The following is a 53,255-nucleotide window of genomic DNA, read 5'->3' as shown; positions in this document are numbered from 1 at the left end:
GAAGGCTGCGATCTTTTGATTTTCAAGATCAAAAGATCGCAGCCTTCGGCAGCTCCTACAGAGGGAAGTCCACGCAATGTTCAGGGCTGTCCCCCCATATTAAAACCCCTCCCCCCTTGAACCTTGTCCCAACACGCCAGTCTTAGACGGGCATTTTCCCTCCCCCCAATCGTCGTCATCTCATCAGAGCTGTCCGCACCATGCGCCCATCCGCCCTCGCCTTGCGCTTCACTTCGCTGTGCCTGTTGACCTCGCTGCCCCTGATCACCACCCCTGCCCAAGCCGGTGCGGAGCGTCAGCTGGTGGAAGCCATCAACGATTATCGAGCCCACCCCGAAGACTGCGCACGGCGTCCCGCCCAACGCCTGTCGCCGCTGGCCCTGAAGTCAAGCCTGGCCTTGCCGATCGGCTACGGCGGCGGTTTGCGTGACCGCTTGAAAGCTTCCGGGTACCAGGCCGTGACGGTGCGATCCATCCGCGTGGTGGGTGCGCAGGATGCCGACGAGGCCTTTGAGATGCTGCAGGGTGACCATTGCGCCGCCTTGCTGGACAACCAGTACGCCGACATCGGCGTCACTCGCAGTCGTAGCGAGTGGCAAGTGGTGCTGGCGCGGCCGGTGCTGGACAGTCAGGTGAGCGATCCGCGCAGTGTCGGCAAGACCTTGCTCGCGCAGGTCAATGCCGCCCGTGCCAAACCGCGCCTGTGCGGGCGCCAGCGCTTCGCCGCCGCGCGGCCATTGGCCTGGAACGCCAGTCTCGGCGCGGCGGCGCAAGGGCACAGCAAAGCCATGGCCTACGGTAATTACTTCTCCCACCGGGACCCCGATGGCGACACCGCTGCCGACCGCGCGCGAGCCGCCGGTTTCCGTGGGCGGCAGATCGGCGAAAACATCGCAGCCGGCCAAGGCTCACCGAACAAGGCCATGGCCGGTTGGCTGGCAAGTCCCGGGCATTGCGCCAACCTGATGAACCCGATGTTCACTCAGGTCGGTGCGGCTTATGCGATGGATGCGCGCAGTGACCAGGGGGTCTACTGGACGATGATGTTTGGCGCGCAATGAGCGGCATTTCATCGAACGGTTATTTGACCAGCCTGGTTTCCCTGGACGGCCGATAACCGAAGTAGGCGCTGTAGCACTTGCTGAAGTGGCTGGGTGAAACGAAACCGCAGGCCACCGAGACTTCCACGATGGTCAGCGTGGTGTGCTGCAGCAATCGCCGCGCTTCGGTGATGCGCAAATCCATGTAGTAGCGCTGGGGCGTGGTGCCCAACTGCTCCTTGAACAGGCGCTCGATCTGCCGGCGCGACCGACCGGCATACAGACAAAGCGCCTCCATCTCCAGCGGCTCTTCCAGGTTGGCGTCCATCAGGTTGACCACCTCCCTCAACGGACCACTGACGGAGACATTCAAGGTGGGCTTGATGCGCCGGTAGCGCGACGCTTCAAACGCCAGGATGTCTTCGATACCGTCAGTCAGCGCCTTGTCATGCAAGCCCTTGATCCATTCCAGGGCCATGTAGAAGGAACCCGTCGGGCTGGACGCCGTCAGGCGGTCGCGATCCACCACGTAGGCTTCGCTGGTGACCTGGCTGAGCCTGGCGATTTCCGCCAGCGCCGGACGATGCTCCGGGTGAATGGCGCAGCGATAGCCGTCGAGCAAACCGGCCTGGCCGAGAAACCAGGCGCCATTCCAGATCCCGGCCAGCGTCACGCCCTGCTCGGCCGCGCCTTGCAAGAGGCCGGTCAGCCCGTCGTCGGCCTTGAGCGCCGTGCGGTAGCCACCGCAGACAACCAACAGATCCAGCGATTGAATTTCGACCGGGTCAAGGCGCGCATCGGGTCGAATCACCAGGCCCAGGTCGCTGATGACTTCGCCTTCGCTCAGCCCGAAGGTTTTCGTCGAAAACAGCTCGGGCCGCAGCAGGTTGGCGGTGACGATGGTGTCGAGCGCCTGGGTGAAGGCCGGCAGCGAAAAATGTTCCAGCAGCAGGAAGCCGGCCCTGGCCCGAACGGACTGGCCTTCGTGGTCATTGAGGTAACGAAGGTTCTTGCCCTTCATGGCACCGCTGAACTGACGTCGCTCTACCAACGTTCGCCTCGCCTGGTCGTGTTGAACAAGATGTGAATGGCCGCATTGATAACCGTCTCTCGCGACAGCTATCAATGCGCGCTCTGTTTACGCCAGTTGAAGCTCCGGAGCAAGCGGGTCTGTTCGCGCACAAAAGATCATGAAGGCCGGCGCACCACCCTCACCCGCCCGCTGTTGCCACCGCCACAGAAAAACCGCTCGCCTCCGTCGGACTCCAGCCCCGATACGCCGATGCCGGCCGGCAGACTGAGGCTTTCCAGCACTTCGCCAGTGCTCGAGTCGACGCGCCGCAATTCGCCCTCTTCGCCTTCCCAGGTGCCGTGCCACAGGGCGCCCTCGACCCAGGTCACACCCGTGACAAATCGGTTGGATTGCAGGGTGCGCAGGACTTTCCCGGTTTCGGGGTCGATCTGATGAATTTTCCGTTCGCGGTACTGGCCCACCCACAGCGAGCCTTCGGCCCAGGTCAGGCCCGAGTCGTTGCCACCGCCGGGGGCCGGAATGGTGGAGAGGATTTCGCCAGTGCTCGGGTCGACTTTCTGGATGCGGTCCTCGGCGATCTGAAACAGGTGCGTGCCATCGAATGCCGTGCCGGCATGGCCGGCGACATCGAGCGAGCGCAGCAGGTGGCCACTGTCGGGGTCCAGGGCGTGGAGCTTGTCGGTGGTTGCAAACCACACCTGCTCACCGTCCCAGGTAACGCCGTGCACGGCATCGACATCGGCAAAGGGGCCATATTCACGCAGGATTTCGGCGGCTGACTGTTTCATTTCGGTGTTCCTCCAAAGGGGTAGGTGGAATCATCCTAGCCACCGGGTAGCGGGACCGGGAGTAACAAGGTCGTCGCGAAACCGGGCACCGGCGGGGTCAGCCAGCGCCGGGCCCGTCCCTGTCCGAACGACTGCACCTTGCCCTCGGCTGCCAGCGATTCGAGCGAGCGCTGCACTGCGCGCTGGCTGCTGCCCAACGCCAGGGCCAGGGCCGAACTCGACCAGGATTCGCCGTCGCCCAGCAAGGCGAACACCGCGGCGTACTTGTCTTCCACCGGTGGGGCGAGCAGCACCACCTCGGGTGAAACCTGCGCCACCAGGATAAAACCACGACGGGTCGCATGGATACCGGCCAGGGGTTTGAGCGCGGCACGCAAGCGGCCGATTTCGACCCGCAAGCGGGCGCGATGGGATTCATCGCTGAGTTTCAGGCGAAACGCCTTGGCAATGAGGACTTCCCTGGGCACATCGGATGGCCAGGCTTCGGCCAGTGTTCGTGCGAGGGTGAAAAGGATCGGGCGCTTCGATAAAGCGACCGACATGCCCGACCCACGTACCACGTTTCGACAGGCATCCACCACCAGTGAGGTCGAGGCCAGCAACGCTTCCACTTCGTCGAGCAACACCGGTCGCCCCGTGCCGTGACTGATCAGGCGTGCAGCGGGACTGTCGAGCAGGTGCTGCGCGCTTTCGACTTCCGCCGACAGCGCGGGAATGCCCGCCTGTTGTGCGGCCAGTTCTGCCCTGGCCAAGGCAGCCCGCGCCGCCTGGGCCTGGAGATGGCGCATGGCGATCCCCGCCGCCACCAGTTCATGGGTGGCCCGCAAAGGCGGTGGCAAGGTGGCCGGGGCAAGCTGCGCAAGTTGCTCCTGGGCCTGATCCAGCTGGCCGATCAGCAACAGGCGGCGGATCTGCAGATAGCGCGCATGGGCCGCGTTCACCCGATCATCGTGAGCCTCAAGAGTGAGCCGCGCCGCCTCGAGGGCCTTGACCGGCCAGCCGAGGTCCCGTGATGCCAGTGCGATCTCGGCCTCGGCGACCACACAGCGCGACCGCGCCAACGCCTCATGCGGCCCGAACGCCCACGCCGCCCGGCGTACCAGCGCCTTGGCCCGCGCCAGATCGCCCAGTTGCGCCATGGCGATTCCGCGCAGCGCCAGCGCCGGCGCATCGTCGCGCAGCGCCACCCGGTCCAGCGCACCCAGCGGATCCCCCGCCGCCAGCGCCTGCGCTGCCGCGTTGATCATCGAGTCCATTGCAATCCTGCCACGCGTGTCACTCCTGTCGAGATAGCCCTCCTGATGAGTCTATATCACGACCAGGCCAGCGTATCCGGCACGCACACCACGCCGTCAAACAGCAGGCGAGCCGTGCGCATCAAGCCACACCCGACCAACACTCCGTCCTGCAGTCGCAGCTCAACGCTGAATTCCCCCGTGGGATGCTCGACCTGCAGGCGCTTCACCTCGCCCTCGTCGACCCGGGCGATACCCGCCGCCACACTGCCCTCGATCAGGCAGGCAACCGCCACGCTGACCGCGCCGAACACGCCGATGCTGGTGTGGCAGCGATGGGGAATAAAGGTGCGGGTGCTCAGTGCCCCGCCGGCCTGTGGCGGCGCAATCAGGCACATCTTCGGCACGTTGCGCTGGGCCACCTCGCCCAGGTTCATCCGCGGGCCGACCTGCAAGCGGATCGATTCGAGCCGGGCCTTCAACGCGCTGTCGGCATCGAGTTGCCCGGGGCTTTCATCGCCGCGCAGGCCGAGGTCGGCGGCGCGGATCAGCACCACCGGCATGCCGTTGTCGACGCAGGTGACCTCGATGCCGTCGAACACATCGACCACGTGGGCGGTGGGCAATAACGATCCGCAGCTGGAACCGGCGACATCCTCGAATTCGACGATCAGCGGCGCGCCGCCACCGGGCACCCCGTCGATCCGCGCTTCACCGCTATAGTTGACGGCGCCATGGGGCGTGGGCACATGGGCCACCGCGATCTGTCCGGTGTTTTCCATGAAAATGCGCACCGGTGTCACATCACTCCGGGCGGCCACCAGCCCGCGCTCGATGGCGAACGGCCCGACGCCGGCGAGGATGTTGCCGCAGTTCTGCCCGTAATCGACGCGCGGCTCATCGACCAGCACCTGGGCGAACAGGTAATCCACGTCGGCATCATCGCGCGCCGAGGGCTGGATGATCGCCACCTTGCTGGTCAGCGAGTCGCCGCCACCGATGCCGTCGATCTGCCGCGCATCCGGCGAACCCATGGCCGCCAACAGCGCGCGGTCGCGTAGCGCCGACTGCTCGGGCAAGTCGCCGGCGAGGAAATAAGCCCCCTTGGACGTCCCCCCGCGCATCAACAGGCAAGGAATGCGTATCTGGCCCATGCTCAGTCTCCGAGTTCGTCGAGGCTGTCGACGTAGCGCAGGCCCTTCTCCGCCAGGCGTGCGCGCATGTTGTAGATGTCCAGCCCCAGCTCGCCATTGGCCAGGCGCTGGGCCTTGTGCTCTTCCAGGTCGGCGCGGGCACGGCTGGCCTCGACCACTTGCGCGACTTCGGCGCGACGCACGATGACCACGCCATCGTCATCGGCCACCACCACATCCCCCGGGTTGACCAGCTGACCGCCACACACCAGCGGCAGGTTGACCGAGCCGAGGGTCTCCTTGATCGTGCCCTGGGCATTGATGGCGCGGGACCAGACCGCAAAGCCCATCTCGCGCAAGGTGTGGGTGTCGCGCACCCCGGCATCGATCACCAGGGCACGCACGCCGTGGGCCTTGAGCGAGGTCGCCAGCAGGTCGCCGAAGTAACCGTCGGTGCACGGCGAGCTGGGAGCAACCACCAGGATATCCCCTGGCCGGCACTGCTCCACCGCCACATGGAACATCCAGTTATCGCCCGGCGCGACCAGCACCGTCACCGCCGAACCGCTGATCACGGTGCCGCGCTGAATGGGGCTGATCGAAGACGCCAGCAGGCCTTTGCGCCCCTGCGCTTCATGAATGGTCGCGACGCCGTAGCGTTGCAGCTCATCGACCAGCGCGCGCTCGGCCCGGGCGATATTGCGCACGACGATGCCGGTTTTTCCGATCAACCCGCTCATGCCAGGTTCTCCGTCACGCGCGGGAAAATGCTTTGATAGCCTTCGCCATAGATGATGTCGCGGCTGGAGGTGATTCCGACATTGCGCTTGGCTTGCACGCCGCGCTGCAGAGCGACGCGGGTGTAGTACTCCCACAGGTGTTCCTGGCCGGCCATGCACTGGATGGCGGCGTATTTCTTGTCCCAGACCTGGGTGATATCCAGCAACACGTCGGGGCGCCATTCGCATTGCTCGGGCTGGTGCGGTTCGAAGCTGTAGACCGGTGGCGCGCCGACGATTTTCTCGCCCGGCTTGTAGCCTTCGGCCTGGGCGATGATGCGCGCCTCCTGGGTCAGGTTCATGGCCAGCGGGTGATCGTAGTTGTAGGGGTCTTTGCTTGAGTGACTGAGGACGAATTCCGGTTGCACCCGGCGAATTACATCGGAGAGTCGGAACAGGGTGTCCTTGTCCGCGCGCATCGGGTAGTCGCCGATGTCGAAGAACTCGACGCTGGCACCGAGGATATCGGCGGCGGCCTGGGCTTCTTCGCGGCGCGCGCTTTTGACTTTGTCTTCGCTCATCTCGCCCTTGCGCCACAGCTTGGCGGACTCGCCGCGCTCGCCGAACGACAGGCAGACGATGTGCACGTTGTAGCCCTGTTGCGCATGCAGGGCGATGGCGCCGCCGGCGCGCCAGACGAAATCGGCAGAGTGAGCGCTGACCACCAGCGCGTTTTTCGGTGCGTTTTTCGGTGAATCGATCATTGCGGATACTCCTTCTGCGTGTCGAAAGAGCATCGCATCGGCACCTTCCAGCGGGTAATGCGTTGCGCTGTTGCAGGTATGCGTTTTATTTATTGCCACTGGTACAGGGCGGCGGCATAGTCCGCTGCAGAGAGCGAACTTCCGAGCAAAAGCCCCATGGAATCCACTGAACTGCCCAGCCTCATGCACGTACGCGCCTTCGTCCGGGTGGCCGACCACGGCAGCGTTTCCAAGGCCTCTGTGGCGCTGTATCGAGCGCAATCGGTGGTGACCCGATCGATTGCCGAGCTGGAAACCCGCCTCGCCGTGCCGCTGTTCGAACGCCACGCCAACGGTATGCGTTTGACCGATGATGGCGAACGCCTTCTGCCCCGTGCACGACGCGTACTCGCCGAGCTGGAAAGCGTGCCGCGGCTGTTGGGTGGTGGGGAAAAACGCGCGGTCGAGCCGCTTTACCTGTTCCAGGCCCGACGCCTGCAGGTGTTCATCAAACTCTGTGAAACGCGCCATATGCAGACGGTCGCCAGCCTGCTCGGCCTGAGTCAGCCGGCGATCAGTTCGACCATCAAGGTCATGGAAAGTGGCTGCGGCCAGCCGCTCTTCGAACGTACGCCACGGGGCTTGCAGCCCACTCCCGCGAGCCACGAAATCCTCTTCCCGATCCGCCGGGCACTGAACGAGTTGCGCCACATCGAGACCGACATCACCGCCCTTCGCGGCACCCTGCAAGGGGTGGTGCAGGTCGGCGCCCTGCCCCTTGGCCGCACGCGCATCCTGCCCGAGGCCATCGTGCGCCTGGTGGCCGAGCACCCGGCTATCCAGGTGATCACCAATGAAAGCCCGTTCGATCTGCTGGCGACGGAGTTGCGCGCCGGCGATGTCGATTTCATTTTCGGCGCCTTGCGTTCAGAGGCTTACGCCAGCGACCTGACCGGCGAGGCGTTGCTCACCGAAGACATGGTGGTGCTGGCCCGGCGTGATCATCCGCTCTATGCGAAAACCGTCCTGCACCACGAGCTGGGCAGCGCCCGATGGGTGCTGCCCCGCGCCGGATCGCCGGCCCGGCAGATGCTCGACGAGTGTTTCGCCCGTTTCGGCATCGCGCCGCCCCGGCCGGTGGTGGAAAGCGCCGACATGGCGATCATCCGCGGCCTATTGCTGCGCTCGGACATGCTCGCGGCGGTGTCCGCGCATCAACTGGAACAGGAAATCGCCTCCGGCGAGCTGTGCATCCTGCCAGTGGAATTGAAACAGACCACCCGGGCGATCGGCCTGACGTATCGCCATGGATGCCTGCACACGCCAGTGGCTCAAGCCCTGATGAAGATGATTCGCCGGGTGATTCGCGAACAGGCGGCGATTTCCGTGTGAACCATACACCGCTTTCGCGAGCAGGCTCGCTCCCACAGGGGATCTGCAGCGAACACAGATCTTGTGCATGACACCGATCAAAATGTGGGAGCGGGCTTGCTCGCGAAGACGGCCGACCCGTTGACAGAAATGTCGCCTGACCCACCGCTTTCGCGAGCAAGCCCGGTCCCACAGGGGATCTGCAGCGAACACAGATCTTGTGCATGACACCGATCAAAATGTGGGAGTGAGCCTGCTCGCGATAACGGCCGACCCGTTGACAGAGATGTCGCCTGACCCACCGCTTTCGCGAGCAAGCTTGCTCCTACAAGGGATCTCCAGTGCACACAGATCTTGTGCATGACACCGATCGAAATGTGGGAGCGGGCCTGCTCGCGAAGACGGCCGACCCGTTGACAGAGATGTCACCTGACCCACCGCTTTCGCGAGCAAGCTTGCTCCTACAAGGGATCTCCAGTGCACACAGATCATGTGCATGACACCGATCAAAATGTGGGAGTGAGCCTGCTCGCGATAACGGCCGACCCGTTGATAGAGATGTCGCCTGACCCACCGCTTTCGCGAGCAAGCTTGCTCCTACAAGGGATCTCCAGTGCACACAGATCTTGTGCATGACACCGATCAAAATGTGGGAGCGGGCTTGCTCGCGAAGACGGCCGACCCGTTGATAGAGATGTCGCCTGACTCACAGCCATCGCGAGCAAGCTCGCTCCTACAGATCAGCGCGGGGCCTTGCCCGCCACCGAGTACAGCACCTGCTGATTGCGGGTTTTCATGAACTCGTCCAGACTCTGGCCGCGCATGGCGGCGTACACCTGCAGGTTGGGAATGCCGAGCACCGCGGCGAGCTTTTCGAGCACGAAGAAGATCGCCCCGTACTGGATCAACCCGCGCCAGTCACGGCGGCGCAGCAGCTCGCGTTCCTCTTCGCTCAAGCCGCCTTCCTCGAACAGCGCCTCGGGCGTGTCGAGAAAACGCTGGCGCCATTGCGGCTCGATCATGCGGTGCAGGAACTTGTTCAGCCGATAGCCCTTGGCGCTGCGCTCCAGGGTGAACGGATAGGTGCCCTCGAGCTTTTCGATGCCGGCCAACTGGTGCTGCATGTGCTGCAAGTGACGCGCGTTGACCTCGGCGGGCACCGGCCGGTCCTGGTTTTCCAGCAACAGGGTGGCGATGCCGGTCATCGACGGCAGGTAGTAGTCCTGATGCAGGTTCTTCACCGTGGCCGACAAGGCGCCGCGCATGATCAGCCAGGTGATCACCTCCGAGCCTTCCATGCCGCCCAGGGTGGCGTACTCGGCGTGGGTCATTTCGGTCAGGCGCACCGGGTCGTTGACCAGCAGATCGATGAACTGCTCGTCCCACTGCGGATTGTTGAAACCACAACGCTCGCCATGCACCTGGTGGGACACGCCGCCGGTGGCGACAATCGCCACCTTCAAGTCTTCGGGATAGCTTTCGATCGCCCGGCGCAGCGCCTGCCCCAGCTTGTAGCAACGAAACGCGGTGGGGATCGGGAATTGCAATACGCCCACCTGCAGCGGCACGATTTCCACCGGCCATTCAGGCTCGCAGGGCAATAGCGCCGACATCGGCGAAAAGAAGCCATGATCCAGCGGTTTGTCGCGGAAGAAACTCATGTCGAATTCATCGGCCATCAGGCTCTGGCCAATGTGCCGCGACAGCGCCGCATGCCCGCCAACCGCCGGCAACGAACGTGGGTTGCCACCTTCGTCAGCAACCTCGTAACGCTCATCGACGCCCAGGGAGAACGCGCCGTAATGGTCGAAGAAAAACGACGTCACGTGGTCGTTGAAGATGTAGAACAACACGTCCGGCCGTTGCTCCTTCAACCATACCTTGATCGGTTCGAAGCCTTCGAAGATCGGCGCCCAGGCCGCCTCATGCTGTTTGTCGTGATCGACTGCGAAGCCGATGGTAGGAGTGTGGGATACGGCGAGACCACCGATGATGCGTGCCATGACGAGTTCCTGTGTTCGAAGATAATTATTGCGCCAGAACAGCCTGGCTGACACGACGCCGTGCATGACCATTGGCCAGGATCGCCAGCGCGGCGATGAAGGCCGGCACGCTCAACAGGGTGAACAGCAGCGGCAGGCCCAACCCGAGGCTGAGCACCGCACCACCGATGAGAGAGCCGAAGATAGCGCCGAAACGACCGATGCCCAGCATCCAGCTCACCCCCGTGGCGCGGAAATCCGTTGGGTAGTAACCGGGCGCAAAGGCGTTGAGACCGGTCTGCGCACCGCTCATGCAGAAGCCTGCCGCGACGACGCCGAATGCCAAAAGGCTCGACTCCAGGCTGAAAGCCCCCAGCAGCAAGATGAACGCGCCGCCCAATGCATAGGAGGTCGCAATGACGGCGTTGGGATTACGTCGGTCCATGGCCCAACCGACCAGGATCGCGCCGACCGTGCCGCCGATCTGGAACAGGCCGGTGATGGTCGCTGCGCGTTCGATGGACAGGCCACCTTCGCGCAACAGCGTCGGCATCCAGCCCATGGTCAGGTAGATCACCAGCAGCCCCATGAAGTAGGTCATCCACAGTGCCAGCGTGCCGAAGCGGTAACCCTCGCTGAACAACATGCGCACCGGCGCCTTATGCTGGACCTGGGGCTCGCTGATGGTGAATGTCGTGGCCGCCGAAAAACGCCCGCCCAACTTGTTCAACACCTTGGCGATCTGACTGGCCGGGGCATTCCGTGCCGCGAGGAAACGCGGCGACTCGGGCAACAGCAGCCAGAGGAACGGCAGCAGCACCAGCGGCAGGATGCCGCCAGCGAGCAATACCGATTGCCAACCGTGGTGCGGGATCAACCAGGCCGCGAGAAAACCGCCCAGCCCCGAACCCATGTTGAAACCGGTGAACATGAGGGTGATGAACAGCGAGCGATTACGCTCCGGCAGGTATTCGGAAAGCAGCGTGGTGGTATTGGGCATTGCGGCGCCCAGCGCGACCCCGGTCAGCAACCGCAGGATTGCCAATTCGTAGGGGTTGCGCGCAAAGGCACAGGCCAGGCTCAGCACGCTGAAACCCGTCACGGCAATCAACAGCACTTTCTTGCGTCCCAGGCGGTCGGCATAAGGGCCGGCTGTCAAGGCGCCAATGGCCAGGCCGACCATGCCGGCGCTCATCACCGGGCCAAAGGCCGCCTTGGAAAGACCCCAGTCCTGGATCAGCGAAGGCGCGATGAAACCCATCACCGCGACATCAAAACCATCGAACAGCACAATGAAGAAACACAGGCTCATGATCAGCCACTGGTACCCGGCAACCGGTCGGTTGTCGATCCACGCTTTGATATCGACCGTGTCGTGACTCATGCTTATCACCTTCTTGTTTTTATAGAAATTCCGACTGGCGTGGCAGCGGCGACAGGCCCATCAGCCATCCGCCAGCCAAACCCTGGGTGACTCTAAAGGCGCACGGGCCTGCCCCGCCTCTGGGAAATCCTTAAGCGGGTATCGGTTTTTCTTATCGGGTGATTTTCGAGGTGATGTCTACAATGAGCGTGAATCGACAAACAGGGGTACTTCATCCTCAAACTGCAAGGTTGTCAGGAGTAACGACATGAACACCTACCGGCCCATGAACTGCGATCTGCATGACTATCTGGAGATCGCCTGCCTGCGCGGTTATCGACTGGACATCGAGTTGCACGATGGCTCACGCCTGGTCGCCACGGCGTTGACCACGCGAACCTCCAGCGACAAGGAAGAGTTTCTGCGCCTTGAAACGGCTGATGGACAGCAGGAGGTTCGCCTGGACCACCTGCTGGCCATTACGCCACTGGATGCGAATGCACAGTTTGGCCGGGTGGTATTTTCCGATGCCTCCTGCACATTCTGAGGCCTGTGTCAGACCAGCGACATGCCGCCGTCCACGTGCAATTCGATGCCGTTGACGAATGCACTGTCGCTGGACGCCAGGTACAGCGCCGCTTGTGCCAGCTCATGGGCCTCGCCCAGGCGACCTGCCGGAATCATGTCCGCCATCATTTGCACAAACCCCGGGCGATGTTCTTCGGTGACGCCCAGTTTGCCAATGATCGCCGTATCCACCGGGCCTGGGCTCAACACGTTGACGCGGATGCGCCGCGCGCGCAGCTCCAGCGCCCAGTTGCGCGCGAATGCCGCGATGGCCGCTTTGGAACCGGCATACACCGCATGCCCGTCGAGCACTTTGCTCGCCGCCAGGGAGCTGGTCAGAATGATGCTGCCACCGTCGCGCAGCAACGGCGTGATCGCCTGCACCCCGAAGAACACGCCACGGGTGTTGATGTTGAACTGCGCGTCGTATTCTTGCGGCGTGACCTGCTGCGATGGCGTCAGGGTGATGACCCCGGCATTGGCCACGTAGACATCCAGCGCACCGAAGCGCGCCCGCACCTGTTCGGCCACCTCGCCATGGTGTTCGAGGCTGGCGACATCGCCCTTGATGCCGATGGCGCCATGGCCGATCTGGCGTATCGCCTCATCGAGTATCTCCTGGCGGCGCCCCGTGATGATCACCTGCGCCCCCTCTTTGGCGAACAGACACGCCGCGGCCAGACCAATGCCGCTGTTGCCGCCGGTGATCACCGCGACCTTTTACCTTGTAGACGTTGCATCTGCTGACTCCACTTGTTGAAGGAGCGCAGTATTATGTCGCGCGCATCCCCGCCAACCAGTCCAGCACCAGGCACATCTGTTGTGCTGCGGAGTCACAAGATGTCCAACCTGTTGAACCAGTCGGCCAGCCTGATCGCCTTCGTCCGCGCGGTAGAAGCCGGCTCGTTCAGCGCCGCCGCGCGCAATGCCGCCACCACGCCCTCGGCCATCTCCAAAAGCATTGCCCGGCTGGAAACCGAACTCAACGCCAAGCTGTTTCGCCGCTCCACGCGCATGCTCGGCCTGACCCCCGAGGGCCAGGCATTTTTCGAGCGGGTCGCGCCGCTGCTGCGCGCCATCGACGACAGCGCCGATGCGCTGCGTCACACCGGCGGCGCCCGCGGTCACCTGCGGGTGAGCATGCCCAGCGACCTGGGACGCCTGTTGCTGCCGAGGATCCACTCGGTGTTTCTCTGCGACCACCCGGATGTGGAGCTGGACCTGACCTTGCTCGATCACCATGTGGACGTGATTCGCGAAGCCTACGACGTGATTTTTCGCGTCGGCAGCCTCCTCGACAGCGACTTGAAAAGCCGTACCCTGGCCCAGCTCGACATGGCCCTGGTCGCCTCCCCGGTGTTCCTCGGCGAATGGGGCACCCCGACCTCCATCGAGGCACTGCGTGCCATGCCCTTCGTGCGCTATCAATTCAATGGCCGAACCCTGCCGATCGTCTTTGCCGACGGTGAAACCCTGGTCCCCCGCGGTCGCATTGGCCTGGACTCGGGGTTTGGCCTGCGCGGCGCCGCGCTCGGCGGCATGGGCGTGGCCTACCTGATGAAATGCACGGTGCAACAAGACCTGGATTCAGGCGCCTTGGTACAAGTGCTGGCCGACCACCCCCTGCCATCGCTGGCGATTCATTCGCTGCACGCCTTTGGGACGCTGACCCCGATCCGGATCAGACTGTTCGCCGATTTTGTGCAGCAGGAAGTGCAGCGGTTGGGCGGCCAGTAAAGCCGGGGCCCTGTGCTAGTCTCCTTCGTCTAACCTGCGCTGACGCGTTTGCATGATCCGCTTCCCCTGGTGATGGAGTTCGACATGAAAAACACCGCTTCCTGGCTGACGATTACCCTCGTAAGTCTTGTGCTTTGCGCCTGCGCCGCCGTCGATGCTGGAAGTGGTGGCGCCGGCGAGATGGAAATCCGCTCGGGGAAAATCGAGCAGATCACCATGACGCAGATGCAGACCAACCATGACAGCGGCGTCGGCGCCATTCTTGGCGGACTCGCGGGCGTGGGTATCGGCAGCCTGATCGGTTCGGGCACCGGGCGCGATGTAGCCATGGTCGCCGGCGCCCTCGCCGGTGCGGCGGGCGGCAACTACGCCGAGAAGAAAAAGTATGATCAACCGCAGCAAGCCCAGCAGATTATCGTGCGCACCAAAAGCGGCGTGCTGGTGTCGGTGACCCAGCCGATCAATGCCGCTCTGAGCAAAGGCCAGAGTGTCTATATCGAAGGCACCGGCAATGAAGCCCGGGTAGTGCCGCAGGGCTGATCATCACCCCGCCGTCGAGCACCGATAGTTAAAAGCCCCGGGCCTCAACAGCCCGGGGCTTTTTATTGAACGCGAATTGAATCAGACCGTTCGTCGTCCAGAGATGAAAATACCCCTTGACGCTAATCAGCTTCTGGAGGACTATCGATTACATCGGATGCGATCTAAACGTATACGATACTAATCGAACCTGACCGCCCCCTTGAGGATTCACCCCATGAGCAAGATCGAAAAAGTCCTGGCCACCGGCAAGACACACACCAGCCTGAGCAACGCCGGCAACACCTTGCGCGGTCATAACGGCAACCTCGACATCGAACTGTCTACCCCAGGCGCTGCCCAGCCCGCCCATGTTTTCGCCGCCACCCAGCCGCACCCGAGAGCCGAGCAACTGTTCGCCGGGGCCTGGTCGGCCTGCTACACCGCCGCCGTCGGCCTGGTGGCTGCAGAGCGCAACATCGCGCTGCCGGCGGACCTGGCCGTCGACATCGAAGTGGACCTGGGCCAGACTGGTCCGGCCTATTTCCTTCAGGCCCGACTGACCCTGCGCGTGCCGGGGCTGGCACAGGACGTCGCGACGGAACTGGCGCACATCGCCGATTCCATCTGCCCCTACTCCAAGGCGACACGCGGCAATATCGACGTTGCCCTGAGCGTTATTACGGTCTAATTTCATGTCGCATGCGATCAAAGCGTATGCGAACAACATATCGGTAAACCTGAGGAAATCATCATGAGCAAGATCGAAAAAGTCCTGGCCAGCGGCAAGACCCACACCACCCTGAGCAGCGCCGGCACCACCTCGCGCGGCCATAACGGCAACCTCGACATCGAACTGTCGTCCCCCGGCAGCGCCACTCCAGCGCACGTGCTGACCGGTGTGCAACCGCACCCGAAAGCCGAGCAGCTGTTCGCCGGGGCTTGGTCGGCCTGCTACATCGCAGCGGTGGGCCTGGCCGCCCAACAGGCGAAGGTGACCCTGCCGGCCGATACGGCCGTGGACATCGAAGTTGACCTGGGCCAGACCGGCGCCGCCTACTTCCTCCAGGCCCGCCTGACCCTGCGGGTGCCGGGCCTGTCACAGGAAGTCGCGACCGAGCTGGCCCACAATGCCGATGCGATCTGCCCCTACTCCAAGGCCACCCGTGGCAACATTGACGTCGCCATCAACGTCCAGACCGCGTAACCCATGGCACGGCCGGTTCCCGGGGGGACCGGCCAGGCGGCCGCAGGGTTAGTGCTCTTCCGACACCATCGCATACGATGTACAGTCTCAGTCTGCAGCCTGCCCAAAGAGACCCCCCATGAAAAGCACCGACAAGACGTCCGCCCTGGATCTCAAGCTCTCCGACTTCCTGTGTTTTGCGGTCTATTCCACCAACCTCGCGTTCGGCAAGGCCTACAAGCCGATGCTCGAACGGCTCGGCCTGACCTACACCCAATACATCACCCTGGTGGTGCTGTGGGAACAGGACAACCAGACCGTCGGCAGCCTCGGGGAAAAGCTGTTCCTGGAATCCAACACCCTTACCCCGATCCTGAAAAAGCTCGAGGCGATGGGTTACCTGCTGCGCCAGCGCGACCCGGAAGATGAACGCCAGGTGCGCATCAGCCTGACCGAGACCGGTCGCCAACTACGCACCGAACTGACCGAAGACGGCTTTCCGCAAACGGGCCTCGATCCCGACGATTTCGCACAGATGCAGCAGGCGATCGTGGCGTTGCGCAACAATCTGATCCGCACGACCAATGCCGATAAATAATCTCTGAAGCTGTAAAACCGGTCCCCCCACAGCGGTTGCCCGGAAAGTCCCGATTGCGGTGGCTCGTCGCTCAAAGGTAGTATTGAGAACGATTCACACTAACATCTGGAAAATCCACCGGTGCAACCTCCTTCGACCAGCAAGCTGAGCTACTTTTTCAGCGATCATCACCGTTGGCTGCTGCAGCATATCCAGCGACGGCTGCGCAATCATGCGGACGCCGAGGACACTGCCGCCGATACGTTTTGCCAGATGCTGATGGCCCGGGTCGATCCCGACAGCATCGAACAACCCCGCGCCTACCTCTCGACCATCGCCCGACGGCTCATTTTCGATCGGCATCGCCGGCGCAAGCTGGAGTTGGCGTATCTCGAACGCCTGTCCACCCTGCCCGAGATGCTCGCCCCGTCCCCCGAAGAACAGCTGCAGCTGATCGAAGCCCTGGTCGCCATCGACCGGGCGCTGGATGGCCTGCCGACGGTGGTCAAGGCCACCTTCCTCTACAGCCAGCTGGACGGCATGAGCTATGTGGCAATCGCCCAAAAGCTGGGCCTGTCGGAGCGCACGGTCAGCCGCTATATGAAGCAGGCATTGCGCCAGTGCTACCTGAGCGAGATGGCGACATGAAAACAGAGCGCCTGGACCCTGTCAGCGAGCAGGCCATCGACTGGATGGTGCGCCTGCGCGCCGGTACCCCCACGCCCGCCTTGCAGGCACGTTTCGATGCCTGGCTGGCCAAGGACCCGGCGCACGCCCAGGCCTGGGCCAGATTGCAGGAGCGCCTGGGCGGTTCCTTCAACACCCTGCGCGCCCTGGATCGACGCTTGCCGGGGCACACCGAGCATGCCCGCCAGGTGCTCTTGCAACCGCAGGCATCGCGGCGTGATGCGCTGCGGGTAATCGCAGGTTTAGGCCTGCTCGGTGGCGGTTTGTGGCTGGGTGCGCGCAGCCCGCTGGGCGACAGCCTGTTCGCCGACCTGTCCACTGGACGGGGGCATCGCGAGGATTTCAACCTGGCCGACGGCAGCCGCCTGAGCCTCAACGCCGACAGCGCGGTGGACCTGCAATTCGACGGCCAGCAAAGGCTGGTCATCCTGCGCCACGGCGAACTGGTGATTCAAGTCGCGCCCGATCCGCACCGTCCGTTGCGCGTGCGCACCGCCCAGGGTGAGGTGCGCGCGTTGGGTACGCGTTTCCTGGTCGCCCAGGAGCAGGACGCCAGTCGTGTGGTGGTGCTGGAGCACTCCGTCCAAGCCACGCTCCTCAATGGCACCCGACGTGACCTGCAGGAGGGAGAATCCGCCCTGCTCTACGCGCGGCACATCGAACCGGTTTCTGGCGATCAGCGTTATCGCGCCGACTGGCTCGGCGGGCGCCTCAATGTGCTGGACGAGCCCCTGGAAAACGTCGTGGATGCGCTGCGCCCCTACAGTCGCGGTTTTGTTCGCCTGGCCCCTGAAGTGCGTAACTTGCGGGTCCAGGGCGTGTTCCCGCTCAACGACCCTGCGCGCACCTTCGCGGCGCTGGCGGAAACCCTGCCGATCCGGGTCGATCACTACAGTCCGTGGCTGACGTTGATTCGCGCAAAACCGGCCAAAGAATAATTTTTTTTGCAAATCACTCTTATTCGTGTCCGGTTTTCATTTCTCGTCCCACCTATCTCCTGACACTCACACCTTCAGGAGAATGCTGTGTTCAACCCGTGGTCCCACTCGCTTTCCGTCGCCGTTGCCCTGGCCACCCTGGCAGGCCCTGGCCTGTCACAGGTGCAGGCGCAGACGCAAACCCTGCCATTCAATCTGCCCGCCGGCCCGCTCGCCAGTACCCTCAATGCCATTGCCAGCCAGAGCGGACAAATCATCTCGCTGGAGCCGGCGCTCGTGCAGGGCAAGCAAGCACCGGCGGTGAAGGGCCAGATGTCCGCTGAAGAAGCGATGCAGCGGGCGTTGACAGGCAGCGGCCTGCAATTGCGGGTGACCGCCCAGGGCAACTTCAGCGTCGAGCCAGCCGCCACCGACAGCGCTACGCTGCAATTGGGCGCGACCAATATCATCGAAAACAGCAACGACGCCACCACCGAAGGCTCGGGCTCCTACGCCGCCCGGGCGGTGACCATCGGCAAGGGCACCCACACCCTCAAGGAAATCCCGCAGTCGGTCACCGTCATGACCCGCAAACAGATGGACGACCAGGACCTCACCGACCTCAAGGACGCCGCCAACAAGACCACCGGCCTGGTCGGCGTCCAGGGCGTGGGCAAGGGCATGATCCTGACCTCCCGCGGTTTCCAGATCGATGACTGGCAATATGACGGCGTGCCGATCCCGCGCAACACCTACGCGCTGGGTAACTGGGCCACCCAGGACCTGATCTTTTTCGATCGCATGGAAGTGCTGCGCGGCGCCTCCGGCCTGCTGCAGGGCACCGGCAGCCCCGGCGGCGCGATCAACCTGGTGCGCAAGCGCGGCCAATACGCCCCTACCGTAACGGTTACCGGAAAGGCCGGTTCCTGGGATCACTACGGCCTGCAACTGGACGCCGGCGGGCCCTTGAACCAGGCCGGCACCATTCGTGGGCGTTTCGTCGCCGACGAAGACCAGAGTGACTCGTTCATCGACTACGAATGGAGCAAGACCCACTCGCTGTACGGTTCGCTGGACTTCGACCTGCGCGAGGACACCACCCTGGGCCTGGCAGTCAGCTACTCCGATGCCGAGTCGCGCCCGATGATCCGCGGCCTGCCGCGCTATTCCGACGGCAGCCCCCTCGATGTGTCGCGCTCCACTTACACCGGCGCGCGCTGGAACCATTCGGACATCGATGTCACCACCGTCTACACCGATCTTGAACACCACTTCAACGACGACTGGGCCTTCAAGGTCGGCGCCGTGCGCATGACGGAAAACAACAAGTCGAAAAACCAGCGGCTGCAAAGCAGCGGCGATGGCCTGGAAGCCGACGGCAGCGGCGTGCAGTACGCCGACTTCGTGACCGATTTCGACGCTACCAAGCTCGGCCTGGACATGAACCTCATCGGCCACTTCGACGCCTTGGCCATGCAGCACGAAGTCATGATCGGCGGTAACTACTCCAAGTACACGTCCGACGACAAGTTCGCCCGTACCTTCAATAACAGCACCGACACCATCTTCGGCATCGACCACGACCGCCCGGAAATCAGCTACGACGGGATACTCAATACCCCCGGCGGCCGGGCAACGCCGAGCAAATACGACATTCGGCAAAAAGGCCTGTACGGCAGCTGGCGGGTCAAGCCGATCGAACCCCTGACCCTGGTGCTCGGCTCGCGGGTCAGCTGGTACGACTACAGCTACAAGTCATGGAGCCAGCTCGCATTCAGCGACGTGGTCAACGCCGACCCGGAAAGCACCGCCAACGAAACCGGGGAAGTCACGCCCTACGCCGGCATCATCTATGACCTGAACCGCGAATGGGCGGTGTACGCCAGCTACACCGACGTGTTCGAACCCCAGGCACTGCGCGACGCCAGCGGCAAGATGCTCAAGCCGGTGATCGGCAGCAACTACGAAGTCGGCCTCAAGGGCGAGCTGATGGACGGCCGGGTCAACACCTCCCTGGCGCTGTTCCGTTACGACCAGGAGAACCGAGCGCTCAACGACCTGGCCTCGGGCTTCGCCTGCGACGGCTGGTACTGCTCGATTGCCGCGGGCAAAGTGCGCAGCCAGGGGCTCGACGCGGAAATCAGCGGCGAAGTGCTCACCGGCCTGCAGCTGTTTGCCGGTTATACCTACAACACCACCAAGTTCCTCGACGACCCGGAAAACGAAGGCAAGGTCTTCAGCACCTGGACACCCAAGCACATGCTGCGGGTGTGGAGCGATTACCAGTTCAGCGGCGACTGGAACCGTGTCAGCACGGGCCTGGGCTTCACCACCCAAAGCCATACCCTGGGCTATGAACACACCTACGACGTGCCGGGTTACACCGTCTGGAGCGCACGCGCCGGCTACCAGCTGACGCCGGAGATCGGCCTGGCGCTGAACGCCAACAATCTGTTCGACAAGCACTACTACACCGCGGCGTACAACCAGCTGAGCGGCAACAACAATTTCGGCGAACCGCGTAACCTGATGTTCAGCGTGAAGTACACCCCGGAGTTCTGACACTGAACACCAGGCTCAACACAGGGAGGATCCGATGGGTTCGAGGGTTATTTATCCGACTTGATGGAGGTCCAGACCCGGGTCCGCACCCTTTCCAGCTTCTGCGGCAACGGCTGCACGACGTACAGGGTTTTCAGCGCCTCAGGTGTCGGCGTCAGGTTCGGGTTGCCGGTGATTTCCTTGTTGATCAGAGGCAACGAGTCCGTGTTGGCATTCGGGTAACCGAGGAAGTCGCTGATCGGTGCGATGACTGTCGGGTCGAGCAAGGTGTTGAGGAATTCGTGGGCTTCCTCGACATTCTTCGCGCTTTTCGGAATGGCAAAGGTGTCGAACCAGATCGGCGCGCCCTCCTTCGGCAAACGCCAATCGACCACCACCCCATTGCCCGCTTCCTTGGCGCGATTGCCGAACTGGTAGAAGCTGCCGGAGTAGCCGATGGCCACGCAGATATCACCGTTGGCGATATCGGTCATGTACTTGGCGGAGTTGAAGTAGGTGACATAAGGGCGAATCTTCAGCATCAGCGCCTTGGCTTTTTCGTAGTCATCGGGGTTCTGGCTGTTCGGGTCCAGCCCCAGGTAATGCAGGGCCAACGGCAGTATCTCGGAAGGCGAGTCGAGCATGGCGACACCACAGGCCTTGAGCTTCTCCATGTTCTCGGGCTTGAACACCAGGTCCCAGCTGTCCACCGGTGCATTCTCGCCCAGCGCGGCCTTGACCTTGGCCGGGTTGAAGCCGATCAACACAGTGCCGTACATGTAAGGCACGCCGTACTGGTTGCCGGGGTCGTTCTTGTCCAGCAACTTGAGCAGGGCCGGGTCCTGGTGCTTCCAGTTGGGCAGCTTGGACTTGTCCAGTTTCTGGAACACACCGGCCTTGATCTGGGTTTCGATGAACTGGTTCGACGGCACCACCAGGTCATAGCCGGAGTTGCCGGTCAGCAGCTTGGCCTCCAGGGATTCGTTGGTGTCGAAGGTGTCCCAGGTGACCTTGATGCCGGTCTTGTCGGCGAAGTCCTTGGGCACGGACGGCAGGATGTAGTCCGCCCAGTTGTACACCCGCAATTCGCGCTGCTCGGCTTGTACGGCACTGGCCAGCAGTGTCAGCCCGCAAACGGTGGCACCCAATAGGCGTTTGATTGTGTCCATGGATCAATTCCCCAAGTCAGCTCGATGGTTTTTATGTGCTGTACGCGGCAGTGCCCGGCAAAACCGCCAAGGGCAAGGAAGATCAGGTTCGTATTTATCGATGGGGAGGCGGGTGCGCACCCGCCTCCGGTTCCGATTCTTGCCCACCGCCCGGCCGGTTCATAGCGCGGGGTTGGCCAAAAGGAGATCGAAATGGCCATTATCGGTGTCCGGGCAGCGCCTCCTCCTCGGGGTATGGCCACTCCACCGCATGGCTCGCGAGGTAGGCGCTGACGGCAGCGTTCAAGGTCGGATAAAACGCCGACTCGCCAAACCGCTCGAACAACCCGAAGCGCTTGAGCTTGTCCTTGACCGGGTCCTTCATCTCGGCCAGGCGCAACTCGATGCCCGCCGCTTTCAAGGTGTCATCCAGCTCGGCCAACATGTCGGCGCTGGTCACGTCGACGCTGGTGACCGGTTCCGCCGCCAGCACCAGCCAGCGCACGGGGGTTGGCGATGCGGCCACGGCGTCCAGTACCCGCTCGTGAAACAGTTCGGCGTTGGCGAAAAACAGCGAGGCATCCCAGCGAAAGATGACCAGGCCGGGAATCAGCCGCGCGTCCGGGTAGCGCTTGATGTCGTGGAAGCCCCTGACCCCTCGCGCGCGCCCCAGTACCGCAGAGTATGGGCGCCAGCCATCCCAGAGGAATTCGATGACCGCAATCAGGATGGCCAGGCCGATGCCCTCGATCGCCCCCAGCACGGCCACGCCCACCGTGCAGACGATCGACAGCCAGAACTCCCAGCGCTGCATGCGATAAATGCGCCGCAGGTCGGTGATCTCGATCAGGCCGATGGCGGAGGCGATCACCACGGCAGCCAGGGCACTGTTTGGCAGGTCCTGCAACAGGTTCGGTGCCACCACCAGCAGCAAGGCAACCGCTACCGCGCCGACGACGCCGGTCAACTGGGTCTTGGCGCCAGCGGCTTCGGCCACGGGCGTACGGGAGGAACTGCTGCTGATCGCAAACCCCTGGAACAGTCCGGCGGCCAGGTTGGCGATACCCAACCCGACCATTTCCTGGTTCGGGTCGACATAGGTGCGGGTGCGCGCCGCGTACACCCGCGAGAGCACGCTGGTGTCGGCGAAGGACACCAGGGCCACGGCACCACCGCCGATCAGGACCGGCACGATATCGGCGCTGGTGATCCAGGGAATGGCGAACGACGGCAGGCCCTGGGGTAGCGGGCCGAGGACCTTGACCCCCGCCCGCGCCGCCAGGTCCAGCACATCCACCGCGATCGTCGCACCGGCCACCGCGATCAGGATCCCGGGTACGCGCTTGTGGCCCTTGAGCAGCAGGATCACCACCAGGGTGCCGGCACCGACCATGAACGCGGTCCAGTTGGTTTTGCCCTCGCTCAGCGCGCTCGCGATGGCCCACAGGTTTCGCAGCGGCCCCTCGGCATCAATGGAAAAACCGAAGAACTTCGGTAACTGGCTGATCAACACCGTCAGCGCAATCCCGTTCATGTAGCCGTAGCGAATCGGCTTGGACAGCAACTCGGTGATGAAACCCAGGCGCGCGATGCCGGCGAGGATGCACACGGCCCCCGAGACGATGGCCATCATTCCCGCCAGGGCGACTGCGCGTTGGGGATCACCGCCCGACAGGGGCAGGACCACCGCGAGAATGACGGCCGCCAGCGAGGAATCCGGCCCCAGCACCAGGATCCGGCTGGGACCGAACAGCGCATAGGCGATCAGTGGCACGATGGTGGCGTACAGGCCATAGATGCCCGGCACCCCCGATGCGACCGCATAGGCAATGCCCACCGGCACCAGCATCGTGGTCAGTACCAGCCCGGCCATCAGGTCGTGGCGCAACCACGCCACGTGGTAGCCGCGCAGCGTGCGCAGTCCGGGGAACCAGCGGCCCCAGCCAGCCTGGTCTTCGCTGGTGTCACGGCGCACGATACGGCCCGGTTCCGCCGCGGGCGGGGAAGCGTCTGGCTGGCTCATGGGACAATGGCCCCCGGGTGCGTAACCATCAGTACTTCTCGGCGATCCGCTTCAGCGGATAATCCGGCTCGCGATAGCCCCCCGGCTTCTGCCGCTTGGGCAATACCACCTTGTCCCGCGCCACTTCTTTATAGGGGATGCGGCTGAGCAGATCGCTGATGATGTTCAGGCGTGCCCGGCGCTTGTCGTTGGAGTTGGCCACGAGCCAGGGGGCATGCTCGCTGTCGCTCGCCTCGAACATGGCGTCGCGCGCTCGCGAGTAGTCGAACCAGCGGCTGTAGGACTTGAGGTCCATGGGGGTCAGCTTCCAGATCTTGCGACCATCCTTGATGCGCGCTTCGAGTCGACGGGTCTGTTCCTCGGGGCTGACTTCCAGCCAGTACTTGAGCAGGATGACCCCCGAATCGACAATCGCGCGCTCCACGTGGGACACCGATTTGAGGAAGAGGTCCACCTGCTCCTGGGTGCAGAAGCCCATCACCCGCTCGACGCCCGCGCGGTTGTACCAACTGCGATCGAAGATCACCACTTCGCCCGCTGCGGGCAAGTGCGGCAAGTAGCGCTGCACGTACATCTGGCTCTTCTCTCGATCGGTGGGCGCAGGCAATGCCACCACCCGGAACACCCGCGGACTCACGCGCTCGGTAAGGGCCTTGATCGTGCCCCCCTTGCCGGCGCCGTCGCGCCCCTCGAACACGACGCAGATCTTGATGCCCTCGGCTTTCACCCATTCCTGCAACTTGACCATTTCGACGTGCAACAGGCGCAACTGCTCAAGGTAATCCTTGTTCTTCAGCTTCTCGTCTTGCGCGGAACGCCCCTTGGGCGCGCCCTTCTTGTCCTTTGCCATGACCCAGCCCCCACTCTTGCTTGAGTAATTGACCTTTGACTTGCCCGACCAACGGCATGAGTCTAGTTCATGGTTCAAGGTAGCGAAGACCGCGCCTGCGACTTAATCTCCGAGCCACTGCAATCATCCGTGGGACGCCTCGCCACCTGGCATCCCGTCGCTGGAACGAGGAGTTGAAGAATGCCCCTGACACTCTATTACCACCCGCTTTCGTCGTTCTGCCACAAGGTACTGGTCGCGCTTTACGAGCATGGGATCGACTTTGAGAGGCGAATCATCGATCTTTCCAGCGAGGAAGACCGGGCGGAACTCTCGGCGTTATGGCCCCTGTGCAAATTCCCGGTCATCCGCGATGACGCGCATCCGAACGGGTTGGCGGAGTCGAGTGTGATCATCGAATACCTGGACCGGGCTTATTCGGCCCAACACTGCCTGCTGCCCGGCGACTGCGATACCGCGCTGCAAGTGCGCCTGTGGGACCGTTTTTTCGACCAGTACGTGCAGGGGCCGTTGCAACGGATAGTCGCCGACCGCCTGCACGGGACGAACGGCGACCTGACCGGGGAACGGGCCATGCTCGCCACGGCGTACGGCATGCTCGAGCGCCAGCTGGCCTCGCGAACCTGGGTGGCCAGCCCGGACTTCAGCCTGGCCGACTGTGCCGCCGCGCCGGCCCTGTTCTATGCCAGCACGCTGGTACCCTTCCCCGACGGCCACCCGCACTTGAGCGGGTATTTCGACAGGCTGACGCAACGGCCATCCTTCCAGCGCGTCATCGACGAAGCCAAGCCCTGGTTTGCCTTCTATCCGTTTGCCGAGGCCATACCCCAAAGGTTTCGCTAGCGGGCGTGCCCGTTGAAAAAACTTCCCCAATGTCGGGGGTACTTTCTCCCGGACGGTTGCGAGTGTGGCGTTCCCGGCCTATGGTCCAGACACAACAATTTCACGACTGGCGCGATGATTCGCCGCCGTCTTTTTGTCCATCCATGGTGCTAGCGCAACGAGGTGAAGACATGCCCAACGACTCCCGCCCTGCCGTACTCGAACTGATCGGTAACACGCCACTGGTACGCGTCAGCCGTTTCGATACCGGACCCTGCACGCTGTTTCTCAAGCTCGAATCACAGAACCCCGGCGGTTCGATCAAGGACCGCATCGGCCTGGCGATGATCGATGCCGCCGAACGCGATGGCCGCCTGCGACCCGGTGGCACCATCGTCGAAGCCACGGCCGGCAACACCGGCCTCGGCCTCGCCCTGGTCGGCCGCGCCAAGGGATACCGGGTGGTGCTGGTGGTACCGGACAAGATGTCCACCGAGAAGGTCTTGCACCTCAAGGCCATGGGCGCCGAGGTGCACATCACCCGTTCCGATGTCGGCAAGGGCCATGCGGAGTACTACCAGGACGTCGCCGCGCGGCTGGCGGCGGAAATTCCCGATGCGTTCTTCGCCGACCAGTTCAACAACCCGGCCAACCCCCTGGCCCACGAATGCAGCACCGCGCCGGAGATCTGGGCGCAGACCCAGCATGATCTGGACGCGATCGTCGTCGGTGTCGGTTCGGCGGGCACCCTCACCGGCCTGACCCGCTTCTTCAAACGCGTGCAGCCGGATCTGGAAATGGTCCTGGCCGACCCGGTCGGTTCGGTGATGGCCGAATACAGCCGCAGTGGCACCCTCCCCACCCCCGGTTCCTGGGCGGTGGAAGGTATCGGCGAAGACTTCATTCCGTCGATTTGCGACCTGTCCAGCGTGCGCCACGCCTATTCGATCAGCGACGAGGAAAGCTTCGATCATGCCCGCCAATTGCTGAAGGCCGAGGGCATTCTCGGCGGTTCGTCGACCGGCACCCTGCTGGCGGCGGCATTGCGCTACTGCCGCGAGCAGACCCAACCGAAACGGGTGGTCAGCTTTGTCTGCGACACCGGTACGCGCTACTTGTCGAAGGTGTACAACGACCAGTGGATGAACGATCAGGGCCTGCTGCAACGCAAGTCCTACGGCGACCTGCGCGACCTGGTCGCGCGGCGCTTCGAGGATGGCCGGGTGATCAGCGTTGGCCCCGACGACACCCTGCTCACCGCGTTCCAGCGCATGCGCCTGGCGGATGTGTCGCAACTGCCGGTGCTGGTCAACGGCAAACAACTGGTCGGGGTGATCGACGAGTCCGACATCCTGCTGGGCGTGCATGAAGACGTTAAGCACTTTCGCAAGACCGTCTCCAGCGCCATGACCGACAAATTGCAAACCCTTTCCCCCGGCGCCTCACTGGCGGAACTGGAGGCGGAACTGGGTCGTGGGCTGGTGGCGATCATCCAGGATGCCTCGGGTTTCCACGGCCTGATTACCCGAACCGACATGCTCAATCATTTGCGGAGATCCCTGCCATGAGTCAGCACGATGAACATGCCCCGCCACGGGGCTTCGCCACCCGCGTGATCCATGCCGGGCAGACGCCGGACCCTTCGACCGGCGCGCTGATGCCGCCGATCTACGCCAACTCCACCTACCTGCAACAGAGCCCCGGGGTGCACAAGGGCCTCGACTACGGGCGCTCGCACAACCCGACGCGCTGGGCGCTGGAACGCTGCGTGGCCGACCTCGAAGGCGGCACCCGGGGCTTTGCCTTCGCCTCGGGCCTGGCGACCATTTCCACCGTACTGGAGCTGCTCGACGCCGGCTCGCACGTCGTCTCCGGCAACGACCTGTACGGCGGCACCTTCCGCCTGTTCGACAAGGTGCGCCAGCGCAGCGCCGGGCACCGCTTCAGCTTTGTCGACCTGACCGACCTGGCGGCGTTCGAAGCATCCCTGCAGGACGACACGCGCATGGTCATGGTCGAGACCCCGAGCAATCCGCTGCTGCGCCTCACCGACCTAGCCGCCATCGCCCGCACCTGCCGCGACCGGGGCATCATCTGCGTGGCCGACAACACCTTTGCCAGCCCGTGGATCCAACGTCCACTGGAACTGGGCTTCGACATCGTGCTGCACTCCACCACCAAGTACCTCAACGGCCACTCCGACGTGATCGGCGGCATCGCCGTGGTCGGGCAGAACGCCGAGCTGGCCGAACGCCTGGGTTTCCTGCAGAACGCGGTGGGCGCCATCGCCGGGCCGTTCGACGCCTTCCTCACCCTGCGCGGGGTCAAGACCCTGGCGCTACGCATGGAACGCCACTGCAGCAACGCACTGGAACTGGCGCAATGGCTGGAACGCCAGCCGCAAGTCGCCCACGTCTACTACCCGGGCCTGCCATCGCACCCGCAGCACGAACTGGCGCGCCAGCAGATGCGCGGCTTCGGCGGGATGATCTCCGTCGACCTGAACACCGACCTGGCCGGCTCCCGGCGCTTCCTGGAAAACGTGCAGATTTTCGCCCTGGCCGAAAGCCTGGGCGGGGTGGAAAGCCTGATCGAGCACCCGGCGATCATGACCCACGCCACCATCCCCGTGGAAACCCGCGCGCAACTGGGCATCGGCGATGCGCTGGTGCGGTTGTCTGTTGGGGTGGAGGATGTCGAAGACCTGCGCGCAGACCTGGCGCAGGCGTTGGCACGGATTTAGGAGTTGCCTTCTCGGATCACCGCATCGCAGCGATGGCTGGCATAACGGCCACCATCGATCGCCAGCAAGCCGGCTCCTACAGATCTGTGTCACACCACAAATTCAACACACACCCGTAAATCCCTGTAGGAGCTGGCTTGCCAGCGATGGCGGCATAACGGCCACCATCGATCGTCAGCTAGCCGGCTCCTACAGATCTGTGTCACACCACAAATTCAACTACCCCACAAACCCTGTAGGAGCTGGCTTGCCAGCGATGGCGGCATAACGGCCACCATCGATCGCCAGCAAGCCGGCTCCTAAAGAGGCGCGTTGTGCCTCAAAACATTTCCCCCGCAGGCCTCACCGATTATGATTGAGCGTTAACGTCCATCAGGTCTGGCTCATTTTTCGGATAACACGACATGTCCCAACTCGATACCTCCCTGCAAGACACCGCCGCGCCCGATGGCGTGTGCTACGGCTGCGGCAGCAGCAATCCCCACGGGCTGCACGTCAAGAGCTATTGGCATGAAGACGGCGTGCATGTCATGGCCGAGCACGTGCCCGATGCCAAATACTGCGGCTGGCCGGACCTGGTCTATGGCGGGCTGATCGCCATGTTGGTCGATTGCCATTCAAACTGGGCGGTCATGGCCTATCACTACCGCGCGGAAAACCGTGAAGTCGCGAGCCTGCCGCGGATAAATTGCGTCACCGGCAACCTCGGCATCAAGTTCATCAAGCCGACGCCCATGGGCATCCCGCTCACCCTGCGGGCGCGGGTGGAAGGTGAAGTCGGGCGCAAGACGCGAGTCATCTGTGAAGTCTTCGCCGGGGACGTGCTGACCGCGGTGGGCGATTCCATTTTCGTCCGGGTCGATACCGCGCAACTGGCAGACAACGCCCACGGGCGCTAGGTGCAACGGTCGCGGGTCAATCTTCTTCCATGAGCGCGGTGATCCGCCCGGACCTGTACGCGGCCAGTAGCGCGGCATAGTCCTTGGCATTCTGCTTGGCATAGGCCACGGCAAACGTGCCGATGGCCTGGTCATGGGGCAGCGACAGGCGATAATCCTGCAGCGCCTCGCGGGTTCGCTGCTGGAAGTCCGGTTCGTTCACATGAAAAAGGAGTTTTGCAATGAAACTCAGACATTCCCTGGCGGCGCTGATGGTCTGCGCCAGCCTGTTCGGCTGCACAAGTTCACCAAACCAGAGCGTGTCGGTCACCCTGGTCGCCACCCGGCAGAACACCGGCCAGATCGGCAATGTCGCATTGTCCGCCTGGGACCAGCAAACCGGACTCAGTTTCTTCATCAGCGGAGTGCCAAGCGGCGCCGCCCTGCCCCTGCGCCTCTACAGCTTCATCAATAAAGGCAGCTGCGAGCAACCCGGGCCCGTCGCCTACGCCATGAATGACAGGGTCAACACCGAGCGCCAACCGATTCGCGGCTGGACGTTCTCAAGAAGCGTGCCCGTGGCCTTGCCGGTCTTGCTGTCCGGTGACTATCACGTCGTCGTGCGAACCGCAGCGACGGATGGCAATGTCGATATTTTCTGTGGGGATATCAAGCATCAAGACCCGGTGAAGTAGCCGCCACGGAGTTCACACCGGCGAAATCGTCGCCAGGATGCCGATCAGAATGGTCAACACCAGGAAACCACCGAGGAAAAACGCCATCTTGCCCATAAAGCCTCCAACATTTCGAAAATACGGTGCACCGCGGCCAAGGCGGCGAAACTTGCCGTTATTGTGGGGGTTGGGCTGAATGCATAACAGGGGCAGAAAGCGCTGGAAAATACGGATCAGATGGAACTGATGAACTGATGAACTGTAGGAGCGAGCTTGCTCGCGAAAAACCTGAGCACGCTGCGGTGTGTCAGGTTTAGAGCGTTATCGTTGACGACCTTCGCGAGCAAGCTCGCTCCTACAGGAGAACCGGGAGAACCGGGAGAACCGGGAGAACCGGGGACAGTAGGCACAAAAAAGCCCACCGGCCATCCCTGGCGCAGTGGGCTTGCTGATCAGGCGCTCAGTTACAGCGCCATGTCTGCCGCAGCATTCTCTTTCGGTGCCTTGGCCTTCTCAGCCTCGACAGCCGGAGCAACGGCCTGGCCAATCGCCGGTGGCGGAGTCAGTTCCAGCACCTTGGCGGTGTAGGCCCATTCCTCGGCAACCTTTTGCGGGTTGGCGTTGAGCTGGGTGCCATAGCTCGGTACGATCTGGTGCAGTTTTTCCTGCCAGGCCGGGGTCGCGACCTTGTCCTTGAAGACTTTCTGCAGCACGGTCAGCATGATCGGTGCGGCAGTCGAAGCGCCTGGGGATGCGCCCAGCAAGCCGGCGATGCTGCCGTCTTGCGAAGCAACGATCTCGGTGCCCAGTTTCAGCACGCCACCGGCGGCTTCGTCACGCTTGATGATCTGCACGCGCTGGCCGGCTTGCCACAGGCGCCAGTCTTCGGCCTTGGCGTTCGGGAAGTACTCCTTCAGGGCGTCGAGGCGGTCTTCATCCGACAGCATCAGCTGACCGGCAAGGTACTCCACCAGCGGGTATTCCTTGATGCCAACCTTGGTCATCGGCCACACGTTGTGCGTGGTGGTGGTGGTCAGCAGGTCCAGGTACGAACCTTCTTTCAGGAACTTGGTGCTGAAGGTCGCGAATGGGCCAAACAGGATCACGCGCTTGCCATCCAGCACGCGGGTGTCCAGGTGCGGAACCGACATCGGTGGTGCGCCAACCGACGCTTTACCGTAGGCCTTGGCCAGGTGTTGCTCGGCGATGGCCGGGTTCTCGGTCACCAGGAACGAGCCGCCTACCGGGAAGCCTGCGTATTCCTTGGCTTCAGGAATGCCCGACTTCTGCAGCAGGTGCAGGGCACCGCCGCCGGCGCCGATGAACACGAACTTGGCGTCGGTTTCGGACTTGCTGCCGTCCTTCAGGTTCTTGTAGCTGACGCGCCAGCTGCCGTCGGCGTTCCTGGTGATGTCCTGCACTTCGCTGGACAGCTTCAAGTCGAATTTCGGCGTGGTTTGCAGGTGCGCAACGAACTGGCGGGTGATCTCGCCGAAGTTCACGTCGGTGCCGATCGGGCTCCAGGTGGCCGCGACTTTCTGGTTCGGGTCACGCCCTTCCATCATCAGCGGGACCCACTTCTTGATCACGGCCGGGTCTTCGGAGTACTGCATGCCGGCGAACAGCGGGCTCGCCTGCAGGGCTTCGTAGCGCTTTTTCAGGAACTTGATGTTGTCATCGCCCCACACGAAGCTCATGTGCGGTGTGGAGTTGATGAACGAACGCGGGTTCTTCAGCACGCCTTGCTGAACCTGCCAGGCCCAGAACTGCCGGGAGATCTGGAACGCCTCGTTGATTTCAACGGCCTTCGGGATCGACACGTTGCCCTTGTCGTCTTCCGGGGTGTAGTTCAGCTCGGCCAGGGCCGAGTGACCGGTACCGGCGTTGTTCCAGCCGTTGGAGCTTTCCAGGGCGACGCCGTCGAGGCGCTCGATCATTTCCATCGAAGTGCCGGGTTCCAGCTCGTTGAGCCACACACCCAGGGTCGCACTCATGATGCCGCCGCCAATCAGCAGCACGTCGACTTTCCTGGCTTCTTCGGCCTGGGCTGTCGTCATCCCCAACGACAAGGCCAGCCCCAGCAGGGCCGTGTTCACTTTCTTAAACATCTGTAGCACCTATGATAAAACGCCATCCGCCCCTCCATCTGCAATCGCGAGCCGCTTGTTCACGGCATTCAGGCAAGTCTGCCGCGGGTTCTCGCACATGATGTCTGGAGGGTGGGCACGCAAGGCCGATTGAATGCATCGACCCCAGTTATATGTCCCTACTGAACTGACTTCTTATCTTTTTTGGCTTCAGCTACTTGAGCGACAGTGATTCTGCTCGCCCGTCTCAAGGACAGGAAAACTGAATGGATCAAACCAAGTTGTTGCCAAGAATATCACGACAAGGCCAGCCCGCGCGGGTTGGTTGCCGTGGATGGGTGTCTATACTCAGTGGTCACCAGTTGAACATGTGGGGAAAGAGCCATGAGCGATAAAGACGATCTGCGCAAATATTCCTCCCAGGTCATCGACGGTGTCGAGGCCGCGCCCGCCCGCGCCATGCTGCGTGCCGTGGGCTTTACCGACGAAGACTTCAAGAAACCGCAAATCGGCATCGCCTCCACCTGGGCCATGGTCACGCCCTGCAACATGCACATCGACAAACTCGCGATCGAAGCGGAAAAAGGTGCGAATGCCGCCGGCGCCAAAGGCGTGATCTTCAACACCATCACCATTTCCGACGGCATCGCCAACGGCACCGAAGGCATGAAATATTCACTGGTGTCCCGTGAGGTGATTGCCGATTCCATCGAAGTGGTGGTCGGTTGCGAAGGCTTTGACGGGCTGGTGACCGTGGGCGGTTGCGACAAGAACATGCCGGGCTGCCTGATCGGCATGGCGCGGCTCAATCGCCCGTCGATTTTCGTCTATGGCGGCACCATTCGCCCCGGCGCCGGCCACACCGACATCATTTCCGTGTTCGAAGCCGTGGGCCAGCACGCCCGCGGTGACATCAGCGAGATCCAGGTCAAGCAGATCGAGGAAGTGGCGATCCCCGGCCCCGGTTCCTGTGGCGGCATGTACACCGCCAACACCATGGCCTCGGCCATCGAAGCGCTGGGCATGAGCCTGCCCGGTTCCAGTTCCCAGGACGCGGTGGGCAGCGACAAGGCGTCGGACAGTTACCGCGCCGGCCAGCAAGTCATGGAACTGCTCAAGCTCGACCTCAAGCCCCGGGACATCATGACCCGCAAGGCCTTCGAAAACGCGATCCGCGTGGTGATCGCCCTCGCCGGCTCGACCAACGCCGTGCTGCACCTGCTGGCCATGGCCAATGCCGTGGACGTCGAGTTGACCCTCGACGACTTCGTCGAGCTGGGCAAGATCTCTCCGGTGGTGGCGGACCTGCGCCCCAGCGGCAAATACATGATGAGCGAGCTGGTGGCCATCGGCGGCATCCAGCCCTTGATGAAGCGCATGCTGGCGGCCGGCATGCTGCACGGTGACGTGCTGACCGTGACCGGCAAGACCCTCGCCGAAAACCTCGAAAATGTGCCCGACTACCCCGTCGGCCAGGACGTGATCCTGCCCTTCGATCAACCGATCAAGAAGGACTCGCACCTGGTGATCCTGCGCGGCAACCTCTCGCCCACCGGCGCCGTGGCCAAGATCACCGGCAAGGAGGGCCTGCGCTTCGAAGGCACGGCCAGGGTGTACCACGGCGAGGAAGGCGCACTGGCCGGCATCCTCAACGGCGAAGTGCAGGTGGGCGATGTGATCGTGATTCGCTACGAAGGGCCCAAGGGCGGGCCGGGCATGCGCGAAATGCTCTCGCCAACCTCGGCGGTGATGGGCAAAGGCCTGGGCAAGGAAGTGGCGCTGATCACCGATGGGCGCTTTTCCGGCGGCTCCCATGGTTTCGTGGTGGGGCATATCACGCCCGAGGCGTTTGAGGGCGGGCCGATAGCGTTGGTCGAAGATGGTGACCGAATCACCATTGATGCTGAAACCCGGCAGATTACCGTTGATGTGTCCGACGCAGACCTGGCTGAGCGCAAGAGCCGTTGGGTGAGGCCTGAGTCCAAGTACAAGCGTGGGGTGTTGGCCAAGTATGCGAAGACGGTGTGCAGTGCTTCGGAGGGGGCGGTGACTGACAAGTATCTTTAGCCCGTAGGTTTATGTTGTCTGAACCGCCGCCTTCGCGAGCAAGCCCGCTCCCACATTTGGAATGCAGTTCAAAATGTGGGAGCGGGCTTGCTCGCGAAGAGGCCCTCACATTCACCGATAACTATCTGCAGAAAATCACGGCTGATAGCCAAACATCGACTTCACTTCAAGGTAGTCCTCCAGCCCGTGCACGCCCCACTCGCGGCCATTGCCCGACTGCTTGTAGCCGCCAAAAGGCGCGCCGTTGTCGGCCTTGCTGCCATTGAGGTGGACCATGCCGGTGCGCAAGCGCCGTGCCACTGCCCGGGCCCGCTCCAGGGTGCCCGCCGTGACGTAGCCCGACAGGCCGTAAGGGCTGTCATTGGCGATCGCGATGGCCTCCTCCTCCGTGTCATAGGCAATGATCACCAGCACCGGCCCGAACACCTCCTCGCGGGCGATCGGCATGTGCGGATGGACATCGGCGAACACCGTCGGCTTGACGAAATAACCCTGTGTCACGCCCTCGGGACGCCCGACGCCGCCACAGACCAGCCGTGCCCCTTGCTCTATGGCAGCGCCGATCAGCGCCTGGACCCGCTCGAACTGTGCCCCATTCGCCAGCGGCCCCATGGCGCTGGACGCCTGGCTGTCGTCGAAACAGCTGTGCGCCGCGACAGACCGGGCGATGTCTATCGCCCAGGCTAGCTGTGCCCGTGGCACCAACAAACGAGTCGGCGCGTTGCACGACTGGCCGCTGTTGCGCAAACAGCTGCTGACACCATGGCGCACGGCGGCGTCGAAATCAGCATCGGCGAGGATCAGGTTGGCCGATTTGCCACCCAATTCCTGGGACACCCGTTTCACGGTATCTGCCGCCGCCTTGGCCACCGCAATCCCCGCACCGGTCGAGCCGGTGAACGAAACCATATCGATGTCGGGGTGGCGGGCGATGCCATCGCCGAGAGTCGGGCCATCGCCATTGATCAGGTTGAACACCCCCTTGGGCACGCCGGCCTGGTGAAGAATGTCGGCGAGCAGCATTGCCGACAGCGGCGCCTTCTCGCTGGGCTTGAGCACCAGGGTGCAACCGGCCGCCAACGCCGGCGCGATCTTGCAGGTCAGTTGATTGAGCGGCCAGTTCCAGGGCGTGATCAACCCGCAGACGCCAATCGCCTCGCGGCTGATCAGGGTGCTGCCGTGCGCTCGGTCGAACTCATAATCGCGCAGCACCTCGAAGGCCCGTTGCAGATGCCCGAGGCCCGCCGGCACATGGGCGCTGTGGGCCAGTGACAGCGGCGCGCCCATCTCCCGGTGCACCAACTCCGCCAGCGCTTCGCTGTGCTGGCGATAGCCCTCGATGATCGCGGCCAGCAGGTCCAGGCGCTGCTCGCGGGACCATTGCGAATAGAGCGTGAAGGCATGCCGGGCCGCGGCGACGCCGAGGTCGAGATCGGCGCGGGTACCGAGGCTGATCGCAGCGATGGCGCGTTCGGTGGACGGGTCGATCACCTCCAGGGTTTCCCCGCCCAAAGGACGGACCCAAGCGCCGTCGATGTAGAAATCCAAAGGGTTCATCGGGCCTCCTCAGGCGACTTGATCGAGCACGCGCTGCAAGGTGTCGAAGATCAGCGTGATCTGTGCTTCGCTGATGATCAGTGGCGGCGACAGCACGATGTTCTCCCCTGAAGCCCTCACGAGCAGGCCGGCCTCGAAACACCGCTGGGCGACTTCACCGGCGCGAGCACCCGGCGCACGATCGCGGGATTTGAGTTCGACCGCACACAACAGGCCGATGGCCCGCACGTCCTGCACCCATTGCTGCTCACGAAGCGCGAGCGCGGCGCGCTGCCATAGCGGCGCCACCTGCTGGACGTGGGCGTTGATCCCCAGCTCCTCATGCACCGCGAGGGTCGCCAGGCCTGCCGCACAGGCCAACGGATGAGCGGAATAGGTGTAGCCGTGCATCAATTCGATGGCTTGCTCGGGGCCCGCCATGAAGGCGTCGTACACCGCGCCACTGACCATCACCGCGCCCATGGGCACGGCGCCATTGGTCAAGCCCTTGGCCAGGGTCATCAGGTCTGGCGTGACGCCAAACGCCTGGGCCGCGAACGAGTGCCCCAGGCGTCCGAAGCCGGTAATCACTTCATCGAAAATCAGCAACACGCCATGCTGGTCACAGATCTCGCGCAGCCTCTGCAGGTAACCCACGGGCGGTGCATAGACGCCACCAGAACCCGTCACCGGTTCGACAATCACCGCGGCCACCGTCGCCGGGTCGTGGATTTCCAGCAGCTGCAGCAGCGCCTCGGCATAGTGCGCGCCCTGCTGCGGCTGGCCTTCGCTGAAGCGCAGGCTGGCGTCATAGGGCAGCGGCAGGTGCGCAACGTCGCCGAGCAGCGGCCCGAAGTCCCGCTTCTGCCGGCCGATACCGGACACCGACAAGCCGCCGAACCCCATGCCGTGATAACCCTTGGCGCGACCTATCAGCTTGGTCCGGCGACTGTCGCCGCGGGCCTGGTGATAGGCCCGGGCGATCTTCAACGCGGTGTCCACAGCCTCGGAACCGGAGTTGGTGAAGAACACCTTGTCCAGCCCCGCCGGCGCAATCGCCGCCAACGCGTCGGCGATGGTTAGCGCTGCCGGATGGCTCATCTTGAACGAGGAGACGAAGTCCAGGCGCCCTGCCGCTTCGCGGATGGCTTCGACGATCCGTGCCTGGCCGTGACCGGCGTTGACGCACCAGAGCCCGGCCATGGCGTCGAGCACCCGCTGGCCCTGGGTGGTGGTGTAGTGCATGCCCTCGGCGCTTTCGAACAGCATCGGCTGGCGATTGAACTGGCGCATCGGGGTAAAGGGCGCCCACAGCGCCGACGTGGAAATCTGCTTCATCAAAGGTGCTCCATCCATTTAATCAGGGTCAGATCCGGGTGCCGATCAGCGTCGGGCGTTGCATCGACCCGGCATTGGTGTTGACGCCGCGATCGAACAGCAAGCGGCCCTCTTGCAGGCGGCAGCTGACGTGGTCGCCGAAGGTGGTTTCGACAAAACGCCAGTCCATCTGCAACGCCCCTTCTGCGCTCCACCGGCCCTGGGCGATGACGGGCGTCTGTTCCGGTTGGTACTGGTGATGCAGATAGTTGCCGGTGATGCTGGTCCGGGATTCGACCGGCTGCTGCAGGCCGACCCGCAGGCTGTGCCGCCCACGGTGATCGACCAGGCTGAAGTCGCAGTAGTCATCGTGAAAGTCGAAACCCAGCTCCAGTACGCCGTCTTCGTTGGGCTCGACGGCGAAACGTCCCTGCAGGGCAGCAGCGTTGGGTGAGGTGCTCGAGCCTTGCAGCGTCGGCAGGCGCAGGTCATCGATCAAGGCATCGAGTTGCCCCTGGCTGGTGTGCGGATCGACCGCTTCGCGCCCCAGCGCCGGGAACAGGTGCTCCCAGATCGCGGCTTTCAAGCGGCGCTCGCCCAGTTGCAGCCCGCAGGTGAAGGCGATGACCGTGTCCTGGTCCGGCAGTACCATGCAGTACTGGCCGAACACGCCGGACGCGTAGTAGCCGCCATGCCGGGTCATCCACCACTGATAGCCGTAGCCCTCACGTTGCGCCTCGGCGTTGTTGTCCTTGTTGCGCGGCAGGTACTGCTTGCCGTCGAACTCGCCCATCCACACATCGTCGACCTGATTGCGGGTGGCCTCGGCGATCCACTGCGCCGACAGCAACTGGCGCCCCTGCCATTGGCCGCGGTTGAGGTGCAGCACGCCGAACTTCAACGAGTCTTCCGTGGTGCAGCTCAAGCCGTTGCCGCCGGAGTTGAAACCGCCAGGGGCCAGGTCCCATTCCAGCTTGTCCATGCCGAGAAAATCCAGGACCCGCTGCTGCAGCAAGGCGTGCAGGGTAAGCCCTGTGACCTGGGTGACGATCGCCGACAACATGAAGCTCGAGGCGCTACTGTAGATGAAGTCTTTTCCCGGCGGTACAACGACCGGCTCATGCAGGAAGGCTTCGACCCAGCTGGTTTTCAGGTTGCGCCAGTCGCCGCCGGAAATGCCCCGTTGATGGCCGGTGCGCATGGTCAGCAAGTCTTCCACGGTCATGGCCGCCAGGTTCGCGCTTATGTCTTGCGGACACAGCTGGGGGAAAAAGCTGACCACCTTGTCATCGAGGCTCAGGCGACCGTCATCGATCAACAAACCCACGGCGGTGGCGGTCCAGCTTTTGGTCGCCGAATGCTGCACGTGCATGCGGTGCGCCGAGTACGGTCGCCAGAACGCTTCTGCCACCACCGCGCCCTGGCGATAGAGCATGAAGCTGTGCAGCTCGAGTCCGGCACTGCTGACGGCCGCCAGGAAATCGACGATACCGCGAGGGTCGACGCCGCACTCATGGGGCAAGGCTCTGGGCAGAGGTACATAGGTCATAACGGTGGATCCTCACAAATTGCCATTATCTTTACTGGCAATGTTTTTATATTCCGAATAATACACACCTGGTTTTATCAGGTGCTGCATAAATGTATTTGAGCGGCCTATAATTCAGCTTCCGGGCGCATCGAAGCTTTCCGGTCTTTTCGGGTATCCTTCCCTCCCCTGTCACAGGAACCACAACGCGCCATGGCTCAACTCACCTCGCTGCAGACCAAAGTCGCCGGCCAGATCCTTTCCGCCATTCAGTCCGGCGACCTGCAACCCGGTACCCACCTCAAGGAAGTGGAACTGAGCCAGCGCCTGGGCGTGTCGCGCTCGCCGATCCGCAGTGCCCTGTCGTACCTGGCCGAACAACAACTGATCGAGCCGCTGCCGCAACAGGGCTTTTGCGTACCGCTGCAAAGCTCTGCGGTGTTGCCGCAACAATTCGATGAGCTGCACAACGAGGAAGACGAGCTTTACACCCGGCTGATCGACGACCGGCTGAACCAGGTGTTGCCCGACCAGATCTCCGAGAGCGACCTGTTGCGCCGTTACGGCGCCGGCAAAAGCGTGCTGCGCCGTTGCCTGTTGCGGCTTTCCGATGAGGGCGTGATGCAGCGCAAGCACGGTCACGGCTGGATGTTCCTGCCCACCCTGAGCAGCCCGCAGACACGCTTCGAGAGCTATCGCTTTCGCATGCTGGTCGAGCCGGCCGGCCTGCTCGAACCCACCTTCAAGATCAACCCCGAACAATTCCGGCGCTGCCGCCAGCGCCAGCTCGAACTGCTCGAAGGCCAGGTCGACGGCCAGCGGTTTTTCGAAAGCAACGCCGAGTTTCACGAACTGCTGGCGGCGGCGTCCGGCAATACCTACATCCTGCAGTCGATCCAGCAGCAGAACCGTTTGCGGCGCCTGACCGAGTTTCATTCGGCGAGTAACGTCGAGCGGGTCAAGGTGTCCTGCCGGGAGCACCTGGCAATTCTTGATGCGCTGGAACAGGGGGATAACGAATGGGCTTCGACCCTGTTGCATCGGCACCTGGAGGTGGCTAGCAAGATGGGGGTGGCGCGTAACAAGGGGTGATGTTTTAAACGATGACGCGGGGAACCTGGAACCCCGCAGCGCTCTCAGGTTTTTCGCGAGCAAGCTCGCTCCTACAGGGGCCCGCCTGCGCAGAACCTCCTCTCGGCCTCTCGATGGGGCCAAAGCAAAAGCGAGGCGGCCTGTGGGCCGACCTGATCCCAAGTCAACGCGTCCCCCTGTAGGAGCTGGCTTGCCAGCGAAGGTCGTTAACGATGACGCGCCCTGTCTGAATGAAAGCGTTCTCCAGACGTTTTTCGCGAGCAAGCTCGCTCCTACAGGTAAGAGGCTAAACCATAGGTGGTCGTTACCGCAGGAATGGATATGTACGCGGTCAACAAAACACAGGTCGGCTGTCAGGCCGCCATCGCCGGCAGGCCAGCTCCCACAGTTTGATCGGAGCCAGCCCCCAAATTTGACTGGCGTACACACAGGAGCATTCATCACCAAAGCGCCACGGTATAACCAAGGATCACCCGGTTTTCGTTCATGTCCCGCAGGTAATTGGCCTTGCTAAACCCATTACGCCAGCGCAACGAAACCCCCTTGAGCGCCCCCGACTGAAACACATACCCCAGGTCGATATCCCGCTCCCACTCCCGCCCCTCGCCAGCAAACCCCAACACCTGGGCCTGATCGCCCTTGGCCCATCGAGTAGAGAACGTCAGCCCCGGAACCCCCAACACCGCAAAGTCAAAGTCGTAGCGCGCATGCCAGACCCGCTCATTGGTCTGGGAGAAGTTACTCAGCTGATACTCCGAGAACAGATAGGTGTTGGTGCCATCGACATAGGTGAAAGGCGTGTCGCCGAATTGCTCCTGATAACCGCCACCCAGGCTGTGGCCCTTGTAGCTGTAGGCCACGCGAGTACTCAGCGCACGGTTGTCGACTTGACCCGCCAGCCCTGCACCGGCCTTGTCCGCATCGAAGTAACGGATATCGGTTTTCAGCGTACCGCCGCCGAGGGCGAAGCTGTTTTTCAGGCCCACGTAGTGCTGCTGGTAGATGTCGTCCAGCTGGGCGAAGTGATAGGTCAGGATCAGGTTCGGCATGAGCTTGTAATCGCCGCCGATGAAACGGAACTGATCACTTTTGGCCGAGCTCTTGTAGGCGCCGCTTTGACTGGTCAGCCCCATGTCTTCGTAATCGGTGGATTCGCGTTGTTTGGTCCGGTCGATCTGGCCGCCGGTCAGGCTCAGGTCCTTGATGTCGGCGGACGTCACCTGGGTGCCACGGAAGGTCTGCGGGAACAGCCGGCTGGTGTTGGGTTGCAGCGTTGGCAGGTCCGGCAGCAGGTAGCCGCTGCGCAACTCGCTTTTGGCGAAACGCATTTTTCCGGTCACGCCCAGCTTGGAATATTCGTCGTGCGCACGCTTGGCGTAGCTCGGTTGACCCGGCTCGGCCTCGTTGTCCCGCGACAGCAAACCCGAGCCTGAGCGGTCGGGGCTGGAATCGAGTTTCAAGCCGAGCATGCCGACCGCATCCACGCCAAAACCCACCGTGCCTTCAGTGAACCCCGACTTCAGGTTGAGGATGAAACCCTGCGCCCATTCTTCGCGTTTGGACTGTCCGGCGTCTTCACGGTAATCGCGATTGAAGTAGTAGTTCTTCAGTTCCAGGTCGGCCTTGCTGTCCTTGATGAACTCGGCCTGGGCCTGGGCGCTCAAGAGGCCCCCGCCCATCAGGCTGACACTGGTCACTATCAGGCTCAGATTGTTGTTGCTCATGTTTGGCTCCTGTTGGTCTTATTGTTTTTTACGGGCATGACTCCCCCCTTCGCGCCGGTTTCGGGACTGGCGCGCGGGGTGTGATCAGGGGGTTAAATCAAACGTTGGCCGGTCGTATTCGGTAGCCGCCGTCAGCGAGTTTTTCCAGAGGGCTGGCCGCCGCCAGCAATTGCCGTGTATAGGGGTGCCGCGGAAAGTCGAAGACCTGGTCGCGCGCGCCGACTTCCACCACTTCGCCCTGGTGCATCACCGCCACCCGGTGGGCAATGCGCTCCACGGCCGCCAGGTCATGGGAGATGAACAGGCAGGCAAAGCCGTACTGCGCCTGCAAGCGCTCGAACAGTTCGAGAATCTGCTTCTGGATGGTCATGTCCAGCGCGGAGATCGGCTCGTCGGCGATCACCAGTTGCGGATGGCGCACCAGGGCACGGCCAATGGCGACACGCTGGCGCTGGCCACCGGACAGTTGATGGGGAAAGCGCTCGACGAACTGCTCGCCCAGGCCCACATCACGCAAGGTCTGCGCGACCCGCTCGCTGCGCTGGAAGGCATTGAGGTCGGGCTCGTGACGCAGCGGCTCAGCCAGGATCTCGCCGATTCTCATCCGCGGATTGAGCGATGAATACGGGTCCTGGAAGATCATCTGGCATTGCAGCCGATGGGTGCGGTTGGCGGCCTTGAGAATGTCCACGCCCTTGAAGCGGATCGCCCCGGCACAGGGTTTGATCAAGCCCACCAGCGAACGACCGAGGGTGGTCTTGCCCGAGCCACTGCCACCGACCAGCGCCAGGGTTTCCCCCGGCGCAATGGCCAGGCTGGCCGAATGCACCACGCGCTTGTACTGGCGTTTGCCCCAGAACGACGGTGGGCCGGGATGCTCGATGCACACCTGATCGACTTCCACCAATGGGCCCTTGCTCAGCGGCAGCGCTGCCAGTTCGCCGCGCCGGGGCAACGCCTCCAGCAATTGCCGGGTGTACTCGGCCTTGGGCGTCAGCAGGATGTCATTGATCGTGCCCTGCTCCACCGACTTGCCATGGCGCATCACCACCACTTTATGGGCATAGCGCGCCACCAGTGACAGGTCATGGCTGATGAACAGGATCGCCGTGCCCTGCTCGCGGGTCAGTTCCAGCATCAGCTCGATCACGTCCAGCTGGGCCAGGCAATCGAGCGCGGTGGTCGGCTCATCGGCGATCAGCAGCGCCGGACGCAACAGCATCACCGACGCCAGCATGATCCGTTGGCGCATGCCGCCGGAGAACTGGTGCGGATAGGCTTGCAGGCAGCGCTCGGCGTCCTTGATGCCGATGCGCCGCAGCATGGTCAGGCAACGCTCGCGGATCTGCCCGGCATCAAGGTCGGTATGCAACTGCAACGCTTCGCTCATCTGCTGGCCGATCTTCAACGCCGGATTGAGCGACACCATCGGTTCCTGGAACACCATGCCGATGCTCGCCCCACGGATGGCCCGCAACCCGGCAGTATCGAGGGTCACCAGGTCACGGCCCTGGAACTCCAGGCGGCCACCGCAGACTTGCATCGGAGGCGGCAGCAACCCGATCGCGGCCCGAGCGGCCATGGTCTTGCCGCTGCCGGACTCGCCGACCAGTGCAACGATCTCGCCCGGTGCGACACTGAAGCTCAGGTCGTCGACCGCCAGGGGGCCATCGTCACCCACGCGGATCTTCAGGTTTTCCACGCTCAACAACAGATTGCTGGATGCCATGCTCATTTCCTCATCCGCGGGTCGAGACGATCGCGCAGTGCATCGCCGAACAGATTGATTGCCAACAGCGCCAGGCAGATGAACAGCCCCGGGAAGATCCCCAGCCAGCTGGCCGAGGCGATGTAGGGCCGGCTGCTGGCGAGCATGTTGCCCCAGGTCGCAGCGGGTGGCGGCACGCCCAGGCCCAGGAAGCTGAGGGCACTTTCCGAGAGCAGGGCCCAGCCGAACATGCTGGTGGCCAGCACACAGAGCGGCGCCAGACAGTTAGGCGCGATATGCCGCAGCATGGTGTACAGCTCCGAGTTGCCGATGACCCGCGACGCTTCGATGTACTCCAGTTCGCGCAGCGACAGCACCGTGCCCCGTACCACACGCACCACCGATGGCGTGTAGGCGATGCCCAGGGCGAGGACGATCCCGTATTTGCTCGCACCGATGATCGCCATGATGCCCAGGGCCATGAGAATTCCCGGAAATGCCAGCAACGCATCGTTGAACATCATCAGCAAGCGGTCGGTCCAGCCGCGCAGGTAACCGGCAAGCATGCCGATCAGCGTACCGGCAAGCACCGCGACCGTGACAGTCAGCAGGCTGATCCACAGGCTGGTGCGGGCACCGATCAACAACCGGCTGAAGACATCGCGACCAAACTCATCGGTGCCCAGCCAGTGCATGGCAGACGGTCCTTGCAGGCGCGACAACAGGTCGATGCGCAACGGGTCGAACGGGGTCCAGACCAGCCCGAGCACGGCCAGGGCAATCAGCACCAGCAACAGGCTGCCACCGATCAGGGCGTTGGCCGCCGGCCACGCACGGCGCCGCTTGGCAGGTGGGCTCGCGGCACCGACAAAGGGGGCCACAGGGATATTCGAACTCATAACTTCACCCTTGGATCGAACAGTGGGTAGAGCAGATCCACGCAAAGGTTGACCAGCACATAGATGAAGGTGATCAGCAGCAGGCAACCCTGCAGCACGGGGTAGTCGCGGGCGAAAATCGCATCCACCATCAGCCTGCCGATGCCTGGCAGGGTGAACACGGTTTCCAGCACCGCAATCCCGCCCAACAGGTTGCCGAGGATCAGCCCGACCAGGGTCCATGTCGGCGCGAAGGCATTGGGCAAGGCATGGCGCCACAACACCGCACGTTCGGACAGCCCCTTGGCACGGGCATGAGCGATGTACTCCAGGCGCAAGACTTCAATGGTGCTGGCACGGGCCATGCGCGTGATCGCACCCAATTCCACCAGCGTCAGGGTGATCACCGGCAGCACCAGGAAGCTCATGGCTTGCCACGGCGCCTGGGCAAAGCTCACGTAACCCACCACCGGCAACCAGCCCAGCTTGATGCCAAAGGCATGCAGCAACAGCAGGCCGAGCCAGAAGCTGGGAATCGACAACAGTAAGGTGGCGGTAGTCACCAGCCCAAGGTCGAGGGCGCTGTTCTGTTTCCAGGCAGCGATCAGGCCGACCGGCACCGCAATCAGCGTGGCCAGGAAAACCGCCACCAGCACGATGATCGCGCTGACGCTGAAACGCTCCAGAGTCAGCGGCAACACCGCCTGTTTGGTGCTGATGGAAAAGCCCAGGTCACCGCTCAGCACCGCCTTGAACCAGATCAGGAACTGGGTCGCCAGCGAGTGATCCAGGCCCAGATTGCTTCGCATGTCGGCCAGGCTCTGCGGGTCGGCCATGTCGCCGAGCATCAACAGCGCCGGGTCACCGGGAATCAGGCGAATCAACGCGAACACCATCACCGAAATCAGCAACAGGGTCGGTATCGCCATCCCGAGTTTTTGCAGGATAAAACGCAACATGATCAGGCTCCGCGTTACTGGGCTGCGAGGCTGACGCCCCACAGTCGCGGCTTGGCCACCGGCCAGGAGTGGTAGCCACGGACGCTGTCGCGCAGCCCACCGATAATGGTGCCGTTGTAGATGATCACCATCGGCGTGTCCTCGATCATCATGCGATGCAACTGATCGAACAGCGCCTGGCGCTTGCCCGTGTCGCTCTGGCGCACCGCATCACGCAGCAACGCCTGGGCTTGAGGGTTATCCCAGACTTTACGCGGTTCCTTGCTCTTGTCGCCCATCAGCGAATCGAAGCCCAGCGCCGGGTCCAGGCGCGATGAATAGGAAAACGACATCATCTGGTAGTTACCGCTCTGGTAACGCTCCAGTTGCGTGCCCCACTCCAGGGTTTCCATCTCGATGTTCAAGCCGGTGGCCTGGGCCATGGCCTGGCTCAACACGCCCATGTCGAACATCTGCTGATAGCGTTTGTTGACGATCATCTTGATCGGCTGGCCGTGGTAACCGGCCTCCTTCAGCAGACGCTGGGCCTCTTGCGGGTCGTACTGGTAACCCTGTTTCGCCGTGGTGTCGTAGAAGGGACTGGTTTGCGGGATCGCCGAGTTGTTGGGCTCGGACAAGCCGTTGGACAAGGCGGTGACCATTTGTCCGTAATCCAGCGAACGGGCGATGGCCTGGCGGATGCGCACGTCCTTGAGCAACGGGTCGTTGGTCTGGAACAGCAGGCCGCAGATCGCCATGATCGGGCTTACCGACACCTGGATCCCCGGCATCGCCTTGAGTTCCTGGGCGTCGCTGGCAGTCACGTCCGGCAGCAGGTCGACGTTGTTCGACAGCAGGGCCGCCTTGGCCGAGGCCGCATCGGGAATGATCATGAAGCGCACGGTGTCGACCAGCGCCTGCTTCTTGCCGGTGAAGCCATCCGGCCCGGCATCGTCACGGGCGCTGTAGTCCTTGAAGCGCGCCAGCTCCACGGACTGGCCGGGCTTCCACTGCGCGAGGGTGAACGGGCCGGTGCTGATCGGCGCCTTCCAGCGCCCGTCCGCCGCGACCGAGTCCGGATGCAGGATGCCACCACCGCCGCAATCGGGCCGGGCCATGGACGCCAGGAACAATCCGCTGGGCTGATCGAGCTGGAACACCACGGTGAGCGGGTCCGGGGTGGTGATGTTGGTGATCTTCGCCCCGCCGCGACCATCGAACTCCGCCAGGCAGCGCCACTGTGTCTGCGGGTTGAGGTAATGCGACCAGGTCCACTTGACGTCGGCGGCGGTCAAGGTCGCGCCATTATGAAAGCGCACCCCTTCGCGCAGCTTGAAGGTATAGGTCAGGCCGTCGTCGGACACCTGCACCTCCCTGGCCAACAGTGGGCCGACGGACGCGTCCTCGCGATGGGCCACCAGGCCTTCGACGATGTGCAGCATGACGGTATCGGTGTTCTCGTCGCGGTTGACGCCGGGCTCGGTACTGCGGATATCGGCATTGAGGCCCACGCGCAACGTGGTGTCGGCCTGGGCCTGGGCAATGGCGGCCCCGAACGCGACCACGCCAAGCGCTTGCAGGGTGACGCAAAGAGATCTGTTCAATAAGCGATTCACGGGAGATGTTCTCCTTCGCTGAAAGGTCCGGCCAGGGGCAGAGCCGGTTTCAACCTGTGTTTATGTCGTTTTTGTTATGGCCTGACCTTAATCAGCGCCGCATGCGATTTTGTTTTTTTAAATTCGCACGGACATATTCACAGCATGAAGATCGCATTGCAATGTTTTTTTCATCATATAAAAACATTGCCTTGAACTTTATCAGTCAGGGCCGGCCCCTTCGCGAGCAAGCCCGCTCCCACATTTGGAATGCATTCCATTGTGGGAGCGGGCTTGCTCGCGAAGAGGCCCTTAAAGACAGCGAGAGGTCTCAGAGCCGAAACCGATCCACCGACTGCGACAACTGACCCGCCAGGCTCGACAACTCATCCGTGGTCGAAGCCGTCTGCCCGATCACCTTGCTGTTGCCCTCAGACATCCCGGCAATCATCTCCACCTGATGGGCGATTTCATTGCTGGCCAGGCTCTGCTCGCCGATGGTGCGGCTGATGTCGTTGACCAGTTGCGTGGTGTTGAGCGTGGCCTCGAGGATTTCGCGGATGGCGCGCTCGACGTCGGCGGTCACGGCCATGCCTTTGTCGACCTGGGCGACGCCCTCCTCCATGCTGATCACCGCCTCGCGGGTGCTTTGCTGGATGCGCGAGACCATGGCGGCGATTTCCTGGGTCGAGGCGCTGGTGCGGCCTGCCAGGCTGCGCACCTCGTCGGCCACCACGGCAAAACCACGGCCCTGCTCCCCGGCGCGTGCGGCCTCGATGGCGGCGTTGAGCGCCAGCAGGTTGGTCTGGTCGGCGATGCCCTTGATCACCTGGATGATGCTGAAAATCCCTTCGGATTCCTTGTCCAGCGTGCGGATCACCTGCGCCGACTGCTGCGCCGAACGGGCGATGCCGTCCATGTCGTTGACCACCTGATGGATCACCCGTCCGCCATCCTTGGCCAGCGCCTCGGCCTGGTTGGCCATGTCCAGCGCTCGCCCGGCATGCCGGGTGATTTCCTCGATGCTCGCGGTCATTTCGCTGGCGGCGGCGGCCATGGTGCTGGCGGCAGCGCTTTGCTGCTGGCTGCTGCCGGCCACTTCGTGACAACCATTGCTCAGGCGTGTGCTCATGCCGCTGACGCCATGGGCGTTGCTGCGCACCACTTCGATCATGCCGCGTAGATCACGCTGCATGGTCGCCAGGCTGCGAATCAACAGGCTGGCTTCGTCGGTGCGGGTCGGCTCGACAATGGGTTCGCTCAAGTTGCCGTGGGCGATGCTCTCGGCAATGCGGCTGGCCGTGCGCAACGGCCCCATGATGCTCAGGATCACCCAGCGGCCCTGGGCCAGCAACAACAACAGGCTGGCGATGAGCACGGCGCCGAGGGTCAGGTTGGCGCTGCCGAGTACCTGGCGGGTGCCTGCACTGGCCTGTTGGCTGTTGCTTTCAATCAGCTCGCTGAGGGCGGCCATCTGCTCTTCCAGTTGGCTGAACGCGCTGTTGAAGGTGCCGAGTTCCTTTTGTGCGGCCTCGGGATTTTCCAGGGCCATGCCGACAATGCGCTCGGCCGTACTGATGTAGGTGTCAAGGCTGGGCTTGATCCTGTTCAGCGCGGTTTTCAGGGTGTCGTTGACCGGCAGCTTGAGGTTGTCGCCGAGCACTTGCCGAAAGTGCGCCGCATGCTCTTCGATGGACGTGCGCACCTCGGCCTGGCTGCTGGTGCTCTTGCCCAGCCCGACCAGCATCGCCGACAACACGTCGGCGCGCAGCGCGTCGTGCATCATGTCGGCTTCCATGTGGTTGCGCAGCACGGTCATGCCCACTTCGTTGTCCTGCACCGCCTCCGCCATCCGGGCCGTCCCCAGGTAACCGACCAGGCCCATGACCAACGCGGTGAGCAACCCGGTCCCTATCAGCAACAGTAAACGCAGTTTAATGGACACGCTGTGGTTCCTCTTCTGACACGTGGGTTGGCGGCCAACGGCCACCGCGAATGGCATCTCAAGAGGTTATCGACGGGTCTCTGCGCGAATTGAAGGCTATTGCCACTGATTGCGGTTTTTGCGACATGCGGTAGGTAAAGCGGCTTTGTCTGCCGTATTGAGCAGGGAAACCAATAGCAGGCTGACGAATGCACCGGCGACGGCCAGCGCCATGTCCTTTTGCGAATCCCAGGGGTCGTTTTGCGCGCCGACGAAGGCTTTTGCCGTGTCGTCGCCAAGGTAAGCGCCACCGATCCATTCCACCAGTTCGTAGACGGCCGAGGTCGACAGCATGATGTTCAGGGCCACGAAAAACAGCCAGCGCCCGCGCAACGGGGTAAGCCGCAGCAGCACTTCGCGGACCGGCCAGGCCATCAACAGCCCGTAACTCAAATGCACCAGGCGGTCGTAGTGATTACGGTGCAGGCCAAGGCTCTTGTTGAAGCTGACGCCGGTCAGTTCCGAACACCAACGGTCGTACGGCACCAGGGAATAGGTGTAATGAGCTCCCAGTTCGTGGATGCACAAGAACACGAACACCAGGGTGAGTGAGGCCGCAGACAGGCGAAAGCGGCGATAAAACACCACCAATGTCCCCACCAGCAGCAGCGCCAGCAGGTTTTCCAGCGCCCAATCCACCCGGCTGCGTGGGGCATAACCCAAGGCGATGACGATCAGCAGAAACAGGATGAGCAGCGTCAATTCGTATCGCGGATGTTCCTTGGGCTGCATGTTTTGAAGTCCTCGAACCCTGGCACCATTGAAGTCGCAACACCTTTTGACTTTGAGACAAAACCAGGGTGCAAGTTCGCTTTTTTCCTCCGCCCCATGCTAGGTTGTACGATGACCGATGAGTAATCTGATGCTCGTCGATCCGCTCCCCCACAACAACAAGGAAACAACATGAAAAAAGCAAAAATGCTGATCGGTTTTCTGTGCCTGTTCAGCGGCTACGTGGCCGCCACACCGGCTGCCGGGGACAAGGACGTGGCGCAAGCCGTCGACCACTTGACCCAGGCGATGCTGCACAAGGACATTGCTGAACTGAACGCGTTGACCGCCGAGAACCTCACCTACGGCCATTCCAGCGGCAAGATCCAGGACAAGAAAGCCTTCATCGCCGATATCGAAACCGGCAAAAGCGCCTTCAAGACCCTGGAGATGCAGAACCAGACCATCACCGTCTCCGGCGATGTCGCGCTGGTCCGCCATCACTTCTCGGCCCAGGCCCTCAAAGGCACCGAGGTGGTCCCGACGGAAATCGAGAATTTCCAGATCTGGCAGAAACAAGACGGAAAATGGCTGCTGGTAGGACGCCAGGCATTCAAGTTCTGATGGTTGGCTGATCCCGAAAAAAAGGGGGCGAATCGGCGTCTACCCGCCCTTCGCCCCCTTTTGTGTTGCGCTGACTCACCCGCTGGTTTCAGTGCCCGCGAATGTAATGTTCAAACTGCCGGATCAGGTCGGCCTGCTCGACAATGGCCTCCTTGACCAGATCACCAATCGACAGCAACCCGATCAGCTCGCCATTCTCCACCACCGGCAGGTGCCGCAAATGGCTGTCCGTCATGACCGCCATGCAATGCTCGATGCTCTGTTGGCTGTCGGCCGTGACCACCGGGGAACTCATGATGGCCCTGACCGGCGTGCCGACTGACGAACGTCCCAGCAAGACCACCTTGCGCGCATAGTCGCGCTCGCTGATCACCCCGACGACCTGGCCCTTGTCGATCACCGGCAACGCGCCGACGTTCTTTTCGGCCATTTTCTGCACGGCCTCCAACACCATGGCGTCCGGGGCGATGCTGTGCACCTGCTGGTTTTCCACGACCTTGAGCTTGAGCAACTGTGCGGCTGTCTTCATGTCCGTCTCCTGCTGAAAAAGGCACTCAGGCCACTGCGACTTCCACCACCCCGTCGTTCAGCCGCACCGGCCATACCCGCAAGCGCTGTTGCGGGTACTCCAGGCAACTGCCGTCCTCAAGACGAAAATGCTGCTTGTAGATAGGCGAGGCAACGACCAGGTCGCCCTTGATGCTGCCCACCAGGCCGCGGCCGATGACATTGGCCCCGGATTGCGGGTCGTGGTTGTCGATGGCATAGAGGTTTTTACCCTCCATGCCCGGCAGGTAGAACAGCGCCACCTGGGCACCGTCCAGCCACACCACCACGCCGGAGTCATTGACCAGGTCCTGCTGGCTGCACACCGATTGCCAGGTGGCAGACGCAGTGGTTTCAACGCGTTGGCTATTGGACTGGTTCATCAGACGGTCTCCTCGGTAACAGGGATCAGGTTGAGTTCGGCCGCCATGATCGGCCGGCGCTGGCCGCGTTCCTGGACGAAGTGGATGTCCGGGTCCGCGCGTTTGTCGTTGACGAACGTACGGAAGCGCTTGAGCTTTTCCGGGTCCTTGAGAGCGTTGGCCCACTCGCATTCGTAGCGATTGACCACCAGCTGCATCTGCGACTCGAGCTCGGCGCCCAGACCAAGGCTGTCGTGGATGATCACGTCCTTGAGGTAGTCCAGGCCGCCTTCCAGGCTTTCGCGCCAGACCGAGGTGCGCTGCAACTTGTCGGCGGTGCGGATGTAGAACATCAGGAAGCGGTCGATGTAGCGGATCAGGGTCGCGTCGTCGAGGTCGGTGGCGAACAGCTCGGCATGGCGCGGGCGCATGCCGCCGTTGCCGGCGATGTAGAGGTTCCAGCCCTTCTCGGTGGCGATCACGCCGACGTCCTTGCTTTGCGCTTCGGCGCATTCACGGGTGCAGCCCGACACGGCGAACTTGAGCTTGTGCGGCGAGCGCAGGCCCTTGTAGCGGTCTTCGATGGTCAGGGCCATTTGCACGCTGTCCTGCACGCCGTAGCGGCACCAGGTGCTGCCGACGCAGGACTTCACCGTACGGGTCGACTTGCCGTAGGCGTGGCCGGTTTCGAAGCCTGCTTCGATCAGTTCGCTCCAGATGTCCGGCAACTGATGCAACTGGGCGCCGAACAGGTCGATACGCTGGCCACCGGTGATCTTGGTGTAGAGGTCGTATTTCTTCGCTACAACGCCGATTGCAATCAGCTTGTCGGCGGTGATCTCGCCACCGGGAATGCGCGGCACCACTGAATAGGTGCCGTTCTTCTGCATGTTGGCCATGAAGGTGTCGTTGGTGTCCTGCAGCGGCACCAGCGACGGGTCCATGATCGGCTGGTTCCAGCAGGACGCCAGGATCGAGCCCACCGCCGGCTTGCACACGTCGCAACCGGTGTGGCCACGGCCATGCTTGGCCAGCAGTTCTTCAAAACTGATCACCCCTTCCACCCGCACCAGCGCATACAGCTCCTGGCGGGTGTAGGCGAAGTGTTCGCACAGGCTCTTGTCGACGCTGACGCCACGGGCGATCAGCTCATGCTCGAAGACTTGCTTGAGCAAGCCTGCGCAACCGCCGCAACCGGTGCAGGCCTTGGTTTGTGACTTGAGCAGGCCGAGGTCGGTACAACCGCCGTCGATGGCCGAGCAGATGGCGCCCTTGGTCACGTTGTGGCAGGAGCAGACCGTGGCGGTTTCCGGCAAGGCGCCAGGGCCGAGGGTCGGTGCGCCTTCGGACGAAGGCAGGATCAGCGCGGCGGGCTCGGAAGGCAATGCGATCGCGTTCTGCATGTATTGCAGCAGCGTGTCGTAGTAGCTGTTGTCGCCGATCAGCACTGCACCGAGCACCTGTTTACCGCTGGCGTCGACCACCAGGCGCCGGTAGCTGGCACTGGTTTCGTCGATGAACTGATAGCTGCGGGCGCCCGGCGTGTTGGCGTGGGCATCGCCGATGGAGCCGACGTCGACGCCCAGCAGCTTGAGCTTGGTCGACATGTCGGCGCCCTGGAACGGCTCGGCGGCGTCGTCACACAGGCGCGCGGCGACACTGCGCGCCATCTGGTAGCCGGGGGCGACCAGGCCGAACAGGCTGCCATTCCACGATGCGCACTCGCCGATGGCGTAGATGTGCGGGTCGCAGGTCAAACAGGTGTCGTCGATCACCACGCCACCGCGCGGGCCGATGTCCAGCGCGCATTGCCGGGCCAGCGCGTCCTGGGCACGAATCCCGGCGGAGAACACCACCAGGTCAGTCTCGAGGAATTCGTCGTTGGCAAAGTTCATCCGGTAGCGGTACTGCTCGCCGGCGCTGATCGATTGCGTGGCGCGGGACAGGTGCACACCGACGCCCAACCGCTCGATCTGCGCCTTGAGCGCCAGCCCACCGAGGTCATCCAGTTGCACCGGCATCAGCCGTGGCGCGAATTCCACCACGTGCGCTTCGAGTCCCAGGCTTTTCAGGGCGTTGGCGGCTTCCAGGCCGAGCAGGCCACCGCCGACCACCACACCGCGCCGGGCATTGGCCGCCGCGGCACGGATGGCATCGAGGTCTTCCAGGGTGCGATAGACCAGCCGCGAATCGCCTTCGGCGCCTTCGATCGGCGGCACGAACGGGTAGGACCCGGTGGCCAGGACCAGCTTGTCGTAGGCCACACAGCCTTGCGCGGTGATCACCTGGCGCCGGGCACGATCGATTTCCAACACCGGCACCCCCAGGTGCAGGGTGACGCCGGGCGTCTGGTACAACGCCGCGTCGCTCAGTGCCAGCGACTCGGCATCGCGACCGGAGAAGTATTCGGACAGATGCACGCGGTCGTAGGCACGCATCGGCTCTTCACTGAAGACGTGCAGCCGATAGCGATCAAGCGCGCCGCGCTCGATCAACTGCTCGACACAATGATGTCCGACCATGCCATTGCCGATCACGATCAGCGTTTGCAGCTTGTTCAAACTGGCTACATTGGAATTCATATACGACCCTGCCCAAAGCCCATCACGGTGAAAAAAAGCAAAAAAAAACGCCTGAAACCTTGCGGTTCCAGGCGTCTTTGCCTGTTCTTTTGCGGTGTTGAAACCAGACGGCCATGCCTGATCCACCGATGTTGCCCACGACCTGTGCGGCCAGTCGATCGTCGTTGACCGAGAGGGCTGCCCTTCTTTTTCAGAGGGGCTTGAGGGGAGCGATGCAGTGTTTGTGCCAGATTGCTGATTGATACTTTCACGGTCGTGAAAACTGGCGTGATGACCGCGAGTCAGGCGTGTTTCTGGCGGATTGAGCGGGTCGGGCGGCTGTTGCAGCTTGCGATAGAAAAACTCGGCAAACCGCTTCGCACTGGTGCACGTTGTCAGGCATGGCGCTTTAAAAGTGCATGCAGCGGCCGATTGCGCTGCCGGGATTTCAAACCGTGTAATGCTGGCGGAGATTACGGCGAATCGGGTGCTGGATCAGATTGATCCGCCTTGATGGGTGTTCCGCCCTTCAATAATGCGCTGGTCTTTCGGCCGCCATCGCCGGCAGGCCGGCTCCCACAGTAGATTGGGCACGGCCGAGAGAGACGGGTTGGCTGTCAGGCCGCCATCGCTGGCAAGCCAGCTCCTACAGGTTGAACTGACCCCCAAATGTTGGACGGTCTTTGTCGCTAGCCAACGGATCGGGTTCTGTATTCCACAG

46 protein-coding genes and 3 pseudogenes are annotated in these 53,255 nt (G+C 62.7%); 20 read left to right on the top strand and 29 right to left on the bottom strand.

What is annotated here, in order from left to right:
- Positions 1-200 precede the first annotated feature (200 nt).
- Positions 201-1,061, top strand: a complete 861-nt coding sequence (locus tag SOP95_RS26930) for a CAP domain-containing protein (protein ID WP_323608911.1) — start codon at positions 201-203, stop codon at positions 1,059-1,061.
- Positions 1,062-1,080: 19 nt separating this feature from the next.
- Here the strand turns inward: SOP95_RS26930 and SOP95_RS26925 are convergent, their stop codons facing one another.
- The 6 genes from SOP95_RS26925 to galB all read right to left on the bottom strand — a co-directional run bounded on the left by SOP95_RS26925 (position 1,081) and on the right by galB (position 6,712).
- On the bottom strand, positions 1,081-2,091 hold the full coding sequence (locus SOP95_RS26925; RefSeq protein ID WP_274077940.1) for a GlxA family transcriptional regulator: 1,011 nt from the start codon (positions 2,089-2,091) through the stop codon (positions 1,081-1,083).
- Between the two features lie 137 nt (positions 2,092-2,228).
- Positions 2,229-2,861 (bottom strand): Vgb family protein, encoded by a 633-nt coding sequence (locus SOP95_RS26920; RefSeq protein WP_323608910.1) that lies wholly within the window; start codon positions 2,859-2,861, stop codon positions 2,229-2,231.
- Between the two features lie 35 nt (positions 2,862-2,896).
- Positions 2,897-4,117 (bottom strand): helix-turn-helix domain-containing protein, encoded by a 1,221-nt coding sequence (locus tag SOP95_RS26915; protein ID WP_323608909.1) that lies wholly within the window; start codon positions 4,115-4,117, stop codon positions 2,897-2,899.
- Between the two features lie 56 nt (positions 4,118-4,173).
- Positions 4,174-5,250: a 4-oxalomesaconate tautomerase gene (locus SOP95_RS26910; protein ID WP_323608908.1), complete on the bottom strand. Its 1,077-nt coding sequence runs from the start codon at positions 5,248-5,250 to the stop codon at positions 4,174-4,176.
- Positions 5,251-5,252: 2 nt separating this feature from the next.
- A complete protein-coding gene (locus tag SOP95_RS26905; RefSeq protein ID WP_323608907.1) occupies positions 5,253-5,969 on the bottom strand; it encodes a 4-carboxy-4-hydroxy-2-oxoadipate aldolase/oxaloacetate decarboxylase in 717 nt (238 codons plus the stop codon).
- Positions 5,966-6,712 (bottom strand): 4-oxalmesaconate hydratase, encoded by a 747-nt coding sequence (gene galB / locus SOP95_RS26900; protein ID WP_323608906.1) that lies wholly within the window; start codon positions 6,710-6,712, stop codon positions 5,966-5,968. Before galB ends, SOP95_RS26905 begins: the two co-directional genes overlap by 4 nt.
- A gap of 156 nt (positions 6,713-6,868) precedes the next feature.
- On the opposite strand from galB, the gene SOP95_RS26895 reads away from it, so the two are divergent.
- The gene (locus tag SOP95_RS26895) at positions 6,869-8,083 is read left to right on the top strand and encodes a LysR family transcriptional regulator (RefSeq protein ID WP_323608905.1); all 1,215 of its coding nucleotides are present in this window, start codon (positions 6,869-6,871) and stop codon (positions 8,081-8,083) included.
- 719 nt (positions 8,084-8,802) lie between these two features.
- On the opposite strand, the gene SOP95_RS26890 is transcribed toward SOP95_RS26895, so the two are convergent.
- Positions 8,803-10,065: a gallate dioxygenase gene (locus SOP95_RS26890; protein ID WP_323608903.1), complete on the bottom strand. Its 1,263-nt coding sequence runs from the start codon at positions 10,063-10,065 to the stop codon at positions 8,803-8,805.
- A 25-nt stretch (positions 10,066-10,090) separates the two neighbouring features.
- Complete coding sequence (locus SOP95_RS26885) at positions 10,091-11,428, bottom strand: MFS transporter (protein WP_323608902.1); 1,338 nt, start codon at positions 11,426-11,428, stop codon at positions 10,091-10,093.
- A gap of 247 nt (positions 11,429-11,675) precedes the next feature.
- On the opposite strand from SOP95_RS26885, the gene SOP95_RS26880 reads away from it, so the two are divergent.
- Entirely contained in the window at positions 11,676-11,954 is a 279-nt protein-coding gene (locus tag SOP95_RS26880) for a Rho-binding antiterminator (RefSeq protein WP_274078064.1), read from the top strand.
- A gap of 8 nt (positions 11,955-11,962) precedes the next feature.
- Here the strand turns inward: SOP95_RS26880 and SOP95_RS26875 are convergent, their stop codons facing one another.
- Complete coding sequence (locus SOP95_RS26875; protein ID WP_323608901.1) at positions 11,963-12,685, bottom strand: SDR family oxidoreductase; 723 nt, start codon at positions 12,683-12,685, stop codon at positions 11,963-11,965.
- A gap of 129 nt (positions 12,686-12,814) precedes the next feature.
- Between SOP95_RS26875 and SOP95_RS26870 the strand changes: the two genes are divergently transcribed.
- The 8 genes from SOP95_RS26870 to SOP95_RS26835 all read left to right on the top strand — a co-directional run bounded on the left by SOP95_RS26870 (position 12,815) and on the right by SOP95_RS26835 (position 20,159).
- Positions 12,815-13,711, top strand: coding sequence for a LysR family transcriptional regulator (locus SOP95_RS26870; protein WP_323608900.1), 897 nt, complete (start codon positions 12,815-12,817; stop codon positions 13,709-13,711).
- An 84-nt stretch (positions 13,712-13,795) separates the two neighbouring features.
- Positions 13,796-14,251: a glycine zipper 2TM domain-containing protein gene (locus SOP95_RS26865; RefSeq protein WP_323608898.1), complete on the top strand. Its 456-nt coding sequence runs from the start codon at positions 13,796-13,798 to the stop codon at positions 14,249-14,251.
- Positions 14,252-14,468: 217 nt separating this feature from the next.
- Positions 14,469-14,921, top strand: coding sequence for an Ohr family peroxiredoxin (locus SOP95_RS26860; RefSeq protein WP_323608897.1), 453 nt, complete (start codon positions 14,469-14,471; stop codon positions 14,919-14,921).
- A gap of 63 nt (positions 14,922-14,984) precedes the next feature.
- A complete protein-coding gene (locus SOP95_RS26855) occupies positions 14,985-15,437 on the top strand; it encodes an Ohr family peroxiredoxin (RefSeq protein WP_274078059.1) in 453 nt (150 codons plus the stop codon).
- Positions 15,438-15,555: 118 nt separating this feature from the next.
- Positions 15,556-16,014, top strand: coding sequence for a MarR family winged helix-turn-helix transcriptional regulator (locus tag SOP95_RS26850; RefSeq protein WP_323608896.1), 459 nt, complete (start codon positions 15,556-15,558; stop codon positions 16,012-16,014).
- 120 nt (positions 16,015-16,134) lie between these two features.
- A complete protein-coding gene (locus SOP95_RS26845) occupies positions 16,135-16,641 on the top strand; it encodes a sigma-70 family RNA polymerase sigma factor (RefSeq protein WP_274078057.1) in 507 nt (168 codons plus the stop codon).
- Positions 16,638-17,618 (top strand): FecR family protein, encoded by a 981-nt coding sequence (locus SOP95_RS26840; protein WP_323608895.1) that lies wholly within the window; start codon positions 16,638-16,640, stop codon positions 17,616-17,618. Before SOP95_RS26845 ends, SOP95_RS26840 begins: the two co-directional genes overlap by 4 nt.
- 87 nt (positions 17,619-17,705) lie before the next feature.
- Positions 17,706-20,159: a TonB-dependent siderophore receptor gene (locus tag SOP95_RS26835; protein ID WP_323608894.1), complete on the top strand. Its 2,454-nt coding sequence runs from the start codon at positions 17,706-17,708 to the stop codon at positions 20,157-20,159.
- Between the two features lie 47 nt (positions 20,160-20,206).
- On the opposite strand, the gene SOP95_RS26830 is transcribed toward SOP95_RS26835, so the two are convergent.
- The 3 genes from SOP95_RS26830 to ppk2 form a co-directional block, all read right to left on the bottom strand.
- Positions 20,207-21,307, bottom strand: coding sequence for a polyamine ABC transporter substrate-binding protein (locus SOP95_RS26830; RefSeq protein ID WP_323608893.1), 1,101 nt, complete (start codon positions 21,305-21,307; stop codon positions 20,207-20,209).
- A 199-nt stretch (positions 21,308-21,506) separates the two neighbouring features.
- Positions 21,507-23,309 (bottom strand): SulP family inorganic anion transporter, encoded by a 1,803-nt coding sequence (locus SOP95_RS26825; RefSeq protein WP_323608892.1) that lies wholly within the window; start codon positions 23,307-23,309, stop codon positions 21,507-21,509.
- A gap of 28 nt (positions 23,310-23,337) precedes the next feature.
- Positions 23,338-24,159 (bottom strand): polyphosphate kinase 2, encoded by an 822-nt coding sequence (gene ppk2 / locus SOP95_RS26820; RefSeq protein WP_274078052.1) that lies wholly within the window; start codon positions 24,157-24,159, stop codon positions 23,338-23,340.
- A 180-nt stretch (positions 24,160-24,339) separates the two neighbouring features.
- Here ppk2 and SOP95_RS26815 point away from each other — a divergent pair, with 180 nt between their 5' ends.
- From SOP95_RS26815 to SOP95_RS26800, 4 genes are all read left to right on the top strand, one after another.
- A complete protein-coding gene (locus tag SOP95_RS26815) occupies positions 24,340-25,002 on the top strand; it encodes a glutathione S-transferase family protein (protein ID WP_323608891.1) in 663 nt (220 codons plus the stop codon).
- Positions 25,003-25,172: 170 nt separating this feature from the next.
- Positions 25,173-26,549 (top strand): pyridoxal-phosphate dependent enzyme, encoded by a 1,377-nt coding sequence (locus SOP95_RS26810; protein WP_274078050.1) that lies wholly within the window; start codon positions 25,173-25,175, stop codon positions 26,547-26,549.
- Positions 26,546-27,724 carry a trans-sulfuration enzyme family protein gene (locus tag SOP95_RS26805; protein ID WP_323608890.1) on the top strand — a complete coding sequence of 393 codons (1,179 nt, stop codon included), beginning with the start codon at positions 26,546-26,548 and terminating at the stop codon, positions 27,722-27,724. The genes SOP95_RS26810 and SOP95_RS26805 overlap by 4 nt, the downstream gene beginning before the upstream one ends.
- A gap of 404 nt (positions 27,725-28,128) precedes the next feature.
- Positions 28,129-28,623 (top strand): PaaI family thioesterase, encoded by a 495-nt coding sequence (locus tag SOP95_RS26800; protein WP_323608888.1) that lies wholly within the window; start codon positions 28,129-28,131, stop codon positions 28,621-28,623.
- A 16-nt stretch (positions 28,624-28,639) separates the two neighbouring features.
- On the opposite strand, the gene SOP95_RS26795 is transcribed toward SOP95_RS26800, so the two are convergent.
- On the bottom strand, positions 28,640-28,825 hold the full coding sequence (locus tag SOP95_RS26795) for a hypothetical protein (protein WP_323608887.1): 186 nt from the start codon (positions 28,823-28,825) through the stop codon (positions 28,640-28,642).
- 19 nt (positions 28,826-28,844) lie between these two features.
- Between SOP95_RS26795 and SOP95_RS26790 the strand changes: the two genes are divergently transcribed.
- Complete coding sequence (locus SOP95_RS26790; protein ID WP_323608886.1) at positions 28,845-29,297, top strand: hypothetical protein; 453 nt, start codon at positions 28,845-28,847, stop codon at positions 29,295-29,297.
- Positions 29,298-29,533: 236 nt separating this feature from the next.
- Here the strand turns inward: SOP95_RS26790 and SOP95_RS26785 are convergent.
- Together SOP95_RS26785 and mqo are read right to left on the bottom strand one after the other, a co-directional pair.
- Positions 29,534-29,623: pseudogene (locus SOP95_RS26785) on the bottom strand (outer membrane lipoprotein carrier protein LolA); the annotation flags it as partial.
- Between the two features lie 117 nt (positions 29,624-29,740).
- Positions 29,741-31,384 carry a malate dehydrogenase (quinone) gene (mqo, locus tag SOP95_RS26780; protein WP_274077812.1) on the bottom strand — a complete coding sequence of 548 codons (1,644 nt, stop codon included), beginning with the start codon at positions 31,382-31,384 and terminating at the stop codon, positions 29,741-29,743.
- Positions 31,385-31,747: 363 nt separating this feature from the next.
- On the opposite strand from mqo, the gene ilvD reads away from it, so the two are divergent.
- Positions 31,748-33,430 (top strand): dihydroxy-acid dehydratase, encoded by a 1,683-nt coding sequence (ilvD, locus tag SOP95_RS26775; RefSeq protein ID WP_323608884.1) that lies wholly within the window; start codon positions 31,748-31,750, stop codon positions 33,428-33,430.
- A 135-nt stretch (positions 33,431-33,565) separates the two neighbouring features.
- Here ilvD and SOP95_RS26770 read toward each other — a convergent pair whose 3' ends face one another.
- Genes SOP95_RS26770 through SOP95_RS26760 form a run of 3 tightly spaced genes read right to left on the bottom strand, consistent with a single transcriptional unit; the run spans position 33,566 to position 37,832 of the window.
- The gene (locus tag SOP95_RS26770) at positions 33,566-34,987 is read right to left on the bottom strand and encodes an aldehyde dehydrogenase family protein (RefSeq protein ID WP_323608883.1); all 1,422 of its coding nucleotides are present in this window, start codon (positions 34,985-34,987) and stop codon (positions 33,566-33,568) included.
- A 9-nt stretch (positions 34,988-34,996) separates the two neighbouring features.
- Positions 34,997-36,304 (bottom strand): aminotransferase class III-fold pyridoxal phosphate-dependent enzyme, encoded by a 1,308-nt coding sequence (locus SOP95_RS26765; RefSeq protein ID WP_323608882.1) that lies wholly within the window; start codon positions 36,302-36,304, stop codon positions 34,997-34,999.
- Positions 36,305-36,332: 28 nt separating this feature from the next.
- Positions 36,333-37,832, bottom strand: coding sequence for a serine hydrolase domain-containing protein (locus SOP95_RS26760; protein ID WP_323608881.1), 1,500 nt, complete (start codon positions 37,830-37,832; stop codon positions 36,333-36,335).
- A 192-nt stretch (positions 37,833-38,024) separates the two neighbouring features.
- Between SOP95_RS26760 and SOP95_RS26755 the strand changes: the two genes are divergently transcribed.
- Positions 38,025-38,903 (top strand): GntR family transcriptional regulator, encoded by an 879-nt coding sequence (locus SOP95_RS26755; RefSeq protein WP_323608880.1) that lies wholly within the window; start codon positions 38,025-38,027, stop codon positions 38,901-38,903.
- Positions 38,904-39,343: 440 nt separating this feature from the next.
- On the opposite strand, the gene SOP95_RS26750 is transcribed toward SOP95_RS26755, so the two are convergent.
- The 8 genes and pseudogenes from SOP95_RS26750 to SOP95_RS26720 form a co-directional block, all read right to left on the bottom strand.
- The gene (locus tag SOP95_RS26750; RefSeq protein ID WP_323608879.1) at positions 39,344-40,627 is read right to left on the bottom strand and encodes an OprD family porin; all 1,284 of its coding nucleotides are present in this window, start codon (positions 40,625-40,627) and stop codon (positions 39,344-39,346) included.
- Positions 40,628-40,724: 97 nt separating this feature from the next.
- Positions 40,725-42,356 carry an ABC transporter ATP-binding protein gene (locus SOP95_RS26745; RefSeq protein WP_323608878.1) on the bottom strand — a complete coding sequence of 544 codons (1,632 nt, stop codon included), beginning with the start codon at positions 42,354-42,356 and terminating at the stop codon, positions 40,725-40,727.
- Positions 42,357-42,358: 2 nt separating this feature from the next.
- A complete protein-coding gene (locus SOP95_RS26740; protein ID WP_323608877.1) occupies positions 42,359-43,234 on the bottom strand; it encodes an ABC transporter permease in 876 nt (291 codons plus the stop codon).
- Positions 43,231-44,172, bottom strand: a complete 942-nt coding sequence (locus SOP95_RS26735; RefSeq protein WP_323608876.1) for an ABC transporter permease — start codon at positions 44,170-44,172, stop codon at positions 43,231-43,233. Before SOP95_RS26735 ends, SOP95_RS26740 begins: the two co-directional genes overlap by 4 nt.
- Positions 44,173-44,186: 14 nt before the next feature.
- Positions 44,187-45,755 (bottom strand): ABC transporter substrate-binding protein, encoded by a 1,569-nt coding sequence (locus SOP95_RS26730; protein ID WP_442967774.1) that lies wholly within the window; start codon positions 45,753-45,755, stop codon positions 44,187-44,189.
- Between the two features lie 322 nt (positions 45,756-46,077).
- Entirely contained in the window at positions 46,078-46,803 is a 726-nt protein-coding gene (locus SOP95_RS32285) for a methyl-accepting chemotaxis protein (protein WP_406592618.1), read from the bottom strand.
- Positions 46,804-46,935: 132 nt separating this feature from the next.
- Positions 46,936-47,748 (bottom strand): annotated as a pseudogene (locus SOP95_RS32280) (MCP four helix bundle domain-containing protein); the annotation flags it as partial.
- A gap of 39 nt (positions 47,749-47,787) precedes the next feature.
- Complete coding sequence (locus SOP95_RS26720) at positions 47,788-48,462, bottom strand: DUF2238 domain-containing protein (protein ID WP_274077809.1); 675 nt, start codon at positions 48,460-48,462, stop codon at positions 47,788-47,790.
- Positions 48,463-48,633: 171 nt separating this feature from the next.
- Between SOP95_RS26720 and SOP95_RS26715 the strand changes: the two genes are divergently transcribed.
- Positions 48,634-49,065, top strand: coding sequence for a nuclear transport factor 2 family protein (locus SOP95_RS26715; protein ID WP_323608874.1), 432 nt, complete (start codon positions 48,634-48,636; stop codon positions 49,063-49,065).
- Between the two features lie 88 nt (positions 49,066-49,153).
- Here SOP95_RS26715 and SOP95_RS26710 read toward each other — a convergent pair whose 3' ends face one another.
- The 3 genes from SOP95_RS26710 to nirB are packed head-to-tail and all read right to left on the bottom strand — an operon-like array spanning position 49,154 to position 52,555.
- On the bottom strand, positions 49,154-49,594 hold the full coding sequence (locus SOP95_RS26710) for a CBS domain-containing protein (RefSeq protein WP_274077807.1): 441 nt from the start codon (positions 49,592-49,594) through the stop codon (positions 49,154-49,156).
- A gap of 25 nt (positions 49,595-49,619) precedes the next feature.
- On the bottom strand, positions 49,620-49,994 hold the full coding sequence (nirD, locus tag SOP95_RS26705) for a nitrite reductase small subunit NirD (protein ID WP_274077806.1): 375 nt from the start codon (positions 49,992-49,994) through the stop codon (positions 49,620-49,622).
- Positions 49,994-52,555, bottom strand: a complete 2,562-nt coding sequence (gene nirB, locus SOP95_RS26700; protein WP_323608873.1) for a nitrite reductase large subunit NirB — start codon at positions 52,553-52,555, stop codon at positions 49,994-49,996. Before nirB ends, nirD begins: the two co-directional genes overlap by 1 nt.
- Before the next feature lie 421 nt (positions 52,556-52,976).
- Between nirB and SOP95_RS32275 the strand changes: the two are divergent.
- A pseudogene (locus tag SOP95_RS32275) lies at positions 52,977-53,048 on the top strand (DUF6124 family protein); the annotation flags it as partial.
- Positions 53,049-53,255 lie beyond the last annotated feature (207 nt).

The organism is Pseudomonas sp. YuFO8 (assembly GCF_035065025.1).
In the GTDB taxonomy this organism is placed as follows: domain Bacteria; phylum Pseudomonadota; class Gammaproteobacteria; order Pseudomonadales; family Pseudomonadaceae; genus Aquipseudomonas; species Aquipseudomonas putida_AE.
Note: the sequence above shows the minus strand (reverse complement) of the source record. Positions and strands in the feature narration are given on the sequence as shown.

Bases quoted from the DNA above. Each gene is read 5' to 3' on its own strand.
- SOP95_RS26930 (WP_323608911.1), top strand. From the start codon at position 201: ATGCGCCCATCCGCCCTCGCCTTGCGCTTCACTTCGCTGTGCCTGTTG.
- SOP95_RS26920 (WP_323608910.1), bottom strand. From the start codon at position 2,861: ATGAAACAGTCAGCCGCCGAAATCCTGCGTGAATATGGCCCCTTTGCC.
- SOP95_RS26915 (WP_323608909.1), bottom strand. From the start codon at position 4,117: ATGGACTCGATGATCAACGCGGCAGCGCAGGCGCTGGCGGCGGGGGAT.
- SOP95_RS26910 (WP_323608908.1), bottom strand. From the start codon at position 5,250: ATGGGCCAGATACGCATTCCTTGCCTGTTGATGCGCGGGGGGACGTCC.
- SOP95_RS26905 (WP_323608907.1), bottom strand. From the start codon at position 5,969: ATGAGCGGGTTGATCGGAAAAACCGGCATCGTCGTGCGCAATATCGCC.
- galB (WP_323608906.1), bottom strand. From the start codon at position 6,712: ATGATCGATTCACCGAAAAACGCACCGAAAAACGCGCTGGTGGTCAGC.
- SOP95_RS26895 (WP_323608905.1), top strand. From the start codon at position 6,869: ATGGAATCCACTGAACTGCCCAGCCTCATGCACGTACGCGCCTTCGTC.
- SOP95_RS26890 (WP_323608903.1), bottom strand. From the start codon at position 10,065: ATGGCACGCATCATCGGTGGTCTCGCCGTATCCCACACTCCTACCATC.
- SOP95_RS26885 (WP_323608902.1), bottom strand. From the start codon at position 11,428: ATGAGTCACGACACGGTCGATATCAAAGCGTGGATCGACAACCGACCG.
- SOP95_RS26880 (WP_274078064.1), top strand. From the start codon at position 11,676: ATGAACACCTACCGGCCCATGAACTGCGATCTGCATGACTATCTGGAG.
- SOP95_RS26870 (WP_323608900.1), top strand. From the start codon at position 12,815: ATGTCCAACCTGTTGAACCAGTCGGCCAGCCTGATCGCCTTCGTCCGC.
- SOP95_RS26865 (WP_323608898.1), top strand. From the start codon at position 13,796: ATGAAAAACACCGCTTCCTGGCTGACGATTACCCTCGTAAGTCTTGTG.
- SOP95_RS26860 (WP_323608897.1), top strand. From the start codon at position 14,469: ATGAGCAAGATCGAAAAAGTCCTGGCCACCGGCAAGACACACACCAGC.
- SOP95_RS26855 (WP_274078059.1), top strand. From the start codon at position 14,985: ATGAGCAAGATCGAAAAAGTCCTGGCCAGCGGCAAGACCCACACCACC.
- SOP95_RS26850 (WP_323608896.1), top strand. From the start codon at position 15,556: ATGAAAAGCACCGACAAGACGTCCGCCCTGGATCTCAAGCTCTCCGAC.
- SOP95_RS26840 (WP_323608895.1), top strand. From the start codon at position 16,638: ATGAAAACAGAGCGCCTGGACCCTGTCAGCGAGCAGGCCATCGACTGG.
- SOP95_RS26830 (WP_323608893.1), bottom strand. From the start codon at position 21,307: ATGGACACAATCAAACGCCTATTGGGTGCCACCGTTTGCGGGCTGACA.
- SOP95_RS26825 (WP_323608892.1), bottom strand. From the start codon at position 23,309: ATGAGCCAGCCAGACGCTTCCCCGCCCGCGGCGGAACCGGGCCGTATC.
- ppk2 (WP_274078052.1), bottom strand. From the start codon at position 24,159: ATGGCAAAGGACAAGAAGGGCGCGCCCAAGGGGCGTTCCGCGCAAGAC.
- SOP95_RS26815 (WP_323608891.1), top strand. From the start codon at position 24,340: ATGCCCCTGACACTCTATTACCACCCGCTTTCGTCGTTCTGCCACAAG.
- SOP95_RS26810 (WP_274078050.1), top strand. From the start codon at position 25,173: ATGCCCAACGACTCCCGCCCTGCCGTACTCGAACTGATCGGTAACACG.
- SOP95_RS26805 (WP_323608890.1), top strand. From the start codon at position 26,546: ATGAGTCAGCACGATGAACATGCCCCGCCACGGGGCTTCGCCACCCGC.
- SOP95_RS26800 (WP_323608888.1), top strand. From the start codon at position 28,129: ATGTCCCAACTCGATACCTCCCTGCAAGACACCGCCGCGCCCGATGGC.
- SOP95_RS26790 (WP_323608886.1), top strand. From the start codon at position 28,845: ATGAAACTCAGACATTCCCTGGCGGCGCTGATGGTCTGCGCCAGCCTG.
- mqo (WP_274077812.1), bottom strand. From the start codon at position 31,384: ATGTTTAAGAAAGTGAACACGGCCCTGCTGGGGCTGGCCTTGTCGTTG.
- ilvD (WP_323608884.1), top strand. From the start codon at position 31,748: ATGAGCGATAAAGACGATCTGCGCAAATATTCCTCCCAGGTCATCGAC.
- SOP95_RS26770 (WP_323608883.1), bottom strand. From the start codon at position 34,987: ATGAACCCTTTGGATTTCTACATCGACGGCGCTTGGGTCCGTCCTTTG.
- SOP95_RS26765 (WP_323608882.1), bottom strand. From the start codon at position 36,304: ATGAAGCAGATTTCCACGTCGGCGCTGTGGGCGCCCTTTACCCCGATG.
- SOP95_RS26760 (WP_323608881.1), bottom strand. From the start codon at position 37,832: ATGACCTATGTACCTCTGCCCAGAGCCTTGCCCCATGAGTGCGGCGTC.
- SOP95_RS26755 (WP_323608880.1), top strand. From the start codon at position 38,025: ATGGCTCAACTCACCTCGCTGCAGACCAAAGTCGCCGGCCAGATCCTT.
- SOP95_RS26750 (WP_323608879.1), bottom strand. From the start codon at position 40,627: ATGAGCAACAACAATCTGAGCCTGATAGTGACCAGTGTCAGCCTGATG.
- SOP95_RS26745 (WP_323608878.1), bottom strand. From the start codon at position 42,356: ATGGCATCCAGCAATCTGTTGTTGAGCGTGGAAAACCTGAAGATCCGC.
- SOP95_RS26740 (WP_323608877.1), bottom strand. From the start codon at position 43,234: ATGAGTTCGAATATCCCTGTGGCCCCCTTTGTCGGTGCCGCGAGCCCA.
- SOP95_RS26735 (WP_323608876.1), bottom strand. From the start codon at position 44,172: ATGTTGCGTTTTATCCTGCAAAAACTCGGGATGGCGATACCGACCCTG.
- SOP95_RS32285 (WP_406592618.1), bottom strand. From the start codon at position 46,803: ATGGCCGCCGCCGCCAGCGAAATGACCGCGAGCATCGAGGAAATCACC.
- SOP95_RS26720 (WP_274077809.1), bottom strand. From the start codon at position 48,462: ATGCAGCCCAAGGAACATCCGCGATACGAATTGACGCTGCTCATCCTG.
- SOP95_RS26715 (WP_323608874.1), top strand. From the start codon at position 48,634: ATGAAAAAAGCAAAAATGCTGATCGGTTTTCTGTGCCTGTTCAGCGGC.
- SOP95_RS26710 (WP_274077807.1), bottom strand. From the start codon at position 49,594: ATGAAGACAGCCGCACAGTTGCTCAAGCTCAAGGTCGTGGAAAACCAG.
- nirD (WP_274077806.1), bottom strand. From the start codon at position 49,994: ATGAACCAGTCCAATAGCCAACGCGTTGAAACCACTGCGTCTGCCACC.
- nirB (WP_323608873.1), bottom strand. From the start codon at position 52,555: ATGAATTCCAATGTAGCCAGTTTGAACAAGCTGCAAACGCTGATCGTG.